The organism is Rhizobium sp. USDA 4016, assembly GCF_056279705.1.
In genome coordinates this window covers 2,375,879-2,432,228 of the sequence record NZ_JBWCCY010000002.1, presented here as the reverse complement: position 1 = coordinate 2,432,228, position 56,350 = coordinate 2,375,879, and the positions used below count along the sequence as shown (strand labels likewise).

The 56,350-nt window shown below is 59.6% G+C and carries 54 protein-coding genes and 1 pseudogene (2 of these 55 cut by a window edge); 41 read left to right on the top strand and 14 right to left on the bottom strand.

Annotated elements, in window-relative coordinates; translation table 11 throughout:
* Positions 1–854, bottom strand: the 5' portion of a protein-coding gene (locus tag ACZ9DP_RS12740) for a thiolase C-terminal domain-containing protein (RefSeq protein ID WP_476202039.1). The gene continues 313 nt to the left of window position 1, outside the view; 854 of the gene's 1,167 nt are visible here — the first part of the coding sequence; the start codon lies at positions 852–854; its stop codon lies off the left edge, out of view.
* Between the two features lie 221 nt (positions 855–1,075).
* Here ACZ9DP_RS12740 and ACZ9DP_RS12735 point away from each other — a divergent pair, with 221 nt between their 5' ends.
* The 16 genes from ACZ9DP_RS12735 (at position 1,076) to ACZ9DP_RS12660 (ending at position 17,552) form a co-directional block, all read left to right on the top strand.
* Entirely contained in the window at positions 1,076–2,281 is a 1,206-nt protein-coding gene (locus ACZ9DP_RS12735) for an acyl-CoA dehydrogenase family protein (RefSeq protein ID WP_476202038.1), read from the top strand.
* 257 nt (positions 2,282–2,538) lie between these two features.
* Positions 2,539–3,783 (top strand): CaiB/BaiF CoA transferase family protein, encoded by a 1,245-nt coding sequence (locus tag ACZ9DP_RS12730; RefSeq protein ID WP_476202037.1) that lies wholly within the window; start codon positions 2,539–2,541, stop codon positions 3,781–3,783.
* A 1-nt stretch (position 3,784) separates the two neighbouring features.
* The gene (locus tag ACZ9DP_RS12725) at positions 3,785–4,564 is read left to right on the top strand and encodes an enoyl-CoA hydratase-related protein (protein WP_476202035.1); all 780 of its coding nucleotides are present in this window, start codon (positions 3,785–3,787) and stop codon (positions 4,562–4,564) included.
* Positions 4,565–4,573: 9 nt separating this feature from the next.
* Positions 4,574–5,320 carry an AMP-binding protein gene (locus ACZ9DP_RS12720; RefSeq protein ID WP_476202034.1) on the top strand — a complete coding sequence of 249 codons (747 nt, stop codon included), beginning with the start codon at positions 4,574–4,576 and terminating at the stop codon, positions 5,318–5,320.
* Complete coding sequence (locus ACZ9DP_RS12715) at positions 5,274–6,197, top strand: class I adenylate-forming enzyme family protein (RefSeq protein WP_476202032.1); 924 nt, start codon at positions 5,274–5,276, stop codon at positions 6,195–6,197. The genes ACZ9DP_RS12720 and ACZ9DP_RS12715 overlap by 47 nt, the downstream gene beginning before the upstream one ends.
* Entirely contained in the window at positions 6,194–6,964 is a 771-nt protein-coding gene (locus ACZ9DP_RS12710) for an enoyl-CoA hydratase/isomerase family protein (protein ID WP_476202030.1), read from the top strand. The genes ACZ9DP_RS12715 and ACZ9DP_RS12710 overlap by 4 nt, the downstream gene beginning before the upstream one ends.
* Positions 6,957–7,661 (top strand): SDR family NAD(P)-dependent oxidoreductase, encoded by a 705-nt coding sequence (locus tag ACZ9DP_RS12705; protein WP_476202029.1) that lies wholly within the window; start codon positions 6,957–6,959, stop codon positions 7,659–7,661. The genes ACZ9DP_RS12710 and ACZ9DP_RS12705 overlap by 8 nt, the downstream gene beginning before the upstream one ends.
* Positions 7,661–8,827 carry an acyl-CoA dehydrogenase family protein gene (locus tag ACZ9DP_RS12700; protein ID WP_476202028.1) on the top strand — a complete coding sequence of 389 codons (1,167 nt, stop codon included), beginning with the start codon at positions 7,661–7,663 and terminating at the stop codon, positions 8,825–8,827. The genes ACZ9DP_RS12705 and ACZ9DP_RS12700 overlap by 1 nt, the downstream gene beginning before the upstream one ends.
* Positions 8,824–10,329, top strand: a complete 1,506-nt coding sequence (locus ACZ9DP_RS12695) for a 3-hydroxyacyl-CoA dehydrogenase family protein (protein ID WP_476202026.1) — start codon at positions 8,824–8,826, stop codon at positions 10,327–10,329. The genes ACZ9DP_RS12700 and ACZ9DP_RS12695 overlap by 4 nt, the downstream gene beginning before the upstream one ends.
* Positions 10,326–11,336, top strand: coding sequence for an NADPH:quinone oxidoreductase family protein (locus ACZ9DP_RS12690; RefSeq protein ID WP_476202024.1), 1,011 nt, complete (start codon positions 10,326–10,328; stop codon positions 11,334–11,336). Before ACZ9DP_RS12695 ends, ACZ9DP_RS12690 begins: the two co-directional genes overlap by 4 nt.
* Positions 11,333–12,766 (top strand): 3-hydroxyacyl-CoA dehydrogenase NAD-binding domain-containing protein, encoded by a 1,434-nt coding sequence (locus ACZ9DP_RS12685; protein WP_476202023.1) that lies wholly within the window; start codon positions 11,333–11,335, stop codon positions 12,764–12,766. Before ACZ9DP_RS12690 ends, ACZ9DP_RS12685 begins: the two co-directional genes overlap by 4 nt.
* A gap of 16 nt (positions 12,767–12,782) precedes the next feature.
* The gene (locus ACZ9DP_RS12680) at positions 12,783–13,181 is read left to right on the top strand and encodes a (R)-mandelonitrile lyase (protein WP_476202022.1); all 399 of its coding nucleotides are present in this window, start codon (positions 12,783–12,785) and stop codon (positions 13,179–13,181) included.
* A gap of 99 nt (positions 13,182–13,280) precedes the next feature.
* Positions 13,281–14,084, top strand: coding sequence for an SDR family oxidoreductase (locus ACZ9DP_RS12675; protein ID WP_476202021.1), 804 nt, complete (start codon positions 13,281–13,283; stop codon positions 14,082–14,084).
* Positions 14,085–14,099: 15 nt separating this feature from the next.
* The gene (locus ACZ9DP_RS12670) at positions 14,100–14,939 is read left to right on the top strand and encodes an enoyl-CoA hydratase/isomerase family protein (RefSeq protein ID WP_476202019.1); all 840 of its coding nucleotides are present in this window, start codon (positions 14,100–14,102) and stop codon (positions 14,937–14,939) included.
* Positions 14,940–15,019: 80 nt separating this feature from the next.
* Positions 15,020–15,904, top strand: coding sequence for an NAD(P)-dependent oxidoreductase (locus ACZ9DP_RS12665; protein ID WP_476202018.1), 885 nt, complete (start codon positions 15,020–15,022; stop codon positions 15,902–15,904).
* A 31-nt stretch (positions 15,905–15,935) separates the two neighbouring features.
* Positions 15,936–17,552 carry an MFS transporter gene (locus ACZ9DP_RS12660; RefSeq protein WP_476202017.1) on the top strand — a complete coding sequence of 539 codons (1,617 nt, stop codon included), beginning with the start codon at positions 15,936–15,938 and terminating at the stop codon, positions 17,550–17,552.
* A gap of 59 nt (positions 17,553–17,611) precedes the next feature.
* Here the strand turns inward: ACZ9DP_RS12660 and ACZ9DP_RS12655 are convergent, their stop codons facing one another.
* The 4 genes from ACZ9DP_RS12655 to ACZ9DP_RS12640 form a co-directional block, all read right to left on the bottom strand.
* Complete coding sequence (locus ACZ9DP_RS12655; RefSeq protein ID WP_476202016.1) at positions 17,612–19,729, bottom strand: acetate--CoA ligase family protein; 2,118 nt, start codon at positions 19,727–19,729, stop codon at positions 17,612–17,614.
* Between the two features lie 980 nt (positions 19,730–20,709).
* Complete coding sequence (locus ACZ9DP_RS12650; RefSeq protein WP_476202015.1) at positions 20,710–20,925, bottom strand: hypothetical protein; 216 nt, start codon at positions 20,923–20,925, stop codon at positions 20,710–20,712.
* Positions 20,926–21,110: 185 nt separating this feature from the next.
* Positions 21,111–22,547, bottom strand: a complete 1,437-nt coding sequence (locus ACZ9DP_RS12645) for an NAD(P)(+) transhydrogenase (Re/Si-specific) subunit beta (RefSeq protein WP_476202014.1) — start codon at positions 22,545–22,547, stop codon at positions 21,111–21,113.
* Between the two features lie 13 nt (positions 22,548–22,560).
* On the bottom strand, positions 22,561–24,132 hold the full coding sequence (locus ACZ9DP_RS12640; protein WP_476202282.1) for a Re/Si-specific NAD(P)(+) transhydrogenase subunit alpha: 1,572 nt from the start codon (positions 24,130–24,132) through the stop codon (positions 22,561–22,563).
* Positions 24,133–24,830: 698 nt separating this feature from the next.
* Between ACZ9DP_RS12640 and ACZ9DP_RS12635 the strand changes: the two genes are divergently transcribed.
* The gene (locus ACZ9DP_RS12635; RefSeq protein ID WP_476202012.1) at positions 24,831–25,679 is read left to right on the top strand and encodes an oxidoreductase; all 849 of its coding nucleotides are present in this window, start codon (positions 24,831–24,833) and stop codon (positions 25,677–25,679) included.
* Between the two features lie 438 nt (positions 25,680–26,117).
* On the opposite strand, the gene ACZ9DP_RS12630 is transcribed toward ACZ9DP_RS12635, so the two are convergent.
* The gene (locus tag ACZ9DP_RS12630) at positions 26,118–26,672 is read right to left on the bottom strand and encodes a dienelactone hydrolase family protein (protein ID WP_476202011.1); all 555 of its coding nucleotides are present in this window, start codon (positions 26,670–26,672) and stop codon (positions 26,118–26,120) included.
* 855 nt (positions 26,673–27,527) lie between these two features.
* On the opposite strand from ACZ9DP_RS12630, the gene ACZ9DP_RS12625 reads away from it, so the two are divergent.
* A complete protein-coding gene (locus ACZ9DP_RS12625) occupies positions 27,528–28,094 on the top strand; it encodes a TetR/AcrR family transcriptional regulator (RefSeq protein ID WP_476202010.1) in 567 nt (188 codons plus the stop codon).
* A gap of 138 nt (positions 28,095–28,232) precedes the next feature.
* Here ACZ9DP_RS12625 and ACZ9DP_RS12620 read toward each other — a convergent pair whose 3' ends face one another.
* A complete protein-coding gene (locus tag ACZ9DP_RS12620) occupies positions 28,233–28,757 on the bottom strand; it encodes a flavin reductase family protein (RefSeq protein WP_476202009.1) in 525 nt (174 codons plus the stop codon).
* Positions 28,758–28,762: 5 nt separating this feature from the next.
* Positions 28,763–30,103, bottom strand: a complete 1,341-nt coding sequence (locus tag ACZ9DP_RS12615; RefSeq protein WP_476202008.1) for an NtaA/DmoA family FMN-dependent monooxygenase — start codon at positions 30,101–30,103, stop codon at positions 28,763–28,765.
* Between the two features lie 647 nt (positions 30,104–30,750).
* On the opposite strand from ACZ9DP_RS12615, the gene ACZ9DP_RS12610 reads away from it, so the two are divergent.
* The 5 genes and pseudogenes from ACZ9DP_RS12610 to ACZ9DP_RS12590 all read left to right on the top strand — a co-directional run.
* Complete coding sequence (locus ACZ9DP_RS12610; RefSeq protein ID WP_476202007.1) at positions 30,751–31,557, top strand: transporter substrate-binding domain-containing protein; 807 nt, start codon at positions 30,751–30,753, stop codon at positions 31,555–31,557.
* A 39-nt stretch (positions 31,558–31,596) separates the two neighbouring features.
* Entirely contained in the window at positions 31,597–32,262 is a 666-nt protein-coding gene (locus ACZ9DP_RS12605) for an ABC transporter permease (RefSeq protein ID WP_476202005.1), read from the top strand.
* The gene (gene hisM, locus ACZ9DP_RS12600) at positions 32,259–32,972 is read left to right on the top strand and encodes a histidine ABC transporter permease HisM (protein WP_476202003.1); all 714 of its coding nucleotides are present in this window, start codon (positions 32,259–32,261) and stop codon (positions 32,970–32,972) included. The genes ACZ9DP_RS12605 and hisM overlap by 4 nt, the downstream gene beginning before the upstream one ends.
* A gap of 11 nt (positions 32,973–32,983) precedes the next feature.
* Positions 32,984–33,751, top strand: coding sequence for an ABC transporter ATP-binding protein (locus ACZ9DP_RS12595; RefSeq protein ID WP_476202001.1), 768 nt, complete (start codon positions 32,984–32,986; stop codon positions 33,749–33,751).
* Positions 33,752–34,227: 476 nt separating this feature from the next.
* Positions 34,228–34,367: pseudogene (locus ACZ9DP_RS12590) on the top strand (IS30 family transposase); the annotation flags it as partial.
* A gap of 36 nt (positions 34,368–34,403) precedes the next feature.
* On the opposite strand, the gene ACZ9DP_RS12585 reads toward ACZ9DP_RS12590, so the two are convergent.
* The 3 genes from ACZ9DP_RS12585 to ACZ9DP_RS12575 all read right to left on the bottom strand — a co-directional run bounded on the left by ACZ9DP_RS12585 (position 34,404) and on the right by ACZ9DP_RS12575 (position 36,395).
* Entirely contained in the window at positions 34,404–34,559 is a 156-nt protein-coding gene (locus ACZ9DP_RS12585; protein ID WP_476201999.1) for a hypothetical protein, read from the bottom strand.
* Positions 34,560–34,561: 2 nt separating this feature from the next.
* Positions 34,562–35,488, bottom strand: a complete 927-nt coding sequence (locus ACZ9DP_RS12580; RefSeq protein WP_476201997.1) for a dihydrodipicolinate synthase family protein — start codon at positions 35,486–35,488, stop codon at positions 34,562–34,564.
* 121 nt (positions 35,489–35,609) lie between these two features.
* Positions 35,610–36,395 (bottom strand): LamB/YcsF family protein, encoded by a 786-nt coding sequence (locus ACZ9DP_RS12575; protein WP_476201996.1) that lies wholly within the window; start codon positions 36,393–36,395, stop codon positions 35,610–35,612.
* Positions 36,396–36,575: 180 nt separating this feature from the next.
* On the opposite strand from ACZ9DP_RS12575, the gene ACZ9DP_RS12570 reads away from it, so the two are divergent.
* The 11 genes from ACZ9DP_RS12570 (at position 36,576) to ACZ9DP_RS12520 (ending at position 46,354) form a co-directional block, all read left to right on the top strand.
* On the top strand, positions 36,576–37,556 hold the full coding sequence (locus tag ACZ9DP_RS12570; protein ID WP_476201994.1) for a TRAP transporter substrate-binding protein: 981 nt from the start codon (positions 36,576–36,578) through the stop codon (positions 37,554–37,556).
* A 69-nt stretch (positions 37,557–37,625) separates the two neighbouring features.
* Positions 37,626–38,216 carry a TRAP transporter small permease subunit gene (locus tag ACZ9DP_RS12565; RefSeq protein WP_476201992.1) on the top strand — a complete coding sequence of 197 codons (591 nt, stop codon included), beginning with the start codon at positions 37,626–37,628 and terminating at the stop codon, positions 38,214–38,216.
* 4 nt (positions 38,217–38,220) lie between these two features.
* Positions 38,221–39,519 carry a TRAP transporter large permease gene (locus tag ACZ9DP_RS12560; protein ID WP_476201991.1) on the top strand — a complete coding sequence of 433 codons (1,299 nt, stop codon included), beginning with the start codon at positions 38,221–38,223 and terminating at the stop codon, positions 39,517–39,519.
* A 19-nt stretch (positions 39,520–39,538) separates the two neighbouring features.
* Positions 39,539–40,264 carry a 5-oxoprolinase subunit PxpB gene (pxpB, locus tag ACZ9DP_RS12555; RefSeq protein ID WP_476202281.1) on the top strand — a complete coding sequence of 242 codons (726 nt, stop codon included), beginning with the start codon at positions 39,539–39,541 and terminating at the stop codon, positions 40,262–40,264.
* On the top strand, positions 40,261–41,232 hold the full coding sequence (locus ACZ9DP_RS12550) for a 5-oxoprolinase subunit C family protein (protein ID WP_476201990.1): 972 nt from the start codon (positions 40,261–40,263) through the stop codon (positions 41,230–41,232). The genes pxpB and ACZ9DP_RS12550 overlap by 4 nt, the downstream gene beginning before the upstream one ends.
* Positions 41,229–41,873, top strand: a complete 645-nt coding sequence (locus ACZ9DP_RS12545) for a GntR family transcriptional regulator (RefSeq protein WP_476201988.1) — start codon at positions 41,229–41,231, stop codon at positions 41,871–41,873. The genes ACZ9DP_RS12550 and ACZ9DP_RS12545 overlap by 4 nt, the downstream gene beginning before the upstream one ends.
* Entirely contained in the window at positions 41,870–42,817 is a 948-nt protein-coding gene (locus ACZ9DP_RS12540; RefSeq protein ID WP_476201986.1) for an NAD(P)-dependent oxidoreductase, read from the top strand. The genes ACZ9DP_RS12545 and ACZ9DP_RS12540 overlap by 4 nt, the downstream gene beginning before the upstream one ends.
* Positions 42,814–44,064, top strand: coding sequence for a hydantoinase/carbamoylase family amidase (locus tag ACZ9DP_RS12535; protein ID WP_476201984.1), 1,251 nt, complete (start codon positions 42,814–42,816; stop codon positions 44,062–44,064). Before ACZ9DP_RS12540 ends, ACZ9DP_RS12535 begins: the two co-directional genes overlap by 4 nt.
* The gene (locus tag ACZ9DP_RS12530; protein ID WP_476201983.1) at positions 44,061–44,699 is read left to right on the top strand and encodes a GntR family transcriptional regulator; all 639 of its coding nucleotides are present in this window, start codon (positions 44,061–44,063) and stop codon (positions 44,697–44,699) included. Before ACZ9DP_RS12535 ends, ACZ9DP_RS12530 begins: the two co-directional genes overlap by 4 nt.
* A gap of 22 nt (positions 44,700–44,721) precedes the next feature.
* Complete coding sequence (locus ACZ9DP_RS12525; protein ID WP_476201981.1) at positions 44,722–45,888, top strand: M24 family metallopeptidase; 1,167 nt, start codon at positions 44,722–44,724, stop codon at positions 45,886–45,888.
* Between the two features lie 52 nt (positions 45,889–45,940).
* The gene (locus tag ACZ9DP_RS12520) at positions 45,941–46,354 is read left to right on the top strand and encodes a VOC family protein (protein WP_476201980.1); all 414 of its coding nucleotides are present in this window, start codon (positions 45,941–45,943) and stop codon (positions 46,352–46,354) included.
* 208 nt (positions 46,355–46,562) lie between these two features.
* Here the strand turns inward: ACZ9DP_RS12520 and ACZ9DP_RS12515 are convergent, their stop codons facing one another.
* Entirely contained in the window at positions 46,563–46,892 is a 330-nt protein-coding gene (locus tag ACZ9DP_RS12515) for an alpha/beta fold hydrolase (protein WP_476202280.1), read from the bottom strand.
* A 458-nt stretch (positions 46,893–47,350) separates the two neighbouring features.
* Complete coding sequence (locus tag ACZ9DP_RS12510) at positions 47,351–48,244, bottom strand: GntR family transcriptional regulator (protein WP_476201978.1); 894 nt, start codon at positions 48,242–48,244, stop codon at positions 47,351–47,353.
* 315 nt (positions 48,245–48,559) lie between these two features.
* Here ACZ9DP_RS12510 and ACZ9DP_RS12505 point away from each other — a divergent pair, with 315 nt between their 5' ends.
* The 7 genes from ACZ9DP_RS12505 to ACZ9DP_RS12475 are packed head-to-tail and all read left to right on the top strand — an operon-like array spanning position 48,560 to position 55,280.
* Complete coding sequence (locus tag ACZ9DP_RS12505; protein WP_476201977.1) at positions 48,560–49,369, top strand: ABC transporter substrate-binding protein; 810 nt, start codon at positions 48,560–48,562, stop codon at positions 49,367–49,369.
* 31 nt (positions 49,370–49,400) lie between these two features.
* Complete coding sequence (locus ACZ9DP_RS12500; protein ID WP_476201976.1) at positions 49,401–50,132, top strand: amino acid ABC transporter permease; 732 nt, start codon at positions 49,401–49,403, stop codon at positions 50,130–50,132.
* A gap of 11 nt (positions 50,133–50,143) precedes the next feature.
* Entirely contained in the window at positions 50,144–50,887 is a 744-nt protein-coding gene (locus tag ACZ9DP_RS12495; protein ID WP_476201975.1) for an amino acid ABC transporter ATP-binding protein, read from the top strand.
* Between the two features lie 14 nt (positions 50,888–50,901).
* A complete protein-coding gene (locus tag ACZ9DP_RS12490) occupies positions 50,902–52,059 on the top strand; it encodes a M20 family metallopeptidase (RefSeq protein WP_476201974.1) in 1,158 nt (385 codons plus the stop codon).
* A 12-nt stretch (positions 52,060–52,071) separates the two neighbouring features.
* Positions 52,072–53,163 (top strand): mandelate racemase/muconate lactonizing enzyme family protein, encoded by a 1,092-nt coding sequence (locus tag ACZ9DP_RS12485; protein WP_476201972.1) that lies wholly within the window; start codon positions 52,072–52,074, stop codon positions 53,161–53,163.
* A gap of 1 nt (position 53,164) precedes the next feature.
* Positions 53,165–54,331, top strand: coding sequence for a M24 family metallopeptidase (locus tag ACZ9DP_RS12480; protein WP_476201971.1), 1,167 nt, complete (start codon positions 53,165–53,167; stop codon positions 54,329–54,331).
* 25 nt (positions 54,332–54,356) lie between these two features.
* Complete coding sequence (locus ACZ9DP_RS12475; RefSeq protein WP_476201970.1) at positions 54,357–55,280, top strand: dihydrodipicolinate synthase family protein; 924 nt, start codon at positions 54,357–54,359, stop codon at positions 55,278–55,280.
* 74 nt (positions 55,281–55,354) lie between these two features.
* Here ACZ9DP_RS12475 and ACZ9DP_RS12470 read toward each other — a convergent pair whose 3' ends face one another.
* A protein-coding gene (locus ACZ9DP_RS12470) for a pyridoxal phosphate-dependent aminotransferase (protein ID WP_476201969.1) crosses the window boundary here: on the bottom strand, positions 55,355–56,350 show its 3' portion. 222 nt of this gene lie beyond the right edge of the window; only the last 996 of its 1,218 coding nucleotides appear in the window; the start codon falls outside the window, past its right edge; it ends in the stop codon at positions 55,355–55,357.

Genomic DNA, 56,350 nt, shown 5'->3' with positions numbered 1-56,350 from the left:
TCGTAGAGCATGGCCAAGTTCATATCGCTCGGCCCCAATCCGGCCATCGTATAGGCCGCCTGGCTCGACAACTGGGCGCCAAATTCCGTCAGGCTCGGCGCGCAGAGCAGGTGCTCGTGCGTATGAGCCTCGCCGATCCCCGCCAGCCAGACCGGCTTTGAGGGAAGATCGCGGGCTCGTTCCGGTGTCGTGACGATGAACGCACCGCCTGCATCCGATATCAGACAGCAGTCATAAATATTGAGGGGATCGGAGATCGGCTTCGACGCAAGCACGTCGTCGATTGTCAGGGGGTCGCGCATATGCGCATTGGGATGAAGCCGGGCGTGGTTGCGCGTGTTGACGGCCACTGCGGCCATCTCTTCGCGCTTCGTGCCGTACTTGTGCATATAGGCGTTGGCGACCATCGCATAGAGGGAAGGGATGCCAACCCCATAGGGCGCTTCGAAGTAAGGGTGTCCAACGGCAGCAAGAGCTGTAACCGCGTCGTCGCGCGACATGCCGGTTGCCCGGTTTTCGCCGGCGCAGACAAGGACGTAGTTCGCCGCACCCGAGCTTACGGCCTGGGCTGCATGGTGAAGCATAACCGTTGGCGATGCGCCACCCACGACAATCGATGCGCCGTAGCGCGGGCTGATGCCAAGATATTCGGCCATGACGGAACCGAGCATAAAATAGGGCTCGGTGAACGAGTAGGCAGTCAAAAGTCCATCAATATCGCGGGGCCGAAGTCCGGCGTCGGCGATTGCGCGCCGGGATGCCTGGGCATTCAGCCCGAGACCCGTCATGTGCGGCAGTCTGCCGATGTCACTTTCACCGACACCGACGATGACGGCCTTATTGCGCAGGCCCATGCAAATTCCTCCATGGTATTCTGTCGGAAATTCCGGATCGGGCAATATGCCGGAGCACGGAAGTTGGCCTGAGTGCCGCAATCTGCATGCCAACCTTTTGCACTTGCGTGCGCTGAAGTTTGGCATGAGCTTTGCGCACGGCTTGGCACGAAACAACGTCGTGCACCGAGCAGGCCCGACAATCCGTTCTGCTGGTGCTGTCAGAAAAGAGGTCATAGACGATGGATGAAATGCTCCCCGAAGAAATCCCCGCGATTCGTGACTCCGTGCGCAGATTCATGGAGACGGAAGTGGTCCCGGTTCTGGACGGATACGAGGAACGACGGGAATTGCCGCGCGACCTGATCATGAAGGCCGGCGCAGCTGGGTTCTACGGGTCGACATTCCCGGAATCGGTGGGCGGCACCAACCTCGGCTATGTCGCCGCTGTCGCCATTCTGGAGGAGATCTCGCGTATCGACATCCGCTTTGCTGGCTGCTCGAACCAGCAAAGCGGCAATTGCCCCGCCTGCATCTTCTTGGCAGGGACCGACGAACAGGTGCAGAAATATGTGCCTGACATTCTCGCTGGTAAGACGATCGGGATGATGGCCCTCACGGAATCCGGCTCGGGCTCGGACGCTGCCGGAGCAATGAAGACGGTCGCACGGCGCGACGGAGACGTCTACAAGATTACGGGCTCCAAAATGTGGGCGACATTGGGTGACGAATGCGACGTCGGCATCCTGCTTGCAAAGACGGATCCTGAAGCCGGCGCCAAGGGCGTGACCGCCTTTATCGTCGAACCCAAAAAGTATCCTGGCTTTACGGCTCAGGCGATCCCGACCCAGCTTTCAAAGGCGTTTCGTACGGCCGCACTCTTCCTCGACGATTTCATCGTGCCCGTGGAAAACCGGCTCGGTGCGGAGGGTGAAGGTTTCAAGATCATCATGCGCGCCTTGCAGGGCGGTCGCGCGGTAATCGGCGCGAAGGCTCTCGGCATTGCCGTCGGCGCCTATGAGGACGCTGTTCGCTATGCCAATGAGCGTGTGGTCCGCGGCAGCCCGATCGGACGGTTTCAGATGATCCAGGCGCAAATCGCGGAAATGGCAATCGCCATCGAGGCGAGTCGGGCGCTCGTCTATAAGACGGCGCAATATATGGATGCCGGATTACCAACCAACCGCATCGCTTCGATTGCGAAGTTCCACGCGTCTCAGACTGCCAAATTCTGCACCGATACCGCTCAGCAAGTCTTCGGTGGTTACGGCCTTTCGACCGAGTATCGTGTCCACCGCTACAAGAATTACGCGGATCTGATGTTCACCGGCGAGGGCTCGGCCAACGTCCAGAAAATCCTCATCGCCGAAGATGCATTGGGCTACAAGGTTGCCGATCGGCATCACGGCAGGACCGGGTTGCGTGATTTGGGCCGCCAGGCCGACTGACCTTCCAAGCCCCCCAAGACGAGGACCCGTGCGGACGAAAGTCCGTGCGGGTTTTTTGTTCTGGCATGGCCTCAGTGTCGAAAGTGCGGACAGCACGCCGCTCTGTGTCCACGCAGGCGACAAAGCGATAGCGCGGAATTGCTTCGATCGGCCAACAAGATGGCGACTTAGCCGATGGATATATGCGGCCCTGAGGCAATGCGAGAGTTGGCACTCAATTTGCGAAATAAGTCCTCATCAGATGTCGAGGTATCGCAATGTCCGCTTCGCAAACGAAACCACAGCAATCAAGCCCACGGCTTCCGTTCCATGCCTTGCCGGTGTCCATTCCCGGGAGCGGTTTTTCGCTTTTGTCAGGGGTGCGAGTGCTAGATCTTACGACCTCCGTGGCGGGGCCCTATGCGACGATGTTGCTTTCGGATTTTGGTGCGGAGGTTATCAAGATCGAGCGGCCGGAGGGCGATGATGCCCGCCATTGGGGACCGCCCTTTCTGGATGAACAGGCACTCTGGTTTACAGCGATCAATCGCAACAAGAAGAGTGTCGTCCTCGATCTGCGTCAGGCCGACCACTACGAAAACCTGACGCAGCTCGTCCGGACGGCCGATGTCGTCGTCTCCAACCAGCCGCCTTCGGTGCAAAAGAAGCTGCGGCTCGACTACGAGACCTTAAGGTCGATACGGCCGGATCTGATCTTTGTGTCGATCACCGGCTTCGGGCTGGATGGCGAGCGGTCGGAACTGACCTGTTACGACCTGATTGCCGAGGGTTATTCGGGCGTAATGGACATAACGGGGCAGGCCGATGGTCCGCCACAGAAGATTGGTGCGCCGGCGGCCGACATGCTCGCAGGCCAGGATGCGGCGATGGCGACAATGGCGGCTCTGTTTGACCGACAAAAGAGCGGGCAGGGACGCAGCATTGACGTCAGCCTCGTCGAGAGCATGACACGCTTTCTGACCTGTCGGCTGTCCTCCTATCTCGGATCCGGGGATCTGCCCCGACGCGCCGGAGGCACCGACAGCGTTATAGCGATCTACCAGCCGTTCGATACGGCGGATATGCCGATCAATCTCGGATTGGGATCGGATGCCATCTGGAAACGTTTCTGGGTGGCCATCGGTGACCCCGACTTTGGAACCCACCCGGCCTATTCGAGCAATGCTGCCCGCCGCACTTGCCGCGAAGAAATAGTGGCACGGATCCAGGAACTTCTCACAGCGCGCACACGACAGGAATGGCTGAACATTTTTGCTGAGGCCCGAGTGCCAGCCGGACCGATCAACAGGCTCGATGAGGTGTCCTCGGATCCGGCTCTGTGGGATCGCGGCCTGTTCTTCACGCTTGAAGATGACACCGGCCGGCAGGTGCCGCAGATCGGACTGGGGATCCGCATCGATGGCGTTCCCGCCACTGCGAGATCGGCGCCGCCAATCCTCGGTCAGCATACAAACGAGATCCTTCAGTCAGTCGTAGGCAGATCAAAGCAACAGGAACGATGAAATGACCTTTTCGCAAATCCTTTTCGAAGAAGACGGTCCGATCGCGAAGATCACGATGAACCGGCCGGACAATGGCAACATGTTCACCGAGACCATGTGCCACGAAATTCGCGACTGCATCGAGGGTATTCGCCGTGAAACCCGCACGCGCGTCGTCGTCTTGACCGGTGCAGGCGAACGGTTCTTCTGCATCGGTGGCCAGAAGGACGGAATGCAAGACACGAAGCTTTATGCCGGCGTCTTGCCCGTGCTGGAAATGTACGAGGCGATCGACAAGCTGCAGAAGCCGGTCATTGCGAGCGTCAACGGATTTGCCGTCGGCGGGGGCAACGTCCTGCAGATGGTCTGCGACGTCACGATCGCCAAGGAAAGTGCCGTTTTCCGTCAGGTCGGGCCGATGATGGGGTCCTTCGATGCCGGCTATGGCACCTGGTACCTGGAGGACTTGGTCGGAAAGAAGCGGGCCAAGGAGATCTGGTATTGCAATCCAAAGATGTCGGCACATGAAGCCAAGGAAATCGGCCTGATCAACAGGGTTGTTCCCGATGCCGAACTTGCCGAAAGGACCCGAGAGTTCGCGCTGGAGATCGCCGACAGGGGGGCGTTCGCACTGGCGGCCATTAAGGGCGCCTTCCTCGCTCGTCACGGCGGCGTCGCCGGCCTGTCGCGCGTCACCCATGACCTGCTCCTCAGCCAATATCTCGGGACGGGTGAATCCAAGGAGCTGAACGCGAGTTTCAACGAGCGTCGCAAACCCGATGCCGCAAAAATCGGAGCTTGAGGTGACGGCATGCGAGCTTTCCTGACACTTCACGATCCGGCCCAGGCAAAACAGTACTACGACGAGGGCCTATGGCAAGGCGAGACCTTCTACCATCTACTTGCCCGCCATGCTGAAGAGCGGTCCGACGCGCCGGCCCTACGCGACGGCCGAGTAATCCTCGACTGGGCAATGTTGAAAGCGCGCGTTGATGCTTTCGCGGACCATCTGGCGGATGCAGGTATCGGCGCTGGCGACCGCCTATCGATCTGGATGTCGAACCGCGTCGAGCCGGTTGTCGCCTTTCTCGCCTGTTCGCGTGAAGGCGTGGCCTGCAATCCCTCCTTGCATCGGACCTACACCTGCGCGGAAGTCGTCGAACTGCTGACCGAACTGCAGGCAAGCGCCATCCTGACCGAACCTGGCTGGGGCGCAGACCGTGCATCGCATGACTTCGATCAAATGCTGCGGGCTCTGCCATTCATGCGGCGCATCTATACGCCCGAAAATTTCCCCGTTCACATCACCCAGGTGGGCCAGCGCCCCTATGCGAATCCAGATAGCGTCGTCTACCTGGCCTTCACTTCGGGCACGACCGGAAAGCCCAAATGCGTCATGCATTCCTGCAATACGCTCTTAGCCAACGCCCGCGACCTCGCTCGCGACTGGGCGCTGGATACGCATTCGGTCATACTGCTCTCTCAGCCCCCTGTCGCACCACATCGCCTGGGTGGCGGTCGGCCAGTGGCTGGTGTGCGGCGGCCAATTCGTCACTGACGACGTGCCGAACGATATGAGCCGTCTTGACTGGATCGTCGAAACCGGCGCGACCTATGTCTTGGGCGTCCCGACGCATGCCATGGACATCCTGGCCGAGCAAAGGGCCCGTGGGCTCGATCGGGTCGGACAGGTCCAGACCTTCTACATGGCCGGAGCACCCATCCCCGACGTGGTAGCCCGAGCTTTCGTCGATCAGGGGATCGCGCCGCAGAACATCTACGGCATGACCGAATGCTCATCCCATCAATATACCCATCCGACGGACACGAAGGACGTCTGGATTTCCACGTGCGGCCGCGGCGGACGCGCCTATGAAGTGAAGATCTGGGATCCAGAGAATCCCGACCGGGAGGTCGCTCCGGGTCAGACCGGAGAGATTGGCGGGCGGGGCGCCTGCATGATGCTGGGCTACTTCGCCAATCAATCCGCGACCGAAAAAACCTTCAACCGCCACGGCTATCTCCTGTCCGGTGATCTGGGCTCATTCGATGGCGCTGGCAATCTGCGCATCGAGGGGCGAAAGAAGGATCTGATCATTCGGGGCGGGCACAACATCTATCCCTCTCATATCGAAGCCAAGGCGCTCACCCACCCGCACACGCAGAAAGTCGCCGCGTTTGGCATCCCGGATGACAGGCTTGGCGAGAAAGTCTGCCTTGCGGTTATCGGGGATATCGCGGCTGAAGACATGCTCGACCATCTGGCCGCCGAGGGCCTGTCGAAATTCGACATGCCTGAATGGTACGTGACGACGGCCTCTTTTCCGCTGACAGCGAGCGGAAAGGTCTTGAAGCGTGAGCTCACAGAAATGGTTCGCCGCGGCGAACTCGTGCTCGCCCCTGTCCGCTACCAAGCTCGAAAGGTAGGATCATGAGTGTCGAACTGACACGTTCGGGGGATTGCGCCCTCATCACGCTGAACAGACCGGCGGCTCTTAATGCCCTGTCGTTTGAGATCATCCGCGACATAGGCTCGGCGATTGAGGCCGCTGCCGCCCAGGAGGGCGTGCGGGCGTTGATATTTACCGGGGCCGGCGAAAAGGCCTTCTGTGCCGGGGCCGACATCAAGGAACTGCGAAACCGTTTGCTTGTCGATCAAAAGCGTGGCGCCGAATTGGGCCAGGCGGTCTTCGCCAAGCTCGACACACTGCGCATTCCCTCAATCGCGCTCGTCAATGGCTATGCCTTTGGCGGAGGATGCGAGCTTGCGCTCGCCTGCACTTTCCGTATCGCATCTCAAAGCGCCGTGTTCGGCCTGCCCGAGGTCAAGCTCGGTCTCATCCCCGGTTACGGCGGCACGCAGCGCCTGCCACGCCTAATCGGTGAGGGCAGGGCGCTTGAGATCATCATGACCGGCCGCAACATCAGGGCCGACGAAGCCGAGCGCATCGGTCTCGTCAATGCAGTGGCCGACGGCGACCTTGTCGATGCCGGCCAAGAGTTTGCCGCGCGCTTCACCCGCTACAGCCTTCCGGTTCTGGAATTCGCGCGCCGGGCCGTCCAGCGTGCCCATGATGTCAGTCTCACTGAGGGGCTGCGGATCGAGGCCGATCTCTCAACGCTGGCCTATCGCACTTCGGACGCGGAAGAGGGCATGGCCGCCTTCGAGGAAAAGCGCAAACCGGAGTTCAAAGATGGCTAAGGGGCAGATCATCGTCACAGGCGCTTCCAAGGGTATTGGCGCTGCCATAGCCCGCGAGCTCGACGCGCGCGGCTTTGCCGTGGCGTGTTTATCCCGATCGGGAGAAACGGCGGTCGGGCGCGGCTATGCGTGTGATGTCACCGACGAAGAGGCCGTGAAGCGGGTCTTCTCGCAGATCGGCGCCGCAGGCCCCGTCGCTGGCCTTGTCAACAATGCCGGCGTTCATATTCTCGGTTCTGCCGCGGAGCTTTCGACGGCGGACTTCAACCGGACAATGGCCCTGAATGCCACGGCCGTCATGGTCTCCGCACGAGAGGTCTATCCGTTTCTCAGGGAAAATGGCGGGACCATTGTCAATATCGGTTCATTCTTCGATAAGCTCGGCGTCCCCGACAACCTGGCCTACTGCGCGTCAAAGGCGGCGGTCGCGGCGATGACGCGTTGCATGGCAGTCGAATGGGCACACGACGGCGTTCAGGTGATGAACGTCGCACCCGGCTATGTCGAGACAGACCTCAACCGGGACTATCTCGCACGAGAAAAGGTGCGCAGCTGGATGAAGAGCCGCATTCCCGCCGGTGGTCCGGGCGCCACGACGGACGTGGCGCGGTTGGTGGCTGCGATCTTTGGGGAGGCAATCGGGTTCCTCACTGGCGAAACCATCTACATCGACGGCGGACAGGGGATGAATCACTGATGAAACTACTAGAGCAACTCGCCCGGACAAGAAATTGGGACGATGACGAGCGAGCAATCCTTGATCAGGTGCAGCGCGTGGCCGACGAAGTCATCGCACCGAATGCTGCGCACGTCGACGAGACCGGCGAATTTCCCTGGCAGAATGTCAGAGCCCTGAACGCGCTTGGCCTGAACACGCTCTTCGTTCCGGAACAGTTCGGCGGCATGCAGCTGTCCTATCGCCTTTATCTCGAAATCGTCTCGATCATCTCCGAGGCGTGCGCATCCACCGGCATCATCTATGCTACCAACTACCATGGCATGAAGCCACTGATTGACTTCGGCAACGACGAACAACGGGCCCGCCTTTTGCCGCGTATCGCCGAGGGTGGCCTTGGTGCGCTCGCGATCACCGAGCCGTCGGCTGGCTCTGACGCGACGGGAATGAAAACGACCTTCACGACCGACGGCAATGAAATCGTCGTGAAAGGATCGAAAATCTTCATCACGAATGGAGACGTGGCCGACCTCTACCTGCTGTTCGGCAAGTGGGCTGGAGTCGAGGACCCCAAGAAGGCGATTTCCGTCCTGATTCTGGAGAAAGGTACGCCGGGTTTCGGCATCATCGGAAAAGAAAAGAAGATGGGCCATAACGGCTCTTCGACCTGTGCGCTCTCGTTCGACAATATGCGGGTGCCGCGGGCAAATCTCATCTGCGAGCCCGGGGATGGCCTGCGTATCCTGCTTGCCTCGCTCAACAAGTCGCGGCCCTCGGTCGCCGCGCATGCCCGGGGGATTGCGCGGGCTGCATTTCGCGACATGGTCGCCTACGGCAACGATCGCGTCCAGGGAGGGCGCCGAGTTCTCGATTTCCAGGGAAACCAGTTCCTCTTGGCCGATCTCGCCTCGGAGTTGCTGCTGGTCGAGCGTTGGATCGACTACGTGGCCGAATTGGTCGACGGCGGCGCCACGGATTTCGGCATGGAAGCCTCCGTCGCCAAGCTTCGCGCCACCGACCTGGCGATGAGAATGACGACCGAGTGCGTCCAGTTTCACGGCGGCTACGGATACTGCCGCGACTACCGGGCAGAACGCCTCATGCGCGATGCCAAGATCACTCAGATTTGGGAGGGCACCAATCAGGTGCATCGCCAACTTATCGGACGGAGTTTCTTGCAAAAATGACAAGCATCAGGAAAGTCGCCATTTGCGGCGCGGGTGGGACAATGGGCGCCGGCATTGCTATGGTCGCGGCTCGGGGCGGAGCTGAGACCATTTGCTTCGACACCTCAGCCGAGGCCTTGGCGCGGTCGCGCAAAGCAGCCGAGAAGTTCCTCGGCTCCTCTGTCGAACGCGGACGGATGACAGGCGGGGAAAGAGATGCCGTGTTGGGACGCATGACCGACACGATAAATCTCGACGATCTTGCTGACTGTGACCTCGTGATCGAGGCGATCTTCGAAAACCTGGAGGTGAAGCAGGAACTGTTCGGCCGGCTTCACGCCGTCTGCAAGCCGCAGACAATATTTGCGTCGAACACATCGACGCTCTCGATCACCCAGATTGCTGGCGGCTGTGGACGCGAGGAACGCGTGGTCGGAATGCATTTCTGCCTTCCGGCGCAGTTGATGAAGCTCATCGAGATGTCCCGCGGGCTGAACACAAGCGATGATGTTTTCAAGGACGCATGGGACTGGGCTGTGACAATGGGCCAGGTTCCGGTGGAGACACAGGACAAGCCGGGCTTCATCCTCAATGCCCTCCTCGTGCCCTTCAACATGGACGTGATCCGAGCCGTCGAGGCCGGTGTTGCCTCGCCCGAGGATATCGACACCGCCATCCGTTCGGCGCTCGGCTACAAGATGGGGCCGTGCACCTTGCTCGACCTTATCGGGCTGGATACCCAGGTTCGCCTGGGCGAAGCCTTTTATCCCGTGACGCTCGACAAAAGAGCATCCGTGCCGCCGCTGCTGCGGCGGATGGTGGCGGCTGGAAAGCTTGGAAACAAGTCGGGGCAGGGCCTTCTTACCAGGCCGAAGCCCGAAAAGGCCACGCAGGCGCCGGCCTTTACCGTTGTGCAATACGGTGAAAGCCGCTCCTTCCTGGAAGGGGATGCGTTTCTATCAAGGGCGGCAACGACCGGCGAGGTCTGCATTAATCTCGGTCAGAGCTTCACGGCAGACCCGGGTAAGCTCGCGGTCCTCATCGAACTCGATACCGAATGCCTCGGGGTCCACACCGGCGAGGACATGGGACGCGAGGGATCCAACGCGGTCGGCTTTGCGCGCTATCGCAACGGCGAAGATGCTCCATCCAATCTCATCGAGCTTGTCCGCCAGCCGAACACGGCAGAGGCTGCGCTAGCTGCCGCACGGGCAATTTTTGAAACCGCCGGTTTCGACGTCGTCGTCTCGTCGGATCAGCCAGGGCGTATCGTGGATCGGCTTGTCAGGCCCAAGTACAATGATGCTCTACGGTTCCTCGACGAGGGGCTGGCCTCGGCCGCCGACATGGACAAGACGTGCTGCATGGGGCTCGGCTATCCCGACGGTCCGATTGAGCGTGCCACGCGTGGCGGGCTTGCGCGCCATTATCGGGTGAGCAGGGCGATCTACGAGATGACCGGACTGCCGGGCTTTTTGCCGGCGCGAGCAGCCGTCGTCGCGTGGAACCGAAAAAATCCATGAAGGCGGTGGTCATTCGCCAGGGCGAGGTGTCGGTCACCGTCTCCTATGACGATATGCCCGACCCGCGGCCCGGCCCCGGTGAGGTCGTCGTTGAATTGCACGCCGTCGATGCGAACTACGCGGACCTCCTTTATATCAGCGGGTCCTACCAGGCGATGCCGCCTCTGCCATTTTCCCCCGGTATGGGCGGATCTGGACTGATCGCCGAAATCGGTCCTGGCGTCGAACAGTTCGCCGTCGGGCAGCGCGTTCTCGTGTTGCCATCCTACGGTTGCTACGCAGAGAAGGTCGTGGTTCCCGCCAGGTACTGCTTTCCGGTGCCGGATGGTATCGCCTTCGAAGCCGCCGCGGCACTGGGTCTCGCATATCAAACTGCCTGGTTTGCCCTTGTCGAGCGTGGCGGGTTCCAGCCGGGGCAAAATGTCCTCGTGCTCGGCGCCTCGGGCGGAGTGGGGATGGCAAGCGTGGAGCTTGCCCGCGGTCTCGGCGCCGGCAGGGTGCTTGCCGCGACCCGAGGGGAAGCTGGCGCAGGTTTTGTGCAACTGCTCGGAGCAGATCTGGCAATTGATGCAGCGTGCACGCGCTTGCGCGAGACGCTGCGCGAGGCGGTCTTCCAGGCAACAGAAGGGCGGGGTGTCGATGTCATCATCGATCCTGTCGGAGGTTCGGTCAGTGCGGCTGCCCTTCGCTCGCTCGCGTGGAGTGGACGGCACGTCTGCGTCGGATTTGCTTCGGGGGAAATTCCGCAGTTCGCCGCCAACTATCTGCTGGTGAAGAATCTCACCGTGTGCGGGATGCAATGGACCGACTATCGCGACCGCCGACCAGAGGCGCTCGCACATGCACAAGAGCGAATTTTCTCGCTGTACATCCGCAAAGAACTCAAACCGAAGATTTCGCGCCTGCCGATTTGCGAATTCCGGCAGGGAATTGACGCTCTGAGGGCGGGAAAGGTGCAGGGCAAGATCATCCTGGAAACCGACATTTCGAAAGTGAGTGCAGCATGACGGAGCTTACCAAGGATAAGGTCGTTGGCGTCGTTGGCGCCGGTACGATGGGAATTGGGATCACGCAGGTCGCTGCCGCAGCCGGGCATCAGGTGCGTCTTTTCGATGCGGCCGAGGGCGCAGCGGAAAAGTCTCTATTGCGGCTGAAAGACAGCATCGCCGGACTGGTTGCAAAGGGCAAGATGAACCAGGTTCAGGCTGACGAGCTTCTCGCTCGCATCGCTGTCGTCGACGATCTCAGCGGCCTTTCGCAAGCGGCGCTCGTTGTCGAGGCGATCATCGAGGACCTGGAAATCAAGCGGGCGCTCTTTGCCAAGTTGGAAGAAATTGTCGATGTGGACGCCATTTTGGCCACCAACACATCGTCGATCTCTGTCACCCTGATCGCTCGCGATTTGAAGCGCCCCGAACGCCTTGTCGGAATGCACTTCTTCAATCCGGCGCCGATCATGCGACTTGTGGAGATCGTCCATGGTGTGGCCACCGCCCCGGCGGTTGCCGATCTCGTCCACGCCACTGCAGCGGCCTGGCGGAAAGTGGCAGTTCACGCCAAGTCGACGCCTGGCTTCATCGTCAACCGAGTCGCTCGAGCCTATTATGCCGAACCTCTGCGTCTCTGGGAGGAAGGCGTTGCAGACCCAGCGACCCTCGATGGGCTGCTGACGCAGGGTGCAGGGTTCCGCATGGGGCCCTTCGCGCTCATGGATCTGATCGGCAACGACGTAAACTATGCGGTCAGCCGCTCGATCTTCGAGGCCTTTTACGGTGAGCCACGGTTTCGCCCGTCCAACCTGCAGCTCGAGCTCGTCAATGCAGGACGGTTGGGTCGCAAGAGCGGCCGTGGTTTTTTTGACTACACTCCTGGCGTGGAGGCGCCCAGGCCCATGATCGTGGCTGCACCGGACGGCGTGAGACCCAAGGAAGCCCTATCGCCCCATGTCGGTGGCGAGATTGACGGAGTCGCCGTGCTTGTCTCGGACGGCCGCACTGCGTCCAGCGTCGCGCGTACCCTCGGCCGTCCAGCCATTCTCCTCGACCTGATAGCCAAGGAAGGCGCAAAACACATTGGCTTTTCGACCTCAAGCGACGTCCCGCAGGAGGCGCTGAATGTTTTTCTCGCGTCTGCCGCCGCCCAAGGCCTACAGGCCACGCATTTGCAGGATTGGCCGGGGCTTGTAGCTCTGCGCACTGTCGCGATGATAGCCAATGAAGGCTTCGAAGCGGTCCTGCAGGGTGTAGCCACCGAGGCGGGCGTCGACGAGGCCATGCGGCATGGGGTCAACTACCCGCAGGGGCCGATCAGTTGGGCCCGCCAGATCGGACTGGTCCGGATCCTCTCGGTTCTCGATACTCTCCTCGCCCTCACCGGCGACCCCCGTTACCGCGCATCCTATGCGTTGCGGACGGCCGCTGAAATCTCTGGAAACTGAATAGGACAGGATTGCCATGAAGATCCAACGCTCGGGCTCTCGCCCGTCGGGGCAAGGCCCCTCCACACAATTTACCGGCCAAGTGCGAAGGGACCCTCTGGCCGAGGCCGAGGCGCCCGGCCGCGTTCTGTGCGGCATGAACACGTTCGAACCGGGTGCGCGCACCGCCTGGCACACCCATCCGCTTGGCCAAATCCTTATCATAACCTCTGGATGCGGCTGGGTGCAAGTTTGGGGCGGGCCTATTGAAACGGTCCATCCAGGCGATGTCGTCTGGTTTCCGGCACACGAGAAGCATTGGCACGGCGCCACGCCGGCCACCGCTATGACGCATATCGCCGTGACCGAAGCGCTCGACGGCAAGGCCGTCGACTGGCTCGAGCATGTCCCGGATGAACAATATCGTCGAGGTTGAGATCCTTGGCATGTGGTTTGCGCTCATGCCAGCCAGGCAGCCGGCGCTACAACAATGGCCGGTAATGTCCGTGAGCATTGTTCCGAATGGGAGGTCCCGATGGTATTTTCTTCAGACGCCTTGACTGGGCGGGTCGCGCTGATCACTGGCGGGGGCAGCGGTATCGGATTTGGTATTGCCAAAGCGATGGCTGCAGCTGGTGCAAAGCTGGTGCTTGCCAGCCGCAATATCGAACGGCTCGAGAATGCTGTCGGTGAATTGGAATCGGCCGGCGGTACGGCGATCGCCGTTCAGGCCGACGTTCGCAACTTCGAGGACGTTCAACGAGCAGTCAATGCGGCAACCGAGCGGTTTGGTGCGCTTGATATCGTGGTCGCCAATGCGGCAGGAAACTTCTTCGTCCCGGCCGCGGACATGTCGCCGAACGCCTGGAAGACGGTAATCGACATCGACCTCAACGGGACCTTCTTCTGCGCCAAGGCAGCTTATCCCGCTCTCAAGAAGTCCCAATTCGGCGGCCGGTTCATTGCGATCTCCACAACACGTGCGCTGGAAGGGTGGCCGGGCTGCGCACATGCTGGCGCCGCCAAGGCAGGCATTATGTCCTTGATCAGGACACTCGCTGGCGAATGGGGAGCCGATGGTATCCGTTGCAATACGATCGCGCCGGGGGCAATCGGCGATACCGAGGGCGTGAAGCGCATCTATGAAGACCAGGGACGGCGGGAGACTGAACTTTCTTCGATCCCGTTGGGAGCCTTCGGCAGGACGTCGGACATTGCCGGTGCTGCAGTCTTCCTATGTTCGGAGGCCGGCGCCTACATCACCGGCGCGGACCTGGTCGTTGACGGCGGCCGAAATCGCAGCCGCGCAAGTACCGGCGTGCAGCTTGCGAAAGTCTAAGGAAGGACGGCGCGCATGATCAAGCACTACCCGCATGTCGAAACCGAGCGCGATGGCGCGATCCTTATCGTTCGACTGGACAATGAAGCAGCGCGAAATTCGCTGACGCGCGAGATGCGTTTTTCCTTGCGAGATGTGACCCGCGAAATCGAGGACGATCATTCGATACGGGCAGTCTATTTGACTGCCAAGGGGCCGATTTTCTGCGCAGGTGGCGACCTTCGCATGCTGACGCAGGCCTGTGACCCCTGGCCTGTTCACCGAAGGTTCCGTCATGCCGCCGGCCTGTTTCCGCCGCTTGTAAATCTCAACCGACCGGTCGTTTGCGGCGTGCGAGGTCTTGCGATCGGTGGGGGCATGGGGTTGGCCCTCACTGCCGACCTTATCGTGGCAGGGGAGAGCGCCGAATTTGGGGGCGGATTCTTCCGGCTTGGTGTCGTCCCGGACTGCCTCACCATGTTCACGCTACCCCGCTTGGTCGGGCTCGCTCGGGCCCGAAATTTTCTCTATGCGGGGGAGAACTGGAAGGCGTCCGACCTGCTCGATCTTGGCATTGCAACCAAGGTGCTCAAAGATGCCGACGTCGACGCGGAAGGGATCGCGCTTGCGAGGCGGCTGGCGGCCGGGCCGGCGGAAGTCATGGGGCTTGCCAAGCAGCTTCTGCTGAAGTCCTTCGAAAGCAGTCTTACTGAAATGATGGATTACGAGGATTTCGGCCAGGTCCTCGCCATGTCGAGTGAAGAGTTTCGCGAAGGCCTTGCTGCGCTTGTGGAAAAACGCAAGCCCGACTACGAGGCTGCCGCCGCGCAGGGGTCCTTCAACGACGGGATGCCATCCGCTGACGCACGCCGATAGAAGTCCGTAGAACGTCTGTCCTGTACGGGCGGCACATGAATGAGGCGGCGGTATGATCGCGGCCAAGAGAGGAGTACAAAATGGCAATTGGCTACGTTGGTCTTGGCGCCATGGGCGGTGCTTTGGCGCGTCGACTTATGCCGGCATATGAGCTGTCAGTCTTTGACCTCAATCCGGATGCTGTCGGCCGTATCGTCAAGGCCGGAGCAGTGACCGTGGAAACGCCTGCGGCCCTTGCGCGAAACTGCGAGATCATCCTGCTATGCCTACCGAAATCCGAACATGTTCGATCGGTGATTTTCGAAGAGAATGGACTTCTCAAGACGTTGAAACCCGGGCAGATCGTCGTTGACCAAACCTCCGGAGATCCGTCACAGACGCGGCACATGGCCGCGGCGCTTGCAGAAAAGGGTGTCATCCTTCTTGACGCGCCGGTCTCCGGCGGCCCTCGCGCAGCTGAAGCCGGAACGATCACGATCATGGCGTCGGGAGATGTCGAGGCATTTGCCAGAGTCAAGCCCATTCTCCAGACTATCAGCCCTAACGTCTTTCACTGCGGCGCAGTGGGCAGCGGTCAGGTCCTCAAGCTTATCAATAACATGATCAGTACCTGCAATCGTTTTGCCATGCTGGAAGGCGTGGCGCTCGGACTAAAGCATGGTTTGGATCTCGCTACCATGTCGGAAGTGCTCAATTCCAGCGGCGCGCGAAGCCAGGTCACCGATACGCTCCTGCGAGCTCTTGCGCGCGGCGAGTTCTCGGCCAATTTCGCGCTCGGGCTAATGTTGAAAGATCTTAATCTGGCGACCGGGCTCGCTGTCGAGAGTGGTACGCCCCTTCAGTTCGGACAATTGGCGCGGGGTATGCTGCAGACGGCGACCAATGTCTATGGCCCCACGGCCCAGCTCGATGAAATCGCCAATCTCGTGGCGACGCAGGCTGGCACACGCTTCTTTTTGGACTGACCGGTGAAAGGGACAAGACGCGGGGTAAGATATGCGCAATCAGCGCGGGACCTTGGTCGCCCTCGGGCAACGCACTTTTCGTCGCCTTTGGTTGGCCTCGCTCGTATCCAACCTCGGCGGTCTGATCCAGCTTGTTGGCGCGACCTGGTTGATGACGACGCTGACGGCGTCGCAAAGCATGGTTTCGTTGGTCCAGTCGTCGGTCGCGCTCCCCGTCATGCTCGGGGCGTTTGCAGCGGGCGTATTTGCCGACAACTATGAACGTCGCGCCATCATGTTGATCGCACAGGTCTTCATGATGCTCGTGTCCATTCTGCTGCTCGTTCTTGCATTGACGGAACTGCTTGATCCTTGGACGCTGCTTGTGCTGACGTTTCTGATCGGCTGTGGCACCGCAATGCATACTCCGGCATGGCAGGCGTCATTGGGGGATCTTGTGCCCCGCGAGATATTGCCAGCTGCCGTGGCTGCCAATGGCCTCGGCATCAACCTCACCCGAAGCGTTGGCCCAGCCATCGGCGGGCTGCTTGTCGTTGCCTTCGGTCCGGCCTCATCGTTTGTCGTAAACGCCTGCGCTTACATCGCCCTCATCGTCGCGCTCCTTGGCTGGAAGCCTCAAAGGCGACCGCGCGCCCTTCCACCAGAACGCTTTGACATCGCCCTTGCAGCGGGACTGCGCTACTACTTCATGTCGCCAAACCTGATCACCGTGATTGTTCGAAGCACGCTGTTCGGCTTTGCGGCGATTGCAATACCCGCTTTGCTGCCGCTTGTCGCAAAACAGCAGCTTTCCGGCAATGCGTTACTGTATGGCCTCCTGCTTGGCGCATTCGGGGGTGGTGCGGTGACGGGCGCGCTGCTGGCGGCTCCGATACGCCAGCGGATGAACGACGAATCGTTGTGCCGGCTCGGCTTCCTCACATACGCGGCGTGCTGCATCATCCTGGGCCTCTCCGCGAGCGCCTGGCTTGCTGCGGCAGCGGTCTTTGTTGCCGGGATCTTCTGGTTGAACATCTTTTCGATGAATAACTCTATCGTCCAGCTTTCGACACCCCGATGGGTCCTGGCGCGCATGCTGGCTCTGTCGCTAACCGGTGTCTATGGAGGGATGGCAACCGGTGGCTGGCTTTGGGGAGTGCTCGCCGAAAACTGGAGCCTTAAGACAGCATTGATCGCAGCCGCTATCGCGCACGTGATCGGCGCCCTCTGGGGCCTCTTGTTTCCCTTGCCGGGCGTCGATACCGAAAACCTCGATCCGCTCAATTCGTTCAGCGAACCGCATCTGCGGTTGGATCTGACGCGCCGGAGCGGGCCGATCTCCATTGCCATCGAATATAAGATTCCAGAGCAAAACGTTCGGGAGTTTCTGGAGTTGATGAGCGAGCGTAGACGTACACGCCTTAGAGACAACGCCAAGAACTGGACCTTGATGCGCGATCTCGAGAATCCAGACATGTGGAAAGAAATCTATCACTTCCCAACCTGGGTCGAATACGTGCGCCACAATGGCAGGCGTACGCTTGCCGATGGCGAACTGAACCGTCGCCTGGCGGCACTGCACACTGGGCAAATGCCATTTCATGTGGAGCGCATGATTGAACGGCACACCACGGAATCGCACGACACAATTCCACGGCTCGACCCATAATGGAGTGACCAAGCGACGAGTGGCGGAGGTTAGTCGCCGCCACCCGGAATGGCTTATTGTTATGCGAGCGTGTGCGATGCCTTGCCAAGGAAATCGACTGCCACTAGGCCCTTGCCTTCTGGGCGAACGAGAACCGGGTTGATTTCTGCCTCTACCAGGTCGGGCGTGGCCAGTACCACATCTCCGAAACGGACGGCCGCGTCTATCAGCGCCTTGATATCGGCACGCGGAGCGCCGCGAAAGCCGTCGAGCAGATTCCAGACCTTCAGCTTCCTCAGCGAGGCTTCGACCTCGGCTGCCGTAACCGGAAGAGAAAGGTAGGTTACGTCGCGATAAAGCTCGATCGCCACGCCGCCGGAGCCGATGGACAGGATCGGTCCGAAGTCCGTGTCTTTCAGGCACGACAATACCACCTCAACTCCATCGGTGATCATTTCCTGAACCAGGATACCCGCCTCCGGCTTGTCCATTTGCTGGCGGAACGTTGCCGCGATGCGATCGACCTCCTCGGGTATTTGGACGCGCAGCTTGACCAGTCCAAGTTCAGTCTTGTGTTCCGCATCCGAAGGAAGAACCTTAACCACGAGCGGATAGGTGAGCTTGGCGCACTTATCAGCGGCGCGATCATTGGGAGCCAGAATCGTCCAGCGGGCTGCCGGTACGCCGCATTCGTCGAGATAGGCCATTGTCTCATCCCAGGTTACCGGGGGTCGCCGGCGTGCGCCGGACGCACGTCGAACTTTCGGCAAGACGGAGTTGCGCCGACGTTCGTAAACCCAAGCAAGTGCCCGCATGGATTCGCCGGGATCCGAGCAGATCAAAATACCATGCTGGCGGAATTCTGCCTTCACATCGGCGGATACCGTATCGACCGCAAAGGAAATCACAATAGGCATGCCGGAAGAGCGGGCCGCCGCCTTGAATATATCTGCATTATCACGCAGATCGCGTTGGCCACTGCTTGAGAACTGGATGACAACCGCTTCAATGCGCTTGTCTGCCTGAAGAACGGTAAGAGAATCGCGAAAGAGACTGGGATTTCCGCGAACCTGTCCGGTAAGGTCGACCGGATTGGTCTTGCGGGCGAACTCAGGGAGGAACTCGACGAGGCGAGCGACTGTCGCCTCAGAGAAGGTCGCCATCGGTAGGCCGCCTTCTTCCCCGTGATCGGCCAGGAGAGCGCCCGCGCCGCCCGAGGCACTCAAAATCGCGACGCCGTGCAATGCATCGCGGCTTTCTCGCGGATTGGGCAGGCAGGAAAGTGCTTCCAACGCTGCCATGCATTCAGAGAGGCTCTCGACGACGATCACGCCGGCCTGAGCCAAAACGTCCAGGTAGATCGCATACGGTGAGGCGATCTTGCCGGTATGGGACGCCGTTGCTTCCTGGCCAAATTCGGAACGTCCCGCCTTGAGAGCGACGATTTGAACGCCGCGGTCGCGGGCGCGTTCGGCAAGCGGCAGCAGGCGAGAAGCGTCCTGCAGGCCTTCGAGGTATAGGCCCACGACGCCGACATCTTCCTGATCGACGATCCAGTCCAAGACATCGAGAGCGTCCATGCAAGTCTCGTTGCCAACGCTTGCAATGTAGGAGCAGCCCAGCCCAGCGCGGTGCAAGTATTGCCCGATGGCTCCAGCCAATGCGCCACTCTGACTGACAATCGCAATTTGCGAATGCTGGAGACGCTCCACAGCGAATGCCGCCCCCCCAAACGTCAACATCGTCTTCGCGCGAACCGACCAGATCCCCTGCCCATTTGCACCCAAGAGCGCGATGTCGTGGCGCTTGGCTATGGCCGCGAGACGGTCTGCTAGTTCCTGTCCGCCGTCGACTTCCTCGAAACCGGAACTGTACACAATAGCCGCCCTGATCCCCTTCGCGCCGCATTCTTCAAGAATGCCCGGCACGGTTTCTGCAGGCGTGATGATCAGTGCGACATCCGGAATTTCGGGGAGATCGCCGACGCTTTTGTAGGCCTTAAGGCCCTCGATTTCCGAATGTGTCGGCGTGACGGGAAAGATCCTTCCTTCAAAACCGTGCTTCATCAGGATCGTGACGATCCGATTGCGGGCGTTGCCTGTTTTGGGCGACGCTCCGACGATGGCAACGCTTTGCGGACGGAACAGTTGATCGAGCCGGTGGACTTGGCGGGACGCACTCTGGGGTACGGCGTTCATTGATTTCTCTTCCCTCAAACTAAGATATGCTCACCCCACGCGACAACCAGTCTTCCAACAAGTTACTTGCGTGAGCTTCCGTCCCAGTCAATCGCAATTACCGTGCCATCACTTCGCGGCGTCATGGCCAAAGGCGGCTCGATCATCGTGGAAAGGAAATTTGTGATCCGACCAGATGCCGGCGGGCAAACTTCACTGCCTGCAGGATGACGCTATCGGTACAGTAATCAATCGAGATCAGGAAAATCCTGCTGAACACAGTGTTTCCCGATGCCGGGCACCATCTCTCGGTTCGGCGACCGCGACTGGCCGCATAGAGTACATTCGTTCCTAAATCTTACGGACAAGAAGATCTCATCGATCGCATGACCGCGACCCACCTGAATAACCATATCCGCCCGGGCACGAGTCGGCACAACATGCTCTCTGAGGGCTGGCAAAAACACCTTCGACCAGGCCGTCTCAGAACGCGTCCGCGCAATTGTCGGCAAGCGGATGCCCCTCCATTCTTGACGCCGTTTGCGAGGCCTTTGCCGAGCGCTCACGGCTTGTCTGCCCAAGATACCAGCTGCGCAAGAGCTCGTCGGTGGCATCGACGTAAATACAGTAGTCGAAATAGTCGAATGCGAATGGAGCGAGACCCTTGGGATCGCAGAGTCCCTTGCTTAAAAGGGCTGGACCCTCAAGGATCAGGATATCCAGCGGGCTATCGATTGTTGATTGAGGGAGAGGCGATGCCTCGCACGAACGGTGCTGAGAGGCGGCGACCGCCACATCCGGGCGGCCGCCCTTCATTTTGGCCAGAAATCTCAGGAGTGCGTCGCGATCGATTGCTTGCGGATGATGCTTCACGCCCAGGAGTGACGGCTCGCAGAGGCCGCCCGCCGGCAGGAGAAAGCGGTCCGCTGCAACGCTCGCCCTTGGCCGGGATGATTGGCGTTCAAGCAACCGCTGCAGGGTGAAGGCGATGGCCGGCGCACCTACATCCGCCCCGCCACCCGCAACTGCGATGATGAACGGCGATTTGACGGGTGATCAACGCTGAGGAAATGGCTGCGCTGATTGAAAAGGCGTATTGACGCTTCAAAATGGCTGAGAACAACCATTGCGATCAGCGAATAGGCGCCAAAATCTGCCTCACTGACGGTGAGCCCGTTGAACGCGCCGGTTTCGAGTGAGCCCGCCCAGCCTTGCAATAGTGGCGACCCGCTGCGGGTTGTGAACCGGCCAAAGAGAACCTCCTCGAACGTGCCGGCGCCACTTTCAAACGCTCTTCTTTGTCTGTGGACCTATGCCAATGCTCATTGCGTCCTCGAACGACCATTTAGTCGCGCCAACGCGTCATCGGCATTGGCGCTACAATTGAATTCCACCTTGGCAGCTATGCCTTGATGGCGGCGAGGACACCGCTTACCGACAACTTGGCATCACCATAGAACATCCGCGTGTTCTCCCTGTAGAATAACGGGTTCTCGATCCCTGAGTATCCCGTGCCCTGGCCGCGTTTGGAAACGAAGACCTGCTTTGCCTTCCAGACCTCAAGTACCGGCATGCCGGCGATCGGTGAATTCGGGTCTTCCAGGGCAGCAGGGTTCACGATGTCGTTTGAACCGATGACGACAACGACATCGGTGTGCTGGAAATCATCATTGATCTCATCCATTTCCAGCACGATGTCATAGGGGACCTTCGCCTCGGCAAGTAACACGTTCATATGGCCTGGAAGGCGGCCGGCGACGGGGTGAATTGCAAATCGAACCGTCTTTCCTGCAGCGCGCAATCTCCTCGTCAGTTCCGATACCGCCTGCTGTGCCTGAGCAACGGCCATGCCGTAGCCGGGCACGATGATGATGCTGTCGGCCTCGTTGAGTGCCGATGCGACGCCGTCGGAATCGATTGCGATCTGCTCGCCGGAGATCTCCATCACAGGCCCCGCCTTCGTTCCGAAACCACCAAGGATGACCGAGACAAACGAGCGGTTCATCGCCTTGCACATGATATAGGACAGGATTGCGCCTGAGGAGCCGACCAGGGCGCCGGTGACGATCAGCAGGTCGTTGCCCAACGAAAATCCGATCGCTGCGGCCGCCCATCCCGAATAGCTGTTGAGCATTGAGACAACGACGGGCATGTCGGCCCCACCGATGCCCATAATCAGATGGAAGCCAATGAAAAAGGCGAGCAGTGTCATTAGCACCAGTGCCCAGGCATTGCCCCCGTTGAGGTAGAGAACGAAAAGAACAAACGACAAGAACGCTGCACCGGCGTTCAGGTTGTGGCCGCCAGGAAGCTTCTTTGCCTTACCATCGAGCCTGCCTGCCAGCTTGCCGAAGGCGATGACCGAACCCGAAAAGGTGAGGGCACCGATGAACACGCCGAGAAACACTTCGACCTTCATGATCGACATTTCAACCGCATCCTTGTGAGCGAGGATAGCTGCGAAACCGGTAAGCGTGGCACGGACGTCTTCGCTGAGATTGGCCACCTGAGCGGCCTCGATGTGCGCATTGAAACCGATGAAGACGGCAGCGAGGCCGACGAAACTGTGCAGGGCCGCCACCAATTGCGGCATTTCGGTCATCTGTACGCGGACCGCGACGAAGTAACCCAAGACGCTTCCCCCCGCAATCATCATGAGAGTGACGAGCCAGTTGCCGACGGTTGGGCCGAAGATCGTGCCGATCACGGCCAGACCCATGCCGACAACACCATACCAAACGGCGCGCTTGGCACTTTCTTGTCCAGAGAGGCCGCCCAGTGAGAGTATGAAAAGAACTGCAGCCGCGATGTAGGCAGCCGAAACGATACCGATCGTCATGATACTTCTCCGATCAGGATTTTTGGAACATGCCAAGCATGCGTCGAGTAACAAGAAAACCACCCACAATGTTGATCATGGCGATCAGGACGGAGAGGGCTCCTAGCACGACGACGAACCAGTTGCCGGATCCGATCTGCAGCAGGGCTCCGAGAATGACGATGCCGGAGATCGCATTGGTAACTGCCATCAAAGGGGTATGAAGCGCGTGCGACACATTCCAGATCACTTGAAAGCCGACAAAACATGCAAGAGCAAACACGATGAAATGGCTCATGAAGGCAAAAGGTGCATAAGCGCCGACGAGCAGTAGCACCAGTGTGCCGATGGCAAGCAGCAAAACCTGACTTTTAGTCTGTGCCTTAAATGCGGCCGCCTCCTTCGTGCGCCGTTCCTCCGCCGTTGGTTCCTTTGCCTTCTCCTTCGGCCTTTGGGCGGCGATCGCCTGAAGCTTTGGCGGCGGCGGTGGATATGTGATCGCGCCAGCAAACGCCACGGTCGCCCCGCGGATGACATCGTCCTCCATGTTATGCAGGATCTTCCCGTCCTTGGCAGGGGTAAGATCCGTCAGCATATGGCGAATGTTGGTCGCATAGAGGGCCGATGACTGCGCGGCCATTCGGCTCGGAAAGTCTGTGTAGCCGATAATCACGACGCCATTGTCCGAGACTATGCGTTGATCCGGAACGGTAAGGTCACAATTGCCGCCGCGCTCGGCGGCGAGGTCGACCACCACCGATCCCGGTTTCATGGAGGCGACCATGTCGGCGAGCCAAAGCTTGGGGGCGTCGCGGCCGGGAATTAGTGCCGTTGTAACGACGATATCCATTTGCGGTGCAAGCTCACGAAATCTGTCGAGTTGCTTGGCCCGGAACTCGGGTGAGGAGGGAGCGGCATAGCCTCCTGCTGCGGCCCCGTCCTGGGCGCCTTCGAAGTCAAGGTAGACGAACTCTGCTCCCATACTCTCGATCTGCTCAGCGACTTCGGAACGCACGTCGAAGGCATAGGTTTGGGCGCCGAGCGATTTTGCGACGCCGATCGCGGCAAGACCGGCGACACCGGCGCCGATAACGAGCACTTTGGCCGGCGGCACCTTACCGGCGGCCGTGACCTGCCCGGTAAAGAAACGGCCGAAATTGTTACTTGCCTCAATGACTGCGCGGTAGCCGGCGATATTGGCCATCGATGACAAGGCGTCCATTTTCTGCGCCCTGCTGATGCGAGGGACCATATCCATCGCAACAACATTGACGCGCTTTTCCTTTGCGAGGGACAGCAGCTCCGGATTTTGAGCCGGATGGAAAAAGGAGACCAGTGTTTGGCCTGCCCGTAGCAAGCCAATTTCTTCGATTTCCGGGGGGCGAACTTTCGCGACGATATCCGCCTTTGCGTAGAGCGCCGTCGCGTCGTGCACTATCTCCGCGCCGGTAGCGCGGTATGTGTCATCGTCGATTCCCGCCGCCAGACCGGCGCCACTCTCAATGATGCAGACATGGCCCAACTTCTGCAATTGCAGGACGCTGTCAGGTGTCATCGCCACGCGCGCTTCGCCGGCTCGTAGCTCTTTTGGTGTTCCAATTCTCAATGGCTTTACCTTTCCCTGCTCGTTCGTCGACATGCCATGCGTGTCGATCGCGCTCCGTACCTTGTCGGTTGTGGAATGAGAGCGGAGGAGCCGCAGACCGGTGCGTGTTGGCGCCCCCATTACCCATCTCTCAGCAGGCTTCGGATCACTCTCTACGCAGATGGCCCGGATCGCACGCTCGGTGGGATGATGATCAGGATCTGATCCCAACGCACAGAGTTGCGCGACTTGAAGAGCATCAACGTGAGATCGACCCTGAACTCGCATTGCCGCCATCAGCAATCGGCATGCCAATGCGAGAAGGGTAAAGAAACCGATCGAGGCGGCTCGTTCTGCATTCCAATGTCGGCTCGAACTGAAGTCACATCATATGTACGCCGCGAAAATCAAGCCAACATTGGATATAATCCGCTCAAGTCCCATTGGCGCCGCGTTCAGCGTTCGCGCGCCAATATCGACCTCAGCTAGAACCGTGTGCTTGGCGAATACATGGTGTTTGGACTGTGGACACTTCGAGATCCGAATTGGAATCTTGATCCGGGTACGATGCCATATTTTTCGCACTCCGACCAAGGTCTTCATGTCTGGCATGTCTATTGCTGGCCTTGTCCACGGCCTCCAATGCAGATCGCTGCGTCCGCGAACGGAAATTCCAGCGATCAGGTGGAATCATGTGCTGCCGGAATCAAGGAAGAGATATGACAGATCGAAAGCAGAAAACCTGGCTCATAACAGGTGCGGATAAGGGACTAGGCTATCAAACGACCAAGACGGCTCTCGAGCGTGGTGACAACGTTGTCGTGACAGTCCTGGCGCGCGACGGCGAACACGAGCTCCTCGCAAACTATCCCCATCGCTTGCGAGCTTATCACCTCGACGCGAGAGACCACGCGGCAATTGGTCCGGTCGTTTCTCGTGCAATTGAGGACTTTGGAAGAATCGACGTCCTGGTTAACAATGCTGGCTATGGCCTCGTCGCCTTGGCCGAAGCCACTGGCGCAGACAAGTATCGGCCAATCTTTGAGGTAAATTTCTTTGGCTTAGTGGAGATGACCCGAGCAGTTTTGCCAGTTATGCGCCGGCAACGCGCCGGGCATGTCGTGAACCTTTCCTCGTATGGTGGCTTTATTGGGACGCCAGGATTCGGCTTTTATTCTGCAACCAAATTCGCGGTCGAGGGATATTCCGAGTCGCTTGCGAAGGAAGTCAAACATCTCGGCATCCGTGTGACCTTGATCGAGCCCGGCGGCTTTCGCAGCGACTTTGCCGGTCCGTCTCTCATTCAGGGCATGGACACTCTTGGTGAAGATTATAGCGAAGTTGCAGATATCGTTGAAGGCTACAGCTCACGCCGGCATGGGAAGCAGCTTAACAATCCTGAGCTGTTCGGGCAGGCAATTTACTCGGTGGTCGACGCTGAGGTGCCTCCAATGAGGCTTCCATTGGGCCGCGACGCCCATGCTGCGATCAGCGCCGAGTTGCACGAGGTAGCGGCCGAACTCGAACGCTGGAAGGAAGTCTCATTCTCGACGACTGATTTGGGATGAAAGATTTGGATCGGGGTCAAATGTGCTTCCACGCAATAGCCCTGGTTGTTGTGTTTCGGCATGTAAATCTTGCATATGATGACATAATTGCCGTCGTTGCTCCTTTGCATGCGAATCAAGACGCTAATCGGGACTCGTAATGCGGGAAACGCATCACGGCTAAGTCATTAAAAAATGATTGAACGAAGCCGCTTGCGGGCATTTACGCCGGCGGATGATCGATGACATGACGATCAATCCACGCCGCTGCGGGCATTTCACTCACCTGCAACGGATCTCGCCAGATCAGGTAACCATTCCTGCTCACGACTTTCAGTTTTCCGCGATTCGGGAACAAATGCCACCAGCTCGGTTTTGGAGCCCAAAAAGCAGTCCCCCGGAACCGCCTCCCTTCGCGCTCGTTACCGTCCGAACGACGCAACATGGAACGCAGTGCGCTCAAAAAGATAGTTCTATCAGCAGCACCCCGCTCGCGATGCGTAGCCATCGACTCAGTTGAGGTGAAATACTCCCGTCAAAATGTGCTGCCTCGGTCGCAGCTTTGTCATAGCCCACGGTCGAACCGAGTTCGACACAAGCATCATCGTAGGTGAAGGGCTTGCCAGTCTCGACATTGAGTATCTCGCCGTCTTCCTCGCGGCGCTGACTATTGCGAGTAGATTGAGCGCTTTGAATAACAGAAACCAGCCGCGCATCGGGGTTATCGAATCCGTGGTGCGCGCCGGGATACTCGGTCATGACAGCGTCCTTTCCGGCGGAGTCGAGGCGCGTGAAGTAATCACGGCACGTCGCAGCCAGGGTCGTGTCGTCCGCCCCGCCGTGGAATTCGCGGATCGGTGTGTTTGCAATGTCGAGTTTATCAACGAAGCGGATGTTGCAGGCAGGATAGAACGACAGATGTGCGGCGATGCGCGTCTTGGTCGGCCCATGGAGAGTTTGGAAGCGCCGCATGCTGGTGTAGAGCGCTGCGGAGCCACCGCGCGAGAAGCCCATCACGGCGATGCGTGATGGATCGATCCGCGGGTGGGCCGCCCTCGGACTCTATGGCCAGCAGCTCTATGTCATTCCGGCCCAAAGCCTTATCGTGGAGTTTGCGTCTGCCAACGTCGTGGGCGAGGACCCGAGCCTGTTTGCGCGGGGTCGCGAGTTTGCTCAAGCTTTCATGCGAGCGACTAAATCTTAGCGAACTTGCGGCAGATGAGACGGGCGGGTTCTGTTGGGGTCAGGACAAGAACAGTTCAAAATCCTGCGCTAAGATCGAACATACGATGGACATCCGCAACGCCGATTGCGGCATGAGTTGCAGCATTGTTCTGCACCAGCCTCGGTTTTTCCCGTGCTGCAGTGCGGCTATCTAACAAGGCTAATTTTTCCAGATGAAAGCAGAAAACCCCCGCACACGGATCGCATTGCCCACGCCGCGCTAGCGAGGCGCTTTGCCTTGCATCCGCTCAAGACCACGGCTCGGGTTTGCCCCATACCGAATAAAATTTCGCGGCAGGATGAATGGCTTAGGACCGTCATTACCCGTCGAGTCGTTGAGAGGTACACGTGCGTACGGACGTGGCACTGCCTCATGTTTCCGACATGGTCGACGCACGGGCAGGTGCGAATTCAGCGTATCCCTTGGCGGTCCCGGTCGGTGCGGGCGCTAGCCACCAAGCCGATGCTTAGATCCCACAAAGGATACGACCGGTCACCCGACTCCGCTCATTACCTCGTCGGAGTTACTGAGGGTGAGTTCGGTAAAAACGCCATAGTTTTAATGTATTAGTGCCAAAAGCACTCCTAGGAATTCACGTCTCATTCCGCTACAGTCCTGATTTACAATGAGGGAGTGATGTTTCTATGGCGCCTACCAAGCAGATAGAGAGCGGTGTCCGAAACCGGACGCGGCTTGCAATCCTCGAGGCTGCCAGAAAAATGCTCCCTGGCAATCCCAACGCGTCTATTCTCGAGATTGCGGACGAGGCGGGAGTTGGCCGAAGCACCGTTCACCGTCACTTCCAAGATCGGGCGGAGCTCATTCAAGAGCTTGCCTTGTATGTCTACAGGCTGAGCAATGAGGCGATCGCGCGCGCGAAACCGGAATCCGGACCACCGGTCGCGGCACTGCGTCGGATCATAGAAGAGCAATTTGACCTGGGGCCTGTGTTGGATTTTATTTACAACGAGCGCATAGTCCTAAAAAACCCGCATCTCTTCACCGACTTTACTGCAGGCGAGGAGCAGGTTACCGCTGCAATCACGCGGGCCGCCAGGAGCGGCCAACAGTTTCCCTGCGATTGGCGGGATCGCGTGTTTTGGACACTCCTGCGACTTGGTTCGGACGAAGCGGCAGGGGGGCATGCTCGCCACGAGATGGTTGATGCAATCATGACAACGCTCATTTCCGGTTTCGTTCGCGAGGAATAGATCACATCTCCGGATGCCGGATATGTGACATCCGCTATTGGCCGATGGTCAAAGCCTTGCGAAGTATTGTTCTTCAGGAGGCGTCGCGATGGAATCCGGCATACCGCCTCAGCAGCCAATCAACCGAGACGAGGCGACCTAATGTGGAGACAGCAAGTTGTGTCCTACTTTGTGAAAGGCGCGATCGTGGTAGACGATGGGCACACGCTCTTCGCCGACAACCGCACTTTCAGCTTGAACCTGCAGCAGAAAGCTGGCACCTGCGCGATTGCGTGCTACTATTGAGCACCGGATCCAGGTCCTGACCATGGTGAGCACCGGTTCTCCGGTTGGAAGCAGCCTCCACTCTACATCCCGAAAGCGATCGACTCCCGAAGTCGCAAAGACCGTTGCCAGTTTTTGGTCGCGCTCGTCGAGAAAATGGATGATCACGGAATTTGCACCGGAGAGGGCCGGCCAGCTCGATGAAGTCGCCAGCACAGAAAACGCGATAATTGGCGGATCTGCTGACACCGAGATGACCGATGTTGCGGTAAAGCCGATGGGCTTGCCACCTTCGGCAAGCGTGATGATTGCAACGCCTGCCGGATGAGTGCGAAAGATCGCCTTGTACTGATCCGGAGAAAACGGTGCGTTCGACGGAGCTGGGTTCGATGCGGGCATTCGTGTCAATCCTCCGTTTCGCCGCGAGACTTGGGACGCCCTAGTCCGAGATTATCGCGCAGAGTGCCTTCCACATATTCCGTTCGGAAGATTCCGCGTTTCTGCAAAATCGGCACCACTTCTTCAAGAAAGCGACTGAGGCCGACCGGCACTGTCGGGGGTAGAATGGCGAACCCGTCCGCAGCTCCGTTCTCGAACCAGAGCTGCATGTGGTCGGCGATCTGTTCGGCTGATCCCACCACTACGCCATGTCCCGCCGCTTTCATAACTTCTCGACTCAACATCCGGAGCGTATATTTCTTCGCCACCGCAAGATCGTAGTAGTATGCGTAGCGGGTGGCCGCTTCCCGCTCTTTGACAGCCACAACAGGATCGACAAGTCTCTCCGGAGGGATTGTACTGTTCCAATCAAGCTCAGTGAGATCCGCGCGTTCCATTGCTGCACTTAGACGGGCAAGTCCCTCGTCCTCACTAACAAAATCCAGCAGCTCGTCGTGAATTCGCTTTGCGTCGGCTTCGTTGTCGCCGACAATCGGCATTAGTCCAGGGTGAATCCGCAAGTCAGACCGAGCGCGCCCGACGTCCAGCACCCGTGCCTTCAAGTCGCTATAGAATTCCTGAGCCAGCGAAAGCGTCGGCGTTACTGTGAAGACTATTTCGGCATATTTTGATGCAAAGTCTTTTCCGGCATCGCTGGCTCCTGCCTGGACGAGAACCGGCCAGCCCTGAGGCGAGCGAGGCACCAGAAGGGGACCCTCCACCTTGTAGAGTTTCCCATGGTGGTTTAGCGGTGCGATGCGACTCCGATCCGCCCATACGCCATTTGTGCGGTCGCTGAGCACCGCGTCGTCACGCCAAGCATCCCAAAGACCTGTGACGACATCCATGTACTCGTGAGCGCGTGCGTAGCGCTCATCGCGAGGCGGTAGCTCGACATTGAAGTTCTCCTGGCCGGTCGTTGCCGTCACAATGTTCCAGCCCACGCGCCCGTTGGACAGCCAGTCTAGTTGAGAGAAGTAACGCGCAAGATGATAGGGCTCGATGAACGTGGTTGCAGCCGTCCCGACTAAGCCGATTTGCTTCGTGAGAGCAGCCAAGGCCCCCATCGTCGTGAAAGGCTCATAGCCGGTCTGGTCCGGGTTTCTCCCGGTTTGCTCAAAGGACAACCAATCCGCTAGGAAAAGCGCGTGAATCTTTGCCGCTTCTGCCCGGCGCGCAATGTCGGCTGGCAGGTTCAGTCCGTAAAGGTCTTCAACACGACTCTTCGGATGACGCCACGCCGCGGTCTGATAGCCGACCGGCGCCATGAATACGAGAAGCGTCATTTGCCCTTTGTTTTCTGCCATTTCCTCACTCATTTCTTCCGAATTGCCTGTTGATCGTTTCGCGAAACCAGTGTGTGTCCCGCGTCCACCGAAGTCCCCAAAATGCCGCGAAGCGCGCTGATACGCGACGCGTGCCGCAACCCACCGATTGGCGCGCGTTAGTCGCAGCGATCAATCTCACGCAACATTGTGAGCTATTACCTCCGATGTTGGCTCAAACCATATTTTGGATAAAAAAATAAGTCAACGATGTCTCATTACGCATCATAGAAAGTCCATAATGAGCTATAGATGACGCAATCGTTCCTCGGGTGACAAGCCGCCGCGATAGGCTCGCCCGGCCCGAGGAAAAAGGTGCGACTGAAGAGCCGGGAGCCCATCGACAAAGCACCAGGGAGTCCAAGGAGGGTTTTAGTTTTAGGTTTCGGTGGAGGCCGGCTAATTGGAAAGGCCGTCTATCAGGCGCGGGCCCCGCAGAGCTTACACGCTTTTTGATCTTTCTTTAGAAAAGCTAGGCAGGGGTGTTGACAGTATGAGACTGTGAGCCTTAGGCTTCTCATTGTGGCACACGCGTGTCGCAATTCGCAATAACGCGTAAGCAATCAAGAAAAGGCCGTGGCCTTAGCCCTCCCAGCTAATCGTGTCACAAGAGCCTTAAGGGAACGCATATGAAGAATTTCAGCAGGCGAGCAGTTTCGTTCGGCTTTGTAGCCGTCGCTCTAGCGTGTGTGGCACCCGCCGTCTCGGCTCAAGATTCGAGCACACCACTTAGGTTTGGTACAGCGCTAGGCTATCCGCCATTCGAATATCTTGGACCCGACGGAAAGATGGCAGGCTTTGAAATCGATCTCGGGAATGCAATCTGCGCATACCTGAAACGGCCGTGCGTGTGGGATGATATTAACTTCTCAGGAATGGTTCCGGCGCTTCACGCTCGTAAGTTCGATGCTATGCTCGCCTCGGTCGCTGTTACAGATGATCGAAAGAAGCAGGTTCTGTTCACAAACAAGGTGTACGCAGGTGGAACGCGTCTGGTTGCGCGAAAAGATGCGGGACTGACGCTAGACACAAAGGCCCTGACTGGAAAGCGGATAGGCGTTGAACAGGGCACCATAAACGAGAGATATGCGAAAAAGCGCTGGGCTCCCGAGGGTGTTATTGTGGTGTCCTATGCGGATCAGGACACGGTGTACAACGACATGATAAATGGTCGTCTGGATGGCGCACTGGTCGCAGGTGTTCAAGTGCAGACGGGGTTCCTCACGACCGAAAAAGGTGGCGATTATGCCTTTGTCGGAGACGCGCTTAAGGATCCTATTCTCGGAGCCGAGTACAGTGCGATTGCCGTCAATAAGAACAATGCAAGCTTGGTTTCGGAACTCAACGAGGCTTTGGCCGCATTGCACGCGGACGGCACCTACAATCGTCTTGCAGCGAAATACTTCCCGCCAACTCTGGACATATACGGCGAGTGAGAATAGGCGACAATGTCTATTCCTCAGGGATATCGAGACATGCTGCTCGACGGCATGTCATCGACCTTGGAGCTTTCTCTGAGCGCCTTGGCGCTGGCGGTGCTGCTAGGTTTGATCATGGCGTGTGCGAAGCAGTCGGGAAACCGACTGCTGGCAGCCGTTGCAACGACTTACACGACGGTAATCCGGGGCATCCCGGATATCGCGTTGATGCTCCTGATCTTCTACAGTCTGCAGATCTGGCTAAACAATCTGACAGATGCGTTGGGCATGTCCCAGATCGATATAAATCCGTTCGGTGCGGGGATTGTGGCCCTTGGGCTGATCTATGGGGCCTACTTCACAGAGACGTTTCGCGGCGCTTTCATGTCCGTGTCTCCCGGGCAACTGGAAGCTGGTCGCGCCTTTGGCTTGAGCCGGTGGGCGTGTTTCCAGCTGATCCTTTTCCCTCAGATGATGCGTTTCGCGCTTCCTGGTATCGCCAACAATTGGCTTGTGATGGTGAAGGCCACCGCCCTCGTGTCCATCGTCGGACTTTCGGACGTGACCAAGGGCGCCCAAGATGCGGGGAGGGGCTCCGGCCAGATGTTGTTCTATCTTGGCATCGCTGCGGTGTTCTACTTGGCGGTCACGAGCGTTTCCGGGTTCGTCGTTCACTGGCTTACGAAAAAGTACTCGGTGGGAGTGCGTGGAGCTGAGCTATGATCGATATCGTTGAAACCTATTGGCAGGCCTACCTGTGGTGGGATGGAGTCAACTTATCTGGCCTGATCGTTACGCTTGGATTGTTGATTTCTTCCCTCGCCGTAGGATTCATGCTGTCTCTTCCCCTTTCAATTTTAAGGTGTAGTCGCAACCGCTGGCTGTCCGGACCCGTCTGGCTGTTCACATACGTCTTTCGGGGAACACCGCTCTACATCCAGTTGCTCATGATATATTCCGGAGTGTACCAGTTGGAGTTTATCCGCGCGCATCCGATCCTGGACAGTTTTTTCAGAGACGGAACAAAGTGCACAATCTTGGCGCTCGCTCTGAATACGACTGCTTATACGACCGAGATTTTTGCCGGATCAATGCGCTCGATATCGCACAACGAAATCGAAGCGGCCAAGGCCTTCGGTTTCAGCCGTCGAGCTATCTACCGCACTATACTTCTGCCAGCGGCCCTGCGCCGGGCACTGCCGGCATACAGTAATGAGGTCATTCTTATGCTGCATGCGACGGCGATAGCCTTCACCGCCACAGTGCCCGATCTACTGAAGGTCGCGGGTGATGTTAACGGTGAAACATATCAACCATTCGAAGCTTACGGACTAGCCGCGCTTATTTATCTTGCGTGCTCCTTCTTGCTTATCGGCGCGTTCCGCCTCGTGGAACGGCGCGCATTGGCTTTTGCTAAGCCTCGAACTCACTGAGCCGGGAAGTCATGTACAAGCTTGTAGTCGACAGTTTTACGAAGAGTTTTGATGATCATGTTGTACTGCGTGGCGTTTCGCTGAAAGCGAAAGCAGGCGATGTCGTCAGTCTGATTGGCTCAAGCGGCTCGGGCAAAAGTACGTTCCTACGATGTATCAACTTCCTGGAGCACCCTGACGACGGCGCGCTGTTTTTTGATGGCACGCTGGTGCCGATGTCGAGAAACCGTCATGGGAAAATGTGCATTGCAGACGAGGGGCAACTGCGAAGCTTGCGAACCCGACTAGCGATGGTGTTCCAGCATTTCAATCTATGGAGCCACCTGACCGCGCTTCAGAACGTAGCTCTCGCGCCGGTCGTAACACTGGGAGTAGGCAAGGCGGAAGCACGCGACCGAGCTGAGCATTTTCTCGACAAGGTCGGTTTGCATCCGCGCGTGGCGGCTCAGTATCCGGTGCAGTTATCGGGCGGTCAGCAACAGCGTGTCGCAATCGCCCGGGCTCTTGCGATGGAGCCGGAGGTGATGTTGTTCGACGAGCCGACGTCCGCCCTCGATCCTGAACTCGTTGGTGAGGTTCTTAAGGTGATGCAGGTGCTGGCGGAAGAAGGACGAACCATGATCGTGGTGACGCATGAGATGGGCTTTGCTCGCAATGTTTCCACCCATGTTCAATTCTTGCATCAGGGAAATATCGAAGAGGAAGGCGATCCTGGTCAGGTGCTGGTGAAGCCGCAAAGCGAGCGACTTCGTAACTTCCTTTCCGGCAATCTCAAATAGCTCAAACGCGCGTCGGATCAATCACCAAGATGTGCGAGCGGTTCCCAAAGCAAATGAGTTCGGAGACGAAACCTCCGCAACATACGTCTTTAACGTCACTACACAGCTTCCGGGGAAGGTAAGCCTGTATTTCATCAGGTGCTTCAAAACGTTGCGGTCATTTGTCAGCGGAAAGGCGACGGTTATCTCGGGCTCCATTTGCTCTCATTGACAGGTGCCGGCAACTCATCGTGTGCGCGTTTTGTTGCAATGCAACAGGATTTCGCAGATGCAGCAAATAAAATCGATTAACTGTCATTTCCGGTTTTGCGGTCGTTATCCATATGACGTTTGTCTGATGGAGCTTCGCAATTCTAACTATTTCCCAATAGCTCTCTCTCTCGACAGATTTCCACCGCCCGACTCATGATTGCCAACGCCGAGGGTCTTCCGCGTTGCTGCCGACAATAAAAGTCTGCAGCGTCGCCAGATCTTAGGTCGATCCCCTGTCTCTCAGCGACCGCGATCTCACCGACATCTGCAATCATCTGAACGCAACACCGCGTGCCTCGGCTACAAAACACCAGCGGAAGTCTTCCGCCAGAAACTCCTCGCGCAAATCCGGCGCACCAGTTAGCTTCTCAAAGCCCGCAGGTCGCGGTTCGCCATGAACTCACACGGGAAGCATTGGCGTGTCGCTGTACTGCATGGCTCTGGCGACCGGAGCGCCGTTCAATCCGGCAAGTCGCCGATGACCAAGGCGCAGTGGGATAAGCTGGCCGAGGTGGCGGCGGATTTGGGCCGCATCTACGGCATCTCCGAAATCCATCGTCAGAAATCCTTCAGCTTTTCTTCCGTGCGGACCATCAATCGGTCGAGCTCGGCAATGTCAGTGGCCGACAGCGTCGGTCCTGGCGCGCGGGTTACTGCAGAAGCGATGGCGCCGCGCTTCATCAGGATCATTTTGCGCAGCGCGAGCCCGAAGCCCGGCTGCTGCTCATGCCTGAGAATAGGCAGGTAACAGTCGAAAATATCCTCTGCCTTGTCAGATTGACCGATCGCATGAAGATGCACGGTCTTCACCAAGGCTTCCGGATAAGCAAAGCCGGTCATGGCACCGTCGGCACCACGTGCAAGCTCTTGCGGCAGATAGAGCCCGCCATTGCCGCAGAGGATCGAAAGGCGCCGTGCTCCTTTTTCCTCTGCCGCTCTCAGCGTCGAGATCTTGGTGAGACCGGGGCAATCCTCGTGTTTCAACATCACGATCTGCGGCAGGTCGCGCGTGAGTTCCAGAATGGTTCGCACGGAAACGGAAACGCCCGTTGCCTGCGGAAAGTCCTGGAAAACGACCGGCACGTCCGAGCCAAGCGCCTCGCAGACCTGGTAAAAATAGGCAATTACCCGATCATCACGGGCTTGTCCCCTGTTGGGTGCGACCATGACACCGGCCGCTCCAGTGTCCATCGCGTATCGAGAGAGATCAACCAGATTGCCAATGCCTACATTGGAGACGCCGACAACGACCGGAAGCGTCCCGACGCGGCTCATGATGCGGTCGATGACGGCGCGCCGCTCTTCGCCAGTCAGTTTGTCCGCCTCGCCCAACATGCCGAGAATCGTCAGGCCTGTTACGCCTTTTTCGATGTAGAAATCGATCAGTCTGTCGAGACTTGTGAAATCGACTGCCCCGGTCTCGGTGAACGGCGTTGCAGCGATTATGTAGACCCCGGCAGTATTTCGATCAATCAATTGTCCCATCATCTGCTCCTTCAGATAGCGCTTGCGAGACGGATCTCGACGTAGCCGCGGTCGAAGACGGAAACTTTGGCGTCGGTTTCGGTGACCCAGGCGCCGTTCAAATAGACACTCCGGTTCAATTTCAAACCCTTGCCGAGAGAGAGGGGAGAGCAAAGGGCGCGATTTCGACACCCCGTTGCAGGAGCGCCTTGCGCAATGCGCTCGCCATCGCGACGGCACCAGGCGTGTCGCCATGAACGCAAAGCGTGGCGGCCTCCACCGGCAGTGTCTTTCCGCCGGTGGTCGGAATCATGCCGTTGCAAACCATGGAAAGAACCTGTTCGACGCCCTTTTGGGGATCATGGATGACTGCGCCTTCCACCTGTCGCGGCGTGAGCGTGCCGGCATCGCTGTAGGTCCGGTCGGCATAGACCTCGCATGCTACGCGCAGACCGGCCTTTTCCGCCGCTTTCAGGGTCTCTGAATAGGGCAGCGTGATGAAGGCGAGAGATGGATCGACTGTCTTGACGGCACGCACACATATGGCGGCAAGTTCTGCATCTTCGGCGGCCATGTTGCCCAGGGAGCCGTGGGTTTTGACATGCGTGATCGGCCAGCCGAGCGCAGCCGCCATGCCCTGGATCGCGGCGACCTGGTAGATAATCTGCGCTTCGATATCGTCAGGACGTTCGCCCGATATGCGGCGGCGACCAAAGCCGTAAAGGTCCATGAAGGAGGGGTGTGCGCCAATCGCGACGCCACGCGTCTTGGCCGCAAGGATCGTCTTTCGCATGACCGCGGGATCACCGGCGTGAAATCCGCAGGCGATGTTGGCCGTCGTGATGAGCTCCAACATCGCCGTGTCGTCGCCGATCGTATAGGCGCCGAAGCTCTCTCCCATATCGCAATTCAGATCGATTGTCGTCACGAAACTCCCTCTCCTTTTTCGAAGTTGTGGTGCCGCGCAGCATAAATTTTAGTCGCCATGTTGCGCTGCATATATTTTGCCCATATGATCCCCGTTGGACATACAATTGGTATACCGAAATGACAAGCCAATTGCGGTCTTGGCATTCAGCACAGAAAAACAGAAAAGGGGTTCTCCAGGATGAAGATCAGCATAGGCGCGGCAATGGTTTCGTTGGCGGCACTCTCAGCTCAGCCGGCGATCGCCGAAACGCAGTGGGACATGTCGGTCGTCTGGCCGGAAGGAAATTTCCATACGAAGGATGCCATGAAGTTCGCCCAAACCGTGAAGGAGGTCACGAAAGGCGAGGTGGTCATCACGGTGCATTCGGGTGGCGCGCTTGGCATCAAAGGGCCGGAAAGCATGGCGGCCGTGCGCGACGGAATTGTGCCGGTCGCCGACCTGCTGTTGAGCCAGCAGGTGGGAGAGGCACCGATACTCGGCATCGAGACGTTGCCCTATCTCGCGCCGACCATGCCGGACCTCGCGCTGCTGCACAAATTCATCCGGCCGAAGATCGAGGAGGTCGCCACCTCGATGAACCAGAAGCTGCTCTACCTGGTTCCCTGGCCCGGTCAGGCCGTCTATTCGCCGGACAAAATCGAGAAAATCGACGATCTTTCCGGGCTGAAGATCCGCGTTGTCGATGCGAACGGCCATGATTTCTTCGCCGCCCTCGGTGCCACGCCCCTACAGATGCCATGGGGCGACGTGGTGCCGTCGCTTGCAGCCGGAACGATCAACGGAGTCACCACCTCGTCCTCGTCCGGCGTCGACGGAGCCTTCTGGGAGTTCTTGAAGAACATGAACACCTTCAATTGGCAGGCATCCAGCAACGCCGTCACCGTCAATCTCGATGCCTGGAATGAACTCGCACCGGAAAACCAAATGGCGATCGAGGACGCGGCGAAGAGGCTTGAAGGCGAATTCTGGCAGGTCAGCCGGGCGGAGGATGAGAGCAAGCTGGCGATCCTGAAGGAAAAGGGCATCGCCGTTACCGGCCCATCGTCCGAATTGCAGGCGGCATTGCTCGAGCGTGCCCACCCGCTCTGGGACGCCTTCAAGGCGCGAGTTCCTGAAGCCGCACCCTATATCGATGCCTATCTCAAGGTGCGCAACTAAGGCTGAAAGGTCTCGGCCGCCGCGTGCCGCGGCGGCCATTCCTCCATCCGATTAACCTGGAGAATAGTCATGGAACTCCAGTCTGGAGAAGCCTCGGGTGAGGCCGTTGTCGTGGCGCCCGGAATCCAAAAAACGGAAGAGCCGGCATGGCTTTCCGGCATCGTCACCGCGATCGATCGAACGACCGACGCAGGCAACATTCTCGCTGCAATATGCCTTCTAGCGCTTTTTGCCCTGATCGTCGGCGAAATCGCCGCGAGGAACATTTTGAACACGTCCATAAGCTTCACCTGGGACGTTGCCGCTTATCTCATGGGTGGCAGCTTCATGATGGCGGCAGCAAGCGCGTTGAAGTCAGGTTCGCATGTGCGGGTTACGGCAATTTGCGAAATGCTGCCGCCGCGTGCGAGCTTGGCGCTAGACGTGGTGGCCTGTCTGATCGGGCTCGGCATCTGCATCGCACTTAGCCGCGCACAGATCGAGATGGCGTGGATCTCCTACACGCGCGGTTCCACGGCCTCGTCCGTCATACGCATTCCGCTCGTTTATCCGCAAGCATTGTTGGCGGCGGGATCACTGCTTTTATCCTTGCAAATGATTGCACAATTCTTGCGGCTTTTGCGCGGCGAAAAGCTCGCCACCGGACCGGGGCTGGAGTGATAAGATGGGACAGATCGCGTTTAGCCTTCTCGGGCTCATGACTCTCATTTTGGGCACGGGCGTTTGGATCGGTCTCGGATTGATCGGAACCGGCGGTGCGTTGCTGGCGCTCTTCAGGCCCGCCATCCCCTTGGGCAAGCTGCTCGCCCAGCAGGCATGGAACACCTTGGTTTCGCCAGAGCTGCTGGCCCTGCCGCTGTTCATTTTCATGGCGGAGATTCTCTTCCGTACGAAGATCTCGGAGGCGCTCTTTTCGGGGCTGGCGCCATGGCTGCGTCGTGTCCCGGGACGGCTTGGGCACATCACCGTCATGGGCTGCACCTTGTTTGCCTCCGTCTGCGGCTCGTCGGCCGCGACCACGGCCGCCGTCGGCCGTATCACGGCAAAGGAACTCTTGGCGCGGGGCTATAATCGCGACCTCGTCACCGGCAGTCTTGCAGGAGCTGGCACCCTCGGCTTTCTCATTCCGCCATCTACGATCATGATCATCTATGGCGTGATGGCGGAGGAATCGATCCTGCGCCTGTTCATGGCGGGCATCCTTCCCGGCGCCCTGATAGCCTTGGCCTATATGGGCTACATCGGTTTTCGGGCCGTTCTCGACCCCGCCGCGGTCGGCGAAGCGCCGCCGAGCACCCGTTTCGTCGAAAAACTGAGGGCGCTGAAAGACCTCGCGCCGCTGCTGCTCCTCATCCTGGGCGTTATCGGCTCGATGTATGGCGGAATCGCATCGCCCACAGAGGCGGCCGCTGTCGGCGTCGCAGCCGCAATCGTCATCGGCTTTCTCCAGAAGACGCTGACGCTCGGCGGCCTTATGCAGTCCGCGCGCCAGGCGGCGGATTCCTGCGCCATGATCGGCCTCATCATGATCGGCGCGGTCTTCCTTTCCACCGCGATCGGCTATCTCGGCCTGCCATCCTATATCGCTGGCGCGATCCAGGGATGGGGGCTTTCGCCAATGATGCTTATCCTCGTTCTGCTCGTCTTCTACATCCTGCTTGGCACGGTCATGGAAGGCTTCGGCTGCATCGTGATGACGCTTCCGATCACGCTTCCTCTGGTGACGGCAGCGGGCTATAGCAAGGTCTGGTTCGGTATATTCATCGTCATCGTGGTGGAAATGGCGCAGATATCTCCGCCCGTAGGATTCAACCTGACGGTCATCCAGAGGCTGACGGGCGATAGCATGGCACGCATTACGCGCGCGACGCTGCCGTTCTTCATCATCATGGTGGCGTTCGTCATCCTGATCGCGGTATTCCCGGATATCGTGACTGTCGTTCCCGATATGATGGCGCAATGATCCGAAGGACATGGACGTGATGATAGATATGGCTCCGCGCATACTGGCTTGCGGCGACCGGGCGCTTTCGGTGGAGCTTTCGGATCGCATCGATGAGGCGGTCAATGCCCGTATCATTGCGCTGGCCGCCGATCTGGCAGCCCGCCCGCCGGCTGGTTTCGAAGAATCGGTGCCCACCTACCGATCGCTGATGGTCATCTACGATCCCGCCGTTGTGCGCGGGCAGGCGCTGGGGCTCGAACTCAGAAAGCGGCTTAACGGACTTGCGGTCGGTGAGGTAGCTCGCCGGTTCTTTCGCGTCCCGGTCTTTTATGGCGGCCCCGTCGGACTCGATCTCGATGAACTGGCTGCCATGAAGGGTATGACCCCGGCAGAACTGATTGAAATACATTCGGGGGCCGAATACCGCGTCCACATGATCGGTTTTGCGCCAGGCTTTGCTTACCTCGGCGGCCTGCCGGAGGCGCTTCATACGCCGCGTCTTGCCGCGCCACGCCAGCGCATCGAGGCCGGTGCAATCGGCATCGGCGGCAAGCAGGCGAACATCAATTCCGTTGCCGGCCCGAGCGGCTGGCGCTTCATTGGCCGAACGCCTCTGCGCTTGTTCCAACCGGATCGCAAGGAGGCGTTCCTGCTCAAGGCCGGCGATCGCGTGCGCTTCCAGCCGGTCAGCGAGTCGGAGGCCACGCGGCTCGATGCGGCGGCAGCGGCCGGCGAAACGGTTGTGGAGCCCGAGGCGGCATGACGAGCTTGCATGTTAGGGAGGCCGGGCCGATCACGACGGTTCAGGATCTTGGCCGCAAGGGCTTGCTCCATGCGGGTGTTTCCGGCTCCGGTCCAATGGATTCGCCGTCCTTTATGATCGCCAACGCGGTGGTCGGGAATGCGCAAGGGGCGGCGGCGCTCGAGTTCGCCGGCTTCGGAGGCGCCTTTGAGGTTACGGCGCCGGTGCGCATTGCGATCACCGGCGGGGCGGTCGACATCCGGATCGACGGCGTCGCCGTTCCGCCATGGGAGAGCCACGTGTTCGTTCCCGGTTCCACGCTGACGGTCGGCGGTCTGCAGGGCGCTGTCTGGGGCTATCTGGCAATCTCCGGCGGCATCGAGACGCCGCCGGTTCTAGGAGCACGCGCAACGCATCTGAGAACCGGGATCGGCGGGTTCAAGGGGCGCCGGCTGCAGCCGGGAGATCAACTGCCCCTCGGCCTCACGGCGTCCGGTCCCTCTTTGTCGTTGCGCCAGCCGTGGCGGCGCTCGAACAGGCCGATTCAGGTCGTGCCGGGACCGCAAGACGACTACTTCGACGCCGATGCCTGGAAGGCTTTCACCGGAGAACCGTTCATCGTCACCGCAACCCGCGATCGCATGGCGCAAATGCTCGATGGGCCGGCGATCCGCGCGTTCCGTGGCAACGATATCGTTTCCGACGGCACGCCTCTCGGCTCGATCCAGGTGCCCGGTTCCGGCCGCCCCATCGTGCTGATGGCTGAACGCCAGACGACCGGCGGCTATCCGAAGATAGCAACGGTGGCCTCTGTCGATCTGCCACGGCTCGCCCAGATGCCGAACGGCAGGGCGATCCGCTTCATCCGCGTTTCGCAGGCCGAGGCGGAAGAGCTGCTGATTGCCGAACGGCAAGCCCTGCAAGACGTCATCAGCAGCCTGACTCCGAAGACGGTGGCCGACGATTTCGTGCGCGAGGTGGGGCCATGAATCAGCCGCTCACCAAACAAGCCTATGCGAGGATCATCGAAATGATCCTGTCCGGCACGTTGGGTCCGGGCGATGCCTTGCAGGAAGCAAAGCTGGGCGAGGCTCTGGAAATGTCGCGCACGCCAGTCCGCGAAGCGATCAAGCGGATCGAGGCGGAGGGGCTTGCCATGCAGGAAGGACGATTCCTGCGCGTGCGGCGGCTGTCTGCGGACGAGGTGGAGGAAATCTTCTTCCTGCGCCAAACTGTGGAGGTTTATGGTGCCCGCTCCGCCATCACGGTTGCCGCGTCCCTGCTGGAAGCCTTGGAGACACGCATTCGCACATTGATGCAGACAGGCCCGGGCGAGGGTGACGAGCACCGCCAGATCGATGACGATTTTCATCGCATGCTGGCGGCCTCCACCGGAAACGCGATGCTGGTGCGCACGGTCGGCGACTTGCGCCTGCGAACCTGCATGTTCGATCACACACAGGTTCCCGACCGCTTTCTCAAAGGTTGTGAGGAACATCTCGAAATTCTTGCGGCCTTGCGCGCCGGCGATGGCGAAAAAGCGGGCCAGCTGATGGCAGCCCACATCGCCAACGCGCGCGACGCCATACTCGATCGTCTTCAACATTCTCCGGAAAGAGCAGATCCATGAAATGTCTTATCGTTCAGCCGGTTCACGCAGATGGCCTCGCCATGCTGCGCGAGGCGGGCGTGGAACTGGTACTTTGTCCATCGCCCGACATGGAAACCGTTGCCCGTCTGATCGCCGGCTGTGTCGCCGTTATCACGCGGGATGCGGGCCTTTCGGCGGCTGCTATTCATGCGGCCGATGTCCTGCGTGTCGTCGTCGTACATGGCGCGGGGCATGATGCCGTTGACAAAGAGGCTGCCACCGCCCGAGGCGTGCTGGTCTGCAACACACCGGGTGCCAATGCCCGATCGGTCTGTGAACTTGCCCTCGGCCTGGCACTGGCCGCCGCGCGCCGCATCCCGGCCGCCGACCGCAGCGAACGCTCCGGCATGCGCGGCTTTCGCGAGGCTGAGACCTTTGCGGAGCTTTCCGGCAAGACCGCCCTTATCGTTGGCTGGGGTGCCATCGGCTCGGGTCTTGGCCACATGCTGCGTGCCGCACTCGACATGACGGTTCTTGTTTATTCGCCCCGGGTCGCGGACACCGGCGGTTTTGAGCGCGTCACCTCGCTTGCGGCCGGGCTTGCTCGGGCTGATCTCATTTCGTTGCATACGCCGCTTCGTCCGGAAACGCGCAGTCTGATGGGCGCCGAGGCGCTGTCGCAGGTCAAGCAGGGCGCCATCCTCATCAACACCGCAAGAGCAGGGCTCGTCGATGAGGCGGCACTCGCCGATGCCGTTGCCTCAGGCCGCATCGGTGCGGTAGGACTCGACGTCTATTCCCATGACGCCCCCGTTGGACCGCTTTCGGCATCGGGACGGGTGATCTTCACGCCCCATCTTGGCGGAACCACCGCCGAGGCGTTGCGCCGTGTAGCGGTCGGATGCGCGCGAAACGTTCTGACTGCGCTTTCCGCCGAAAGGCCGGCGACGGCGCTCAACGAACCGGCACGGAATTTCGCATGACCGAGACCATCAGGGATACAATCGATCGGTTGCTCACCCGCATTAACGCAATTTCCGCGCCAGGCCCGGGCTACACCCGACCGTCCTACAGCGCGCTCGAAAGCCGGGCCCACGCGGTCGTGGCCGAGGAAGCAGAAGCGCTTGGCCTCACGGTAACGCGCGATGCGGGACTCAATCTCTTCGCGCGCCTTCCGGGGCGCGAGCGGAGCGCTCCCGCACTCCATGTCGGCTCGCATGTCGATACCGTACCCATGGGAGGCGCCTATGACGGTGCGGCGGGAGTCGCCGGCGCGATCGCGCTTGCCGCCGCCTTCGTCAAAAGCGGCGAGACGCCTCCGGTCGACCTCGTGGTTACGGTGACCCGGGCGGAGGAAAGCGTCTGGTTCCCGGTTTCCTATATCGGTTCGCGTGCTGCTCTCGGCCGGCTTTCGGAACTGGACATGCGGGCCAGGCGTGTGGATAGCGGCCGCACCCTGGCTGATCATATGCGCGAGGAGGGCGGCGATCCCGACGCGGTGCTGTTGGGACCGGGCCTTGCACCCGCCCGCTTCGTCGAGATGCATATCGAACAGGGGCCGGTGCTGGATACGGCAGGAGAACCCTTTGCCATCGTCACTGGCGTGCGCGGCGGCCTGCGCTACCGGGACGCGCGCATCGATGGCGTCTGGGCGCATTCCGGAGGGGCTCCGCGCGAAACACGTTCCGATGCGGTTTTCGCACTTGCCGATCTCGTGACCGCACTTGACCGGAACTGGGCGGCGATCCTTGCCGAAGGGCATGATCTCGCCGTTACGTTCGGCAGGGTGGATGCGGCGACCGCCGAGCATGCCTTTGCGAAGGTACCGGGCAGGGTCGATTTCTGTCTTGACCTGCGTAGCGAAGATCCCGCCGTCATCGACCGCATGGATCGCCTCCTGAAGGCTGAGACCGCCGGCATAGAGGAAGCGCGGGGTGTCAGCTTCAACCTTGGGCCGCAATCGCGCAGCCAGCCGTCCATGCTTTCGTCCGCTCTCGGCACGCAGATTGCCGCGGCGGCGGAACGCATCGGCTTCTCACCACGGCGGATGCTGTCCGGCGGCGGGCACGATGCCGCCGCTTTCGCACAGGCAGGTTGGGACGCGGCTATGGTGTTCCTGCGCAATTGGGATGGCAGCCACAATCCAAAAGAGGGAATGGATGCCGCCGATCTCGCGGACGCTGTCCGCACGCTTCACGCCACATGGGCCGACCGGCAGGCACGACCATGAGCGAGCGGGAGACATTGGCGCAACAGGCTTACCGGGAAGTCAAACAGCGCATTCTTGAAGGCGCCTTCGGCGCCGGGGACGTTCTGACGGAGCGCTCGCTTGCCGGCAAATCCGGTATTTCGCGCACGCCGTTGCGCGCGGCGATCTCCCGCCTGGAGAAGGAGGGGGTCATCGCACGGCTCGCCAACGGCTCGCTTATGGTGCGGCCAGTGACCGTGGAGCAATTGCTGGAGATCGTACAACTGCGCAGGCTGCTCGAGGGCGCCGCGGCGGCGCGCGCGGCCGAACGGTCCATGACCCCACCACTCGAAGCATCCCGCAAGACCATGCAGGCCTATGCCGAGGGCGGGGATGTCGCCTTCGATTGCTTCTGGGCCGATGACGACCGCTTTCATCTCGCCGTCGCCGAGGCCGCCGGGCTGACGCTGCTTTCCGCCATGCTGGAGGAAATGCGCAGCATTGCCAGGCGGTGCACGATAACGCGCACGCATGACCGGTTCGACGAGCAGGCACGCGAACATCTTGCGGTGATCGGCGCCATAGAAGCCCGCGATCCGGCTCGGGCGCGTGCCGCGATGGAGGCTCATTTCGACAGCGTGCGTGCCCGCTTCTTGCGCTGGCTCGCCCGTCCGTAATTCGAGAATCGAGAACATTTCCATGATGGAATTCCAACAATTGCGCGGTCGGGAGGCCACCTTTGGCGCGGGGGAATTCGCCAACAGACAGGAGCGCGCCCGCACTGCCATCCGCGCGGCTGGCCATGAGGCCCTTGTCGTAACTGGCCCCGAAAACATCTACTGGCTGACAGGCCGGCAGACCGCCGGCTATTTTGCTTTCCAGATTCTGATCATGCCGGTGGAGGGGGCACCTGTGCTTCTGGTTCGGCAGCTCGAGCTTCCGGGGGCGGTCGCCAATACCTGGCTTGAGGAAATCGTCGCTTATCAAGACGGTGCGGACCCAGCCGAGGCATTGGCAGCGCTCTTAAAGCGGCGCGGGATTGGCCATTTCGCGATGGAACTCGGCGGCTGGTTTGTGTCTCCCATCCTCGCCGTTCGTATCGCCGCGATGTTCGGCGCGGACGCCTTGCCGGACGGCTCGGCGATCCTGCCCCCGCTCAGAATGGTCAAGTCGGAGGCCGAACTGGATGCAATACGCGCGGCAGCACGCTATGCGGAGGCAGGTCTTGTCGCCGGGATCGCGGCCTGTCGCGCGAGCGCGGATGAAAATGCCGTTGCCGCCGCCATGCTTGCCGCCGCAACGATCGCCGGCTCCGAGGCCATGGCGATGGAACCGCTCGTCTCCTCGGGGCCTCGAAGCGGATTACCGCACATGACGTGGCGGCGTCGGCGGCTCGATCCCGGTGACGCGGTTTTTCTGGAACTCGCCGGCAGCCACGCGCGCTATCATGCCGCGCTGATGCGAACGGTCTGGATCGGCGAGCCGCCGGCAGAAGCACGCCGGATGATGGATTGCGCCCTGCGTGCGCTTGATGCGGCTCTTCTCGCGATTCGACCAGGCGTATCCTGTGCAGAGCCGCATCGGGCCGCGCAAAAGATCATCGATGCGGCGGGCTATACATCCGCGTTCCGCAAGCGCATCGGCTATTCCATGGGCGTTGCATTCGCCCCTGACTGGGGGGAGGGCGGCCTGCTAAGCCTTTATACAGACGTGCGGACGACCATCGAACCGGGCATGGTCTTCCATTTGCCGGCGACACTGCGCAGCTACGGGGTCTGGACAGTCGGCGCCTCCGAGACCGTGATCGTCACCGAGGAGGGAGCCAAACCTCTCTCGAGTCTGCCCCGCGACCTGACAATTCGCTGAACGACGGACAGAACCATTTCAGCTCAAGACCAGTATCAAACAAGGAGTTACGATGCGATCGCTTTTTCACCTCGCCTATCACGTCACCGACCTCGACGAGGCCCGTGGTTTTTATGGTGAGATCCTTGGCTGCCGCGAAGGTCGTTCGACCGACACTTGGGTCGATTTCGATTTTTTTGGACACCAGATATCGCTGCATCTCGGCGAGCCTTTTAGGATAACCCGCACGGGCAAGGTTGGCGACCACATGGTAATGATGCCGCATCTCGGCATCGTCCTGCCGCTCGACGATTGGTTCGCACTGGCTAAGCGCCTTGAAGACGGCGGTATCGCCTTCGACATTCCGCCGGTGGTTCGCTTTGAGGGCGAGCCCGGCGAGCAGCGCACGATGTTCTTTTTCGACCCCAGTGGCAACCCGATCGAAGTCAAGGGTTTCAAAGATTTCGATAGCGTCTTCGCGCACTAGGTGTTCGGTCCGGCATTTGATGGATTGGGTCGAGAATGAATAAAAGGAGAGGAGCAGGCATGGGCATCTGATCTCATCGTGCCCGGTATGGTGTGCAGATAGTCGATCTCGGATTGCGGTCCAACTATGCCGCCTATGCGCCGCGCCCTGATGATCGAATACCGAAGGATGCTCCTCGATGAATGAAATCATTGCTTCAATGGGAGGGTCAGCTACGCCATCGCGAAAGAGGGAGAGGCTTTGCGCAGTCAGACCTGACGAAACTCAGGGTTCTCCCCCTCTGCAGCATATCCGCTACAGCAATGACCTTGTCCGCGAACCTGCCGATCGTGAGGCGTGACGCCTCTACGGCGGGTTCCGACTGGCCATGACCTTTGTAGTCAAGTGTTACGACCCGGAACCGACTGGCCAATTGCGCTATCTGAAAGCGCCAGAAGGTATGGGTGCAGAACCAGCCATGCAGCAGGAACAGGAAAGGACCGTTTGAACCGTGCGCTTCAAAATGAATCGTCGGCGCCGAAACCGAGACTGCTGCCATAGATGATGTCTTCTGTAAGGTTAGTCGTCCCTCTCTGTGCAGCACACATTGCACTCCAGGCGGCGGTTTCAACGACATTAGCCCGGCGAGGCGACTGACTTTGATGCCACCGATCTGGTGGCCGGCAACCGCCTTCTCGCCTATCGCGCGGGACGCGGAGCTGCTGATGGTCAATCTCTCCCGCACGAGACAGCGAGCGACGATGCGGGCGCGACAGGCAGCGTTGACGGGCCCAGATATGAGCCGCTCGCTCAGTTGGATTTCCAGAGCTGCCTGCGTGATCTGCGAGGGTTTACATCCCTGCGCCGTCCCGACGGATGCATGGAGGAAATTGATGCAATGCTCCGACTCCTGTGCAAGCGCTCTTCAGACTGCCGATTACATGAAGGTGGAAGGGCCTGCGGATAGGCGCAGGTTTGGAAGTTCAGCCGTGCCTTGGAGTTGCTCAATAAATCCGTTCAGCCCTTTTTGTAGACTCGCGCTGCTCCCAGAGCAGCTTGCAAGTGCTGACTCATCAAATTGGCTGCCGCCGGCCTGTCGCCCGATGAAATGGCATCGAGTATCTTCATGTGCTCGCGGCACCAGTCTTTGACGCGCCGGCGATTGGCATAGCCGCCGAATTCCATAAGCCTACGCAACCTGTTCTGCTGCTGGATTGCCTGCAGAAAGAAGATATTGCCGCTGAATTGGGCGATCATCTCGTGGAACTGGGCGTCCGTTTCGAACAATTGCTGCGAATTTACCGAGCCAATGTTTGAATGCGATTCAAGATAGAGGTGCTGCAGGCGGGATTTCTCCAGTGCGGCGGTGTCGATGCGGAACGTATCCAATAAAATGCCCGCAGGCTCGATCGTGCGCCGGAAATCGTAGCTGTTTCGCAAGGCGATCCGGGAATCGAGGGTGGGTTGGAACTTCCAGCCACGGCCACTGTTACGCGCAAGTAGCCCGTCGTTGACGAGTTGCGTCAGCGTTTTTTGCAGAAGCGTTCTGTCCACGTCGTAGCGGCGGACGATTTCGGTCTGGGTGAAGGTTTCGGGGAGTTTGCCTGAAAGCCGATCCTCGACGATGCGTGAATAAAGACCCTGATCCGCCGTTGCCGGCACTTCGACATCGTGGAAGTGCAGTTCCTCCGGACGGGCCTTCAGGAAAAAGCCCTGGTTCTTGCGCGATTCCACGATGTCCTTTGCCGCGAGTAGAGTGAGGGCGGCCCGGACAGGCGTGCGCGACACGCCAAGCAGTTCGCCAAGCTGCTGCTCGCGCAGATGGTGGCCCGGCTGAAAGCGGGCCTCGCGGACGAAATCGAGGATTCGGTTTGCGAGACGATATCGGCTCTGGCTCGGCGAGGTGGTCATGGGTTTCAGTCAATCTCGTACAATTTCACCGCATCCATACAATAATTTAATGGGTCTGAGCAAGGCGTGCTGCCGATCTGCGCCTGAGTTTTCCTGTTTGCGGGGAATTTATCGCGCCGCACCGCTTATGCGCGAACCAATAGGCACCTTGCCATATTTCAATAACTTATGCGGTTTTCAATGGCACGTAGCCTATATTTTAGGCAGAAAGCGATCATGACCGAATTTGTGCATTTTTGCTTGACTTCCTTTTTAAACGGATTGTATGTTTTGTGTCAGAAAGTGCAATCATGCTCTCAAAAAAGGGGAACCCTCATGTTGAAACGTCTTGTTGCTGTTCTTGCTCTGCAGATTGGTGTGGGTGTGTCTGCTGTCGCAGCAGAGCTTCCCAAGCAGGGTTTGGTCGAAAGCGGTTCGATTACCTACGGCGTCGCGGCGACCTTCTCGCCCTTTGAATTTCAGGCGGATGGCAAGCTTACCGGCTTCGATATCGACCTGATCGACGCACTGACCGCGAAACTGGGCGCCAAACCGGTGCCGATGAACATGGAATTCAAGGGATTGATTCCGGCCCTCATCGGCGGCCGCATCGATATCATCAACTCAGCCATGTACATTAATCCGGACCGCGCCAAGCAGGTCGATTTCATCTCCTACCTGAAAATCGGCAATCGTGTCATCGTCCAGGCCGGCAATCCGAAGGGCATCACCGGCCGTGATGACACGCTGTGCGGTAAGACGATCGCCGTGACGCTCGGCGGTATCCAGGAAAGCCAGGCACGGGCCGATGACAAGCGTTGCACGGAAAAGGGGTTGCCCGGCGTTTCTGTTCTGACCTTCCCGACGGCGCAGGATTCCGCCCTGACGCTGCGCCAGAGCCGCGCCGACGCGGTCTTCGACTCGACCCCGGGTGCGGTTGCGCTGAACACGAAGGTTCCGGGTGTCTACGAGGCCGTGGGTGAGGAATTCGAATCCAATACCAGCATCGGTATGGCCACGCGCAAGGGCGATACGGCGATGCAGGATGCCATCAAGTCAGCGCTCGCCGAAATTGTGGCTGACGGCACCTACAAGAAGCTGATCGAGAAGTGGCAGCTTCCGGCAACGGTTTCGATCTTCAACTGATCCAATTTCGGTTAGGCAGCAGGAGAGTGGGATGTCGCTTGAACTGGTCTTCGACTACCTGAAATCACCCTCATTTTTCAACGGGGCGATGCTCACCCTCCTGATTACCGTGACGTCTCTCATTTTCGGGGTCGTCGTCGGTCTCGTCATCGCACTCATGCAGGAGTCCAAGGTCGGTCCCCTGCAGGCTGTGACCCTTTTCTATCTCTGGATCTTCCGCGGTACGCCCGTGCTTTTCCAGATCATCTTCATCTACAACGTGCTGCCGACGTTTGGCATCCGTCTTTCGGCTTTCCTGAGCGCCGTCATTGCTCTCTCGCTGAACGAAGGTGCCTATATGGCCGAAATTCTTCGCTCCGGCATGCAAGCAGTCAAGAAGGGCCAGCGCACGGCAGGGCTTGCGCTCGGCATGACGCGTGCCGCCGTCATGCGCTACATCGTCATTCCGCAGGCTGCCCGCATCGTTCTGCCGCCGATCGGCAACCAGATGATCGGCATGCTGAAGACCAGCGCACTTGTCTCGGTCGTCGCCGTCGAAGAGTTGTTGCTCGTCGCCAACCAGACCGCGAGCGCGGATTTCCGCTACTTCGAAGCGCTCACTGCCGCCGGCATCTATTACCTCGCGTTGACGACCATCTTTATGGCCTTCCAGTTCTTCCTCGAGCGTTCGCTCGATCCGAAGCGCGGCCGCGACAAGGTTGGCCGCAAATTGCCGCTTCTGGAGAAGCTTAGTCTGATCACCCAGAAGGCCGATGTCCGGTGAAGGAGAAGACAGTGAAAACCGAAACTCCCTTTCTTGAAATCGTGGGCATCGACAAGAGCTTCGGGAACAACCGCATCCTGAAGAGGTGCAGCCTCAACGTCCGGCGCCAGGAAACCGTCGTCATCATCGGCCCTTCCGGGTCCGGCAAGTCGACGCTGTTGCGCTGCGTCAACCTCTTGGAACCGGCTGACGGCGGTGACATCTTCTTCGACGGGCGAGACATCACGCACAACATGAAGAATGCCCCGCTCATCCGGCGCGACATCGGCATGGTGTTCCAGAACTTCGAGCTGTTCCAGCACCTGTCGGCTGCCGAGAATATTATGCTGGCGCCGATGAAGGTGAGTGGCCTCAGCCGGTACGAGGCCCATGATCTCGCCGTGGAACTCCTGAAGAAGGTGCACATCCCGGACAAGGCGGATTTCTTTCCTGACGAACTCTCCGGCGGACAGCAGCAGCGTGTGGCGATTGCAAGAGCGCTCGCCATGAAGCCCAAGCTGATGCTCTATGACGAACCGACCTCCGCGCTCGACCCTGAAATGATCCGTGAGGTTTTGGACGTCATGGCCGATCTCAGCGCCGAAGGCATGACCAGTATCGTTGTCACTCATGAAATGGGCTTCGCCAGACGCGCTGCCGACAAGATCGTCTTCATGGAGGCCGGCGAGATCATCGAAACCGCCAGCAGCGAGGAATTCTTCGGCGGCACCGTCAACGAGCGCGCCCGGCGCTTCCTCGACCAGATTCTGCATTGATCCGGAAAACACCCATGTCCCAGACCCCTGACAGCGCGCGGATGAAGCGCGAACTCGCCGAAATTATTGCCATTCGGACGGAAAACCCTCCGGGCCGCGAGACCGAGGCGGCAGCCTACGTCGCCGAACTTGCCCGCACCGCGGGCTTCGAGACGGTGCTGACCGAATACAAGCCCGGCCGTTTCAATGTCGAGGCGAAGCTAGTGAACGGGCCCGGCCCGGTCTTCGCCTTCAACACCCATATGGACACAGTTCCGGCCGGCGAGGGCTGGAGCAGCGATCCCTTTGTCCTACGTGAAGCCGAAGGTAAGCTCTTCGGTCGCGGCGCTTGCGACTGCAAGGGACCGCTGATCGCTATGATGGAGGCGTTGCGCGTGCTGGCCGCCGACCGCGCCTCGTGGTCCGGAACCCTGCTCGGCGTGTTCGTCGGCGATGAGGAGATCGCATCGGAGGGCGCAAAGTTTTATGCCTCCAGCAAGCCGAAGATCGACTTCGCCGTGGTCGGAGAGCCGACGTCGAACACGACCTTCGCCGCTCACAAGGGCAGCCTGCGCCCCGTCGTCCGCGTTCATGGCGTGTCCGCCCACTCCGGAACGCCCCATCTGGGTGAGAACGCGATCTATCGCGCGGGCCAGCTTCTCGGCCTGATCGAGCAGCATCATCAAACCGTCGTGTGCACCCGCAGCCATCCGCTGGTCGGGCAGGCGAGTTTGACGGTGACCCGCATTTCCGGCGGCCATGCGGACAACGTGCTGCCGGGAGGCTGCGACCTGATGCTCGACCGGCGCATGGTTCCTGGTGAGGACGAGGAAGCAGTCAGGCAGGAAATCGAGGCACTTCTGGCGGCTGCGAAAGAACGTTTCGGCCTGCGCGCCGAAATCATCGACTACAAGGCGACCACCGGCGGAGCGACGGAAACGGCGGTCGACCGACCGATCGTGCAGGCAAGCCTTGCCGCGTGCCGGGCTTACGGCGTCACAAGCCCCGGACCCTATGGTTTCCAAGGCGGTTGCGACCTCGTCCATTTCCGCACGATTGGTGCGGAGGGCACCGTCATCGGGCCGGGCGACCTCTCCGTGGCCCACAAGTCCGACGAATTCGTGCCGGAAGCCGAGTTCGTCACCTCGAGTCTCATTTATCGCGACGTCGCGAAGTCGATGCTGACTGCCTGAGGATTGAAAGGGATGCGGGCCTCTCTCTACCGTTCGATGCTGCACTATGGCGGCGGTCTGATGCTTCACACCGCCTCATCCGGCCCCGTGGCGGGGCTGGATACGCTGCATCTTTGCCTAAAGGCGGATAGCTTTGCCGGCCTCGGCGAGGTGCGTATCAACATCAGCTATCTGAACGGTCTGGCGGCGGACGTGGTCGAGGCGGCGGCAATCGGCCTTTGCGAGCGGCTCGACTGGTCGAGATCCGCGGAGGAACTGCTCGCCGACAGCGAAGCCTTCGCCGGGGAGCTGGCGCCGGTGCGCATGCTGCTCGATTGCGCCCTGCACGATCTGTTCGCGAGAACGGCGGGTATCACCGTTGCCGGCCGGATTGGCGCCAACACCCTGCGGCCGATCGCATATGCCACGAATCAGACGCTTTTCATCTCCGCGAAGGATCACTTTCTGGAACAGGCGCAGGCCTATGTGGACAGGGGTTTTCGTGATCTGAAGGTACGCGTCGGCGCCGCCGGGTTCGAGGAGGATTGTGAAAGGCTCGCAGCCTTGCGTAGCCGTTTCGGCTGCCATGTCAAACTCGCTGTCGATGCCAACGGCGCGTGGCAGGCTGGCGATGCGCTGGAAAAGCTTGATGAACTCGCCCGCTTCGACCTGGCCTATGTCGAGCAGCCGATCGCGCCCGGCGACTGGGATGTGTTGAACCATCTGGGCGCCCAAAGCCCGATACCGCTGATGTTGGATGAAAGCGTTTCCAGCAAAGCCGATGTCGACAGGATCGTTGCGGCGGGCGGCAGGCTCTGGGCGCATCTGAAGCTGGTCAAGCTTGGCGGCATCACGCCAGTACTGCGCGCAGCCCAACAGCTGCAAGCGGCGGGCATTCCCTTCATGATCGGCCAGATGAACGAAGGCGGCATCGCCACCGCGTCGGCCCTGCATCTGGCCGTGGCGACCGCACCGCGCTTTGCGGAGCTCTACGGCGCCGACGGACTGGCAGACGATCCTGCGTCAGGCCTCACTTACGCGAACGGCAGACTTCACGGAACCCGGGCGACAGGCCTCGGCATGACATTCGACGCGTCGAGAGCGCGTCTCATCAGGGAGTTTTGACATGACGACCTCAGGCGTTATCCAGGGACAGGAATCGGCCTTTCCGCGGAAAGAGTATGAGCGCCGCCAGGTGCGCGCGCGCGAAAATCTCGTGGCGGCCGGCATCGACGCGCTCATCGTGACCGGGCCGGAGAACATCTTCTATCTTACGGGTCAGCAGACGCCCGGTTACTACACCTTCCAGGCGCTTGTCCTGCCTGTCGAAGGCGATCCGGTGTTCGTCATCCGACAGCTCGAATATTTCAACTTCGTCGTCAACACCTTCATTCCCGATGCCGAGGTCTATCAGGACGCCGACGATCCGGTTGCCTTCCTCGTCGCGCTCGTCGAAAAGCGCGGCCTGGCCGGCAAGCGCGTCGCGATCGACAAGCGCGGCTGGTTCCTGCCGATCGCGGTCTATGAGACCCTTCTCGCACGTCTCGGCACGATTCACGACGGCGCCGGCCTTGTCGAGAAGGCGCGCGCGGTAAAGTCGCCGCTCGAGATCGAAAAACTCGAAAAGGCCGCCTCCTATGTCGATGCAGGCATGGGGGCGGGGCTCTCAGCCGTCAAGATCGGCGCCAGCGAGAACGATCTCGTTTCCGCAATGATGGGTGCCGCAATCAGCGCCGGTTCGGAATATCTTGGCATGGAGCCGCTCGTTTCCGTCGGCCGACGCACCGGCGTGCCCCATGGCACCTGGCGTCGGCGCAGGCTTGAAGCGGGCGAACCCGCCTTCCTCGAAATGGCCGCATGCCATGATCGTTATCACGCGGCACTGATGCGTTCGGCCTGGATCGGAAAGCCGCCGAAAGAGGCGGCCGATATGATGAAGGTCTGCCAGGAAGCGCTTCAGGCGGCGCTGGACGCAATCCGCCCGGGAGTGCCCTGCGAAGTGCCGCACATCGCCTGCCAGAAGGTGATCGACGCGGCCGGCTATACCGACAACTTCCGCAAGCGGCTTGGCTACAGCGTCGGTATCTCTTTCGCACCTGATTGGGGCGAAGGCGCGATCCTCAGCCTCAATACCGGCGTCAAGACCGAGCTTCAAGCCGGCATGACGTTTCACCTGCCGCCGGCGCTGCGCATCTACGGCCAGTTCACCGTCGGTGTCAGCGAAACCATCGTCGTGACCGAGACCGGTTACCGCGCGCTCGGCAATATCGGCCGGGCGCTTCTCGAAGTTTGACACAAACAGATCAGGACAGAATTCAATGAAGAATATCACCGAAACCCGCGCTCGGCTGAAGGGCATCTTCAACATCACGGTCACGCCGTTCTCAAAGGTTGGCGAAATAGACAAGGCCGGCATTGCGCGCAGCGTCGAGCGTGTCATCGACCTCGGCTTCGACGGCGTCCTGATCGGCGGCACCTATGGCGAATTTCCGGCGATGTCGACGGAAGAGCGCGCCGATCTCTTCCGCCACGTTATGGATGTGGTCGGGGATCGCGTTCCAGTCATGCTGTGCAGCGCCCATTCCGACGTCCGGGTCGTGAAGGAGCTCACACAGCTCGCGGGCGATCTCGGCGGTCTGCCGATGGTGACGCCGCCCTACGTCTCTGAAGTGACGGATGGTCAGATCGCCGCCTTTTTCCGCGACATGGCGCCGCTTTCGAAGACCGGCATCCTCATCTACAACGCGCCGGGCATTGGCATTACGCTGTCTCCCTCGCTTCTGGAGCAGATCGCTGATCTCGAAAACATCGCCGGCGTAAAACAGGGCGATCTTAACCCGACGGCCATCGACCAGATCGCCAATCGCCTCGGCGGTCGCCTGCGCCTCTTCTGCGCTTCCGACCTCGCTTTCCTGGGCCCGATGATGGCAGGATTCGACGGTATCAGCTCCACGAACAGCTGCGCCCTGCCGGAGCTGATCCTTGCCACCTACCGAGCGCTGGAGGCAGGTGATGCCAGGACAGCGCGCGAACTGCATCAGCTCTGGTATCCGCTGCGCGCGCTCGCCCGCAAGCATGGCCAGCCGCAGACGACCAAGGCGGCCATGAACCTTCGCGGTTTCGATGGCGGCTCGGTTCGACTGCCGTTGCGCGACATCGACGACGCGACGCGCGCGGAAGTCTCTGCGGTTCTGGCTGCGCTCGCCAAGGAGAAGCGTTCAGAGGTCACGCTGGCGGTCTGAACGGCAAAGCGGACCGTCAAAGATGGAATAGCCCGGCATCCTGATTTGCCGGGCTTTCTTTCCGGATTGCAGCATCAGGCTGCGCGGTGGCGGCCGAGTTTACCGCAGGCTGCCGCGATCCGCGCGCAAGCCGTGCGCAACGTGTCGGTATCGACCGCGTAAGCGATCCGGATATAGCCGGGCGTACCGAAAGCCGAGCCGTGCACGACTCCGACATGCGCTTCCTCGAGCAGATAGGCCGCGAAATCGAGATCGCTGGCGATGGGCCGCCCGTCGGGCCGTTCACAGCCGATCAGTCCGATGCAATCGGCAAAGACATAGAAAGCACCTTCCGGCCGGTCGGCGTTCAGCCCGTTGGTGCCTGCAAGCATGGTGAGCACGACGTCGCAGCGTTCGGCAAGGGTGTCGAGCCAGGGCTGCATAAAATCGAGGCCGCCGTCGAGCGCTGCAATCGCCGCCTTCTGGCTGATGGAGCTGGCGTTCGAGGTGCTCTGGGATTGTAGGACCTGCATGGCATCAATCAACCAGGCGGGACCACCCGCGAAGCCGATGCGCCAACCTGTCATGGAGTAGCCCTTCGACAGGCCGTTGATTGTGAGTGTCCTGGACTTGAGCCCCGGCACAATGGCTGCCGGCGTGGCGAAATCGCCACCGAAGCGGATGTGCTCATAGATGTCATCGGCCATGACGAGCACCGTTGGAAGATCGGCAACGATGGAAAGGAGCGCTTTCATTTCATCGGCGTTGTAGACAGCCCCAGTTGGATTATTTGGTGAATTTAGAACAATCCATTTCGTCCTTTTGGTGATTGCCGCACGCAAGGCCATGGGTGTGAGCTTCCAGCCGGTGGATGCCTCGCACTGAACGACGACGGGAACGCCGCCGGCAAGGCGGATCATGTCGGGGTAGGAGACCCAATAGGGGGCCGGAATGATGACTTCGTCGCCATCGGAAAGGGTTGCCATAAACGCGTTGAAGATGAGCTGCTTTGCGCCGGCGCCGGCAATGATTTCCTGCGGTTCATATGAAATTCCGTTTTCTCGTAGGAATTTACGGCAGATCGCGGCCTT

What these genes read in the sequence shown, in the direction of transcription:
- ACZ9DP_RS12620 (WP_476202009.1), bottom strand. Translation starts at nt 28,757, where the DNA reads ATGCCCGCATCGAACCCAGCTCCGTCGAACGCACCGTTTTCTCCGGAT.
- ACZ9DP_RS12580 (WP_476201997.1), bottom strand. Translation starts at nt 35,488, where the DNA reads ATGGGACAATTGATTGATCGAAATACTGCCGGGGTCTACATAATCGCT.
- ACZ9DP_RS12550 (WP_476201990.1), top strand. Translation starts at nt 40,261, where the DNA reads ATGACGAGCTTGCATGTTAGGGAGGCCGGGCCGATCACGACGGTTCAG.
- ACZ9DP_RS12685 (WP_476202023.1), top strand. Translation starts at nt 11,333, where the DNA reads ATGACGGAGCTTACCAAGGATAAGGTCGTTGGCGTCGTTGGCGCCGGT.
- ACZ9DP_RS12515 (WP_476202280.1), bottom strand. Translation starts at nt 46,892, where the DNA reads ATGGCAGCAGTCTCGGTTTCGGCGCCGACGATTCATTTTGAAGCGCAC.
- ACZ9DP_RS12560 (WP_476201991.1), top strand. Translation starts at nt 38,221, where the DNA reads ATGGGACAGATCGCGTTTAGCCTTCTCGGGCTCATGACTCTCATTTTG.
- ACZ9DP_RS12730 (WP_476202037.1), top strand. Translation starts at nt 2,539, where the DNA reads ATGTCCGCTTCGCAAACGAAACCACAGCAATCAAGCCCACGGCTTCCG.
- ACZ9DP_RS12705 (WP_476202029.1), top strand. Translation starts at nt 6,957, where the DNA reads ATGGCTAAGGGGCAGATCATCGTCACAGGCGCTTCCAAGGGTATTGGC.
- ACZ9DP_RS12690 (WP_476202024.1), top strand. Translation starts at nt 10,326, where the DNA reads ATGAAGGCGGTGGTCATTCGCCAGGGCGAGGTGTCGGTCACCGTCTCC.
- ACZ9DP_RS12605 (WP_476202005.1), top strand. Translation starts at nt 31,597, where the DNA reads ATGCTGCTCGACGGCATGTCATCGACCTTGGAGCTTTCTCTGAGCGCC.
- hisM (WP_476202003.1), top strand. Translation starts at nt 32,259, where the DNA reads ATGATCGATATCGTTGAAACCTATTGGCAGGCCTACCTGTGGTGGGAT.
- ACZ9DP_RS12670 (WP_476202019.1), top strand. Translation starts at nt 14,100, where the DNA reads ATGATCAAGCACTACCCGCATGTCGAAACCGAGCGCGATGGCGCGATC.
- ACZ9DP_RS12675 (WP_476202021.1), top strand. Translation starts at nt 13,281, where the DNA reads ATGGTATTTTCTTCAGACGCCTTGACTGGGCGGGTCGCGCTGATCACT.
- ACZ9DP_RS12720 (WP_476202034.1), top strand. Translation starts at nt 4,574, where the DNA reads ATGCGAGCTTTCCTGACACTTCACGATCCGGCCCAGGCAAAACAGTAC.
- ACZ9DP_RS12525 (WP_476201981.1), top strand. Translation starts at nt 44,722, where the DNA reads ATGATGGAATTCCAACAATTGCGCGGTCGGGAGGCCACCTTTGGCGCG.
- ACZ9DP_RS12500 (WP_476201976.1), top strand. Translation starts at nt 49,401, where the DNA reads ATGTCGCTTGAACTGGTCTTCGACTACCTGAAATCACCCTCATTTTTC.
- ACZ9DP_RS12585 (WP_476201999.1), bottom strand. Translation starts at nt 34,559, where the DNA reads ATGGATTTCGGAGATGCCGTAGATGCGGCCCAAATCCGCCGCCACCTC.
- ACZ9DP_RS12625 (WP_476202010.1), top strand. Translation starts at nt 27,528, where the DNA reads ATGGCGCCTACCAAGCAGATAGAGAGCGGTGTCCGAAACCGGACGCGG.
- ACZ9DP_RS12635 (WP_476202012.1), top strand. Translation starts at nt 24,831, where the DNA reads ATGACAGATCGAAAGCAGAAAACCTGGCTCATAACAGGTGCGGATAAG.
- ACZ9DP_RS12610 (WP_476202007.1), top strand. Translation starts at nt 30,751, where the DNA reads ATGAAGAATTTCAGCAGGCGAGCAGTTTCGTTCGGCTTTGTAGCCGTC.
- ACZ9DP_RS12660 (WP_476202017.1), top strand. Translation starts at nt 15,936, where the DNA reads ATGCGCAATCAGCGCGGGACCTTGGTCGCCCTCGGGCAACGCACTTTT.
- ACZ9DP_RS12535 (WP_476201984.1), top strand. Translation starts at nt 42,814, where the DNA reads ATGACCGAGACCATCAGGGATACAATCGATCGGTTGCTCACCCGCATT.
- ACZ9DP_RS12615 (WP_476202008.1), bottom strand. Translation starts at nt 30,103, where the DNA reads ATGGCAGAAAACAAAGGGCAAATGACGCTTCTCGTATTCATGGCGCCG.
- ACZ9DP_RS12665 (WP_476202018.1), top strand. Translation starts at nt 15,020, where the DNA reads ATGGCAATTGGCTACGTTGGTCTTGGCGCCATGGGCGGTGCTTTGGCG.
- ACZ9DP_RS12475 (WP_476201970.1), top strand. Translation starts at nt 54,357, where the DNA reads ATGAAGAATATCACCGAAACCCGCGCTCGGCTGAAGGGCATCTTCAAC.
- ACZ9DP_RS12595 (WP_476202001.1), top strand. Translation starts at nt 32,984, where the DNA reads ATGTACAAGCTTGTAGTCGACAGTTTTACGAAGAGTTTTGATGATCAT.
- ACZ9DP_RS12565 (WP_476201992.1), top strand. Translation starts at nt 37,626, where the DNA reads ATGGAACTCCAGTCTGGAGAAGCCTCGGGTGAGGCCGTTGTCGTGGCG.
- ACZ9DP_RS12530 (WP_476201983.1), top strand. Translation starts at nt 44,061, where the DNA reads ATGAGCGAGCGGGAGACATTGGCGCAACAGGCTTACCGGGAAGTCAAA.
- ACZ9DP_RS12735 (WP_476202038.1), top strand. Translation starts at nt 1,076, where the DNA reads ATGGATGAAATGCTCCCCGAAGAAATCCCCGCGATTCGTGACTCCGTG.
- ACZ9DP_RS12505 (WP_476201977.1), top strand. Translation starts at nt 48,560, where the DNA reads ATGTTGAAACGTCTTGTTGCTGTTCTTGCTCTGCAGATTGGTGTGGGT.
- ACZ9DP_RS12570 (WP_476201994.1), top strand. Translation starts at nt 36,576, where the DNA reads ATGAAGATCAGCATAGGCGCGGCAATGGTTTCGTTGGCGGCACTCTCA.
- ACZ9DP_RS12695 (WP_476202026.1), top strand. Translation starts at nt 8,824, where the DNA reads ATGACAAGCATCAGGAAAGTCGCCATTTGCGGCGCGGGTGGGACAATG.
- ACZ9DP_RS12540 (WP_476201986.1), top strand. Translation starts at nt 41,870, where the DNA reads ATGAAATGTCTTATCGTTCAGCCGGTTCACGCAGATGGCCTCGCCATG.
- ACZ9DP_RS12645 (WP_476202014.1), bottom strand. Translation starts at nt 22,547, where the DNA reads ATGACGATCGGTATCGTTTCGGCTGCCTACATCGCGGCTGCAGTTCTT.
- ACZ9DP_RS12510 (WP_476201978.1), bottom strand. Translation starts at nt 48,244, where the DNA reads ATGACCACCTCGCCGAGCCAGAGCCGATATCGTCTCGCAAACCGAATC.
- ACZ9DP_RS12480 (WP_476201971.1), top strand. Translation starts at nt 53,165, where the DNA reads ATGACGACCTCAGGCGTTATCCAGGGACAGGAATCGGCCTTTCCGCGG.
- ACZ9DP_RS12545 (WP_476201988.1), top strand. Translation starts at nt 41,229, where the DNA reads ATGAATCAGCCGCTCACCAAACAAGCCTATGCGAGGATCATCGAAATG.
- pxpB (WP_476202281.1), top strand. Translation starts at nt 39,539, where the DNA reads ATGATAGATATGGCTCCGCGCATACTGGCTTGCGGCGACCGGGCGCTT.
- ACZ9DP_RS12700 (WP_476202028.1), top strand. Translation starts at nt 7,661, where the DNA reads ATGAAACTACTAGAGCAACTCGCCCGGACAAGAAATTGGGACGATGAC.
- ACZ9DP_RS12485 (WP_476201972.1), top strand. Translation starts at nt 52,072, where the DNA reads ATGCGGGCCTCTCTCTACCGTTCGATGCTGCACTATGGCGGCGGTCTG.
- ACZ9DP_RS12655 (WP_476202016.1), bottom strand. Translation starts at nt 19,729, where the DNA reads ATGAACGCCGTACCCCAGAGTGCGTCCCGCCAAGTCCACCGGCTCGAT.
- ACZ9DP_RS12680 (WP_476202022.1), top strand. Translation starts at nt 12,783, where the DNA reads ATGAAGATCCAACGCTCGGGCTCTCGCCCGTCGGGGCAAGGCCCCTCC.
- ACZ9DP_RS12710 (WP_476202030.1), top strand. Translation starts at nt 6,194, where the DNA reads ATGAGTGTCGAACTGACACGTTCGGGGGATTGCGCCCTCATCACGCTG.
- ACZ9DP_RS12490 (WP_476201974.1), top strand. Translation starts at nt 50,902, where the DNA reads ATGTCCCAGACCCCTGACAGCGCGCGGATGAAGCGCGAACTCGCCGAA.
- ACZ9DP_RS12520 (WP_476201980.1), top strand. Translation starts at nt 45,941, where the DNA reads ATGCGATCGCTTTTTCACCTCGCCTATCACGTCACCGACCTCGACGAG.
- ACZ9DP_RS12630 (WP_476202011.1), bottom strand. Translation starts at nt 26,672, where the DNA reads ATGGGCTTCTCGCGCGGTGGCTCCGCAGCGCTCTACACCAGCATGCGG.
- ACZ9DP_RS12725 (WP_476202035.1), top strand. Translation starts at nt 3,785, where the DNA reads ATGACCTTTTCGCAAATCCTTTTCGAAGAAGACGGTCCGATCGCGAAG.